The 56,762-nt window shown below is 69.7% G+C and carries 54 protein-coding genes (2 of these 54 only partly in view); 15 read left to right on the top strand and 39 right to left on the bottom strand.

What is annotated here, in order from left to right; genetic code table 11:
* The 4 genes from IE157_RS06195 to IE157_RS06180 form a co-directional block, all read right to left on the bottom strand.
* Positions 1–306: the 5' end (the start) of a Mur ligase family protein gene (locus IE157_RS06195; protein ID WP_064846328.1), read on the bottom strand. It extends 1,008 nt beyond the left edge of the window; 306 of the gene's 1,314 nt are visible here — the first part of the coding sequence; the start codon lies at positions 304–306; the stop codon falls past the left edge of the window.
* Positions 307–360: 54 nt separating this feature from the next.
* On the bottom strand, positions 361–936 hold the full coding sequence (locus IE157_RS06190; protein ID WP_193519458.1) for an HIT family protein: 576 nt from the start codon (positions 934–936) through the stop codon (positions 361–363).
* Positions 933–3,065 carry a threonine--tRNA ligase gene (gene thrS / locus IE157_RS06185; protein ID WP_064846999.1) on the bottom strand — a complete coding sequence of 711 codons (2,133 nt, stop codon included), beginning with the start codon at positions 3,063–3,065 and terminating at the stop codon, positions 933–935. The genes IE157_RS06190 and thrS overlap by 4 nt, the downstream gene beginning before the upstream one ends.
* A 321-nt stretch (positions 3,066–3,386) precedes the next feature.
* Positions 3,387–4,268 (bottom strand): DUF2382 domain-containing protein, encoded by an 882-nt coding sequence (locus IE157_RS06180; protein ID WP_064846998.1) that lies wholly within the window; start codon positions 4,266–4,268, stop codon positions 3,387–3,389.
* 336 nt (positions 4,269–4,604) lie between these two features.
* Here IE157_RS06180 and IE157_RS06175 point away from each other — a divergent pair, with 336 nt between their 5' ends.
* The 3 genes from IE157_RS06175 to IE157_RS06165 all read left to right on the top strand — a co-directional run bounded on the left by IE157_RS06175 (position 4,605) and on the right by IE157_RS06165 (position 6,821).
* The gene (locus IE157_RS06175; RefSeq protein ID WP_193519457.1) at positions 4,605–5,096 is read left to right on the top strand and encodes an NfeD family protein; all 492 of its coding nucleotides are present in this window, start codon (positions 4,605–4,607) and stop codon (positions 5,094–5,096) included.
* Between the two features lie 50 nt (positions 5,097–5,146).
* A complete protein-coding gene (locus tag IE157_RS06170; RefSeq protein WP_193519456.1) occupies positions 5,147–6,367 on the top strand; it encodes an SPFH domain-containing protein in 1,221 nt (406 codons plus the stop codon).
* A 118-nt stretch (positions 6,368–6,485) separates the two neighbouring features.
* Positions 6,486–6,821, top strand: coding sequence for an RNA polymerase-binding protein RbpA (locus IE157_RS06165; RefSeq protein ID WP_193519455.1), 336 nt, complete (start codon positions 6,486–6,488; stop codon positions 6,819–6,821).
* Between the two features lie 165 nt (positions 6,822–6,986).
* Here IE157_RS06165 and IE157_RS06160 read toward each other — a convergent pair whose 3' ends face one another.
* From IE157_RS06160 to IE157_RS06090, 15 genes are all read right to left on the bottom strand, one after another.
* Positions 6,987–7,727, bottom strand: coding sequence for a polyprenol monophosphomannose synthase (locus IE157_RS06160; protein WP_193519454.1), 741 nt, complete (start codon positions 7,725–7,727; stop codon positions 6,987–6,989).
* 188 nt (positions 7,728–7,915) lie between these two features.
* Positions 7,916–9,178, bottom strand: coding sequence for an amidohydrolase family protein (locus tag IE157_RS06155; protein WP_193519453.1), 1,263 nt, complete (start codon positions 9,176–9,178; stop codon positions 7,916–7,918).
* A 48-nt stretch (positions 9,179–9,226) separates the two neighbouring features.
* Entirely contained in the window at positions 9,227–12,055 is a 2,829-nt protein-coding gene (locus tag IE157_RS06150; RefSeq protein WP_193519452.1) for a DEAD/DEAH box helicase, read from the bottom strand.
* Positions 12,056–12,102: 47 nt separating this feature from the next.
* Positions 12,103–13,014, bottom strand: coding sequence for a twin-arginine translocase subunit TatC (tatC, locus tag IE157_RS06145; protein WP_438266969.1), 912 nt, complete (start codon positions 13,012–13,014; stop codon positions 12,103–12,105).
* A 96-nt stretch (positions 13,015–13,110) separates the two neighbouring features.
* The gene (gene tatA / locus IE157_RS06140; RefSeq protein ID WP_064846993.1) at positions 13,111–13,464 is read right to left on the bottom strand and encodes a Sec-independent protein translocase subunit TatA; all 354 of its coding nucleotides are present in this window, start codon (positions 13,462–13,464) and stop codon (positions 13,111–13,113) included.
* A complete protein-coding gene (locus IE157_RS06135; RefSeq protein ID WP_098055482.1) occupies positions 13,448–13,828 on the bottom strand; it encodes a hypothetical protein in 381 nt (126 codons plus the stop codon). The genes tatA and IE157_RS06135 overlap by 17 nt, the downstream gene beginning before the upstream one ends.
* A 24-nt stretch (positions 13,829–13,852) precedes the next feature.
* On the bottom strand, positions 13,853–16,117 hold the full coding sequence (locus IE157_RS06130) for a WYL domain-containing transcriptional regulator (protein WP_193519451.1): 2,265 nt from the start codon (positions 16,115–16,117) through the stop codon (positions 13,853–13,855).
* Positions 16,118–16,513: an FKBP-type peptidyl-prolyl cis-trans isomerase gene (locus IE157_RS06125; protein WP_064846990.1), complete on the bottom strand. Its 396-nt coding sequence runs from the start codon at positions 16,511–16,513 to the stop codon at positions 16,118–16,120.
* A gap of 64 nt (positions 16,514–16,577) precedes the next feature.
* Positions 16,578–17,585: an FKBP-type peptidyl-prolyl cis-trans isomerase gene (locus IE157_RS06120; RefSeq protein WP_193519450.1), complete on the bottom strand. Its 1,008-nt coding sequence runs from the start codon at positions 17,583–17,585 to the stop codon at positions 16,578–16,580.
* Between the two features lie 104 nt (positions 17,586–17,689).
* Positions 17,690–19,099, bottom strand: a complete 1,410-nt coding sequence (gene pafA / locus IE157_RS06115) for a Pup--protein ligase (RefSeq protein WP_193519449.1) — start codon at positions 19,097–19,099, stop codon at positions 17,690–17,692.
* 4 nt (positions 19,100–19,103) lie between these two features.
* A complete protein-coding gene (locus IE157_RS06110; RefSeq protein ID WP_098055493.1) occupies positions 19,104–19,310 on the bottom strand; it encodes a ubiquitin-like protein Pup in 207 nt (68 codons plus the stop codon).
* 52 nt (positions 19,311–19,362) lie between these two features.
* The gene (gene dop, locus IE157_RS06105) at positions 19,363–21,090 is read right to left on the bottom strand and encodes a depupylase/deamidase Dop (RefSeq protein ID WP_193519448.1); all 1,728 of its coding nucleotides are present in this window, start codon (positions 21,088–21,090) and stop codon (positions 19,363–19,365) included.
* Positions 21,087–22,799 (bottom strand): proteasome ATPase, encoded by a 1,713-nt coding sequence (gene arc, locus IE157_RS06100; RefSeq protein ID WP_144996785.1) that lies wholly within the window; start codon positions 22,797–22,799, stop codon positions 21,087–21,089. Before arc ends, dop begins: the two co-directional genes overlap by 4 nt.
* On the bottom strand, positions 22,792–23,871 hold the full coding sequence (locus tag IE157_RS06095; protein WP_193519447.1) for a tRNA (adenine-N1)-methyltransferase: 1,080 nt from the start codon (positions 23,869–23,871) through the stop codon (positions 22,792–22,794). The genes arc and IE157_RS06095 overlap by 8 nt, the downstream gene beginning before the upstream one ends.
* Positions 23,872–24,020: 149 nt before the next feature.
* On the bottom strand, positions 24,021–25,199 hold the full coding sequence (locus IE157_RS06090; protein ID WP_318281353.1) for a site-2 protease family protein: 1,179 nt from the start codon (positions 25,197–25,199) through the stop codon (positions 24,021–24,023).
* Positions 25,200–25,280: 81 nt separating this feature from the next.
* Between IE157_RS06090 and IE157_RS06085 the strand changes: the two genes are divergently transcribed.
* A complete protein-coding gene (locus IE157_RS06085) occupies positions 25,281–26,177 on the top strand; it encodes a PAC2 family protein (RefSeq protein ID WP_064846984.1) in 897 nt (298 codons plus the stop codon).
* A gap of 28 nt (positions 26,178–26,205) precedes the next feature.
* Here IE157_RS06085 and mshC read toward each other — a convergent pair whose 3' ends face one another.
* From mshC to IE157_RS06070, 3 genes are all read right to left on the bottom strand, one after another.
* The gene (gene mshC / locus IE157_RS06080) at positions 26,206–27,516 is read right to left on the bottom strand and encodes a cysteine--1-D-myo-inosityl 2-amino-2-deoxy-alpha-D-glucopyranoside ligase (protein ID WP_193519445.1); all 1,311 of its coding nucleotides are present in this window, start codon (positions 27,514–27,516) and stop codon (positions 26,206–26,208) included.
* A gap of 112 nt (positions 27,517–27,628) precedes the next feature.
* Positions 27,629–28,462 carry an undecaprenyl-diphosphate phosphatase gene (locus IE157_RS06075; RefSeq protein ID WP_193519444.1) on the bottom strand — a complete coding sequence of 278 codons (834 nt, stop codon included), beginning with the start codon at positions 28,460–28,462 and terminating at the stop codon, positions 27,629–27,631.
* Between the two features lie 124 nt (positions 28,463–28,586).
* The gene (locus IE157_RS06070) at positions 28,587–28,970 is read right to left on the bottom strand and encodes a primosomal protein (RefSeq protein ID WP_193519443.1); all 384 of its coding nucleotides are present in this window, start codon (positions 28,968–28,970) and stop codon (positions 28,587–28,589) included.
* Between the two features lie 87 nt (positions 28,971–29,057).
* Between IE157_RS06070 and IE157_RS06065 the strand changes: the two genes are divergently transcribed.
* Positions 29,058–29,255, top strand: coding sequence for a DUF5703 family protein (locus IE157_RS06065; protein WP_094067061.1), 198 nt, complete (start codon positions 29,058–29,060; stop codon positions 29,253–29,255).
* Positions 29,256–29,268: 13 nt separating this feature from the next.
* Here IE157_RS06065 and IE157_RS06060 read toward each other — a convergent pair whose 3' ends face one another.
* On the bottom strand, positions 29,269–30,453 hold the full coding sequence (locus IE157_RS06060) for an acyl-CoA dehydrogenase family protein (protein WP_193519442.1): 1,185 nt from the start codon (positions 30,451–30,453) through the stop codon (positions 29,269–29,271).
* Positions 30,454–30,608: 155 nt separating this feature from the next.
* Positions 30,609–31,928 carry a M20/M25/M40 family metallo-hydrolase gene (locus IE157_RS06055; RefSeq protein ID WP_098055511.1) on the bottom strand — a complete coding sequence of 440 codons (1,320 nt, stop codon included), beginning with the start codon at positions 31,926–31,928 and terminating at the stop codon, positions 30,609–30,611.
* 211 nt (positions 31,929–32,139) lie between these two features.
* Between IE157_RS06055 and IE157_RS06050 the strand changes: the two genes are divergently transcribed.
* The gene (locus tag IE157_RS06050; RefSeq protein ID WP_231885618.1) at positions 32,140–32,646 is read left to right on the top strand and encodes a GNAT family N-acetyltransferase; all 507 of its coding nucleotides are present in this window, start codon (positions 32,140–32,142) and stop codon (positions 32,644–32,646) included.
* A gap of 255 nt (positions 32,647–32,901) precedes the next feature.
* On the opposite strand, the gene IE157_RS06045 is transcribed toward IE157_RS06050, so the two are convergent.
* From IE157_RS06045 to nrdF, 5 genes are all read right to left on the bottom strand, one after another.
* Positions 32,902–33,348: a pyridoxamine 5'-phosphate oxidase family protein gene (locus IE157_RS06045; protein WP_098055514.1), complete on the bottom strand. Its 447-nt coding sequence runs from the start codon at positions 33,346–33,348 to the stop codon at positions 32,902–32,904.
* A 133-nt stretch (positions 33,349–33,481) separates the two neighbouring features.
* Positions 33,482–34,291 (bottom strand): SOS response-associated peptidase, encoded by an 810-nt coding sequence (locus tag IE157_RS06040; protein ID WP_193519441.1) that lies wholly within the window; start codon positions 34,289–34,291, stop codon positions 33,482–33,484.
* Positions 34,292–34,322: 31 nt separating this feature from the next.
* Complete coding sequence (locus tag IE157_RS06035; RefSeq protein ID WP_064846977.1) at positions 34,323–35,045, bottom strand: lipoate--protein ligase family protein; 723 nt, start codon at positions 35,043–35,045, stop codon at positions 34,323–34,325.
* 131 nt (positions 35,046–35,176) lie between these two features.
* Positions 35,177–35,584: a hypothetical protein gene (locus tag IE157_RS06030; protein WP_193519440.1), complete on the bottom strand. Its 408-nt coding sequence runs from the start codon at positions 35,582–35,584 to the stop codon at positions 35,177–35,179.
* Positions 35,585–35,936: 352 nt separating this feature from the next.
* Positions 35,937–36,917 (bottom strand): class 1b ribonucleoside-diphosphate reductase subunit beta, encoded by a 981-nt coding sequence (gene nrdF, locus IE157_RS06025; protein WP_085105975.1) that lies wholly within the window; start codon positions 36,915–36,917, stop codon positions 35,937–35,939.
* A 303-nt stretch (positions 36,918–37,220) separates the two neighbouring features.
* Between nrdF and IE157_RS06020 the strand changes: the two genes are divergently transcribed.
* Positions 37,221–37,403, top strand: a complete 183-nt coding sequence (locus IE157_RS06020; RefSeq protein WP_193519439.1) for an antitoxin — start codon at positions 37,221–37,223, stop codon at positions 37,401–37,403.
* Between the two features lie 157 nt (positions 37,404–37,560).
* Here IE157_RS06020 and zapE read toward each other — a convergent pair whose 3' ends face one another.
* Entirely contained in the window at positions 37,561–38,607 is a 1,047-nt protein-coding gene (gene zapE, locus IE157_RS06015; RefSeq protein ID WP_193519438.1) for a cell division protein ZapE, read from the bottom strand.
* A 275-nt stretch (positions 38,608–38,882) separates the two neighbouring features.
* Between zapE and IE157_RS06010 the strand changes: the two genes are divergently transcribed.
* Positions 38,883–39,791, top strand: a complete 909-nt coding sequence (locus IE157_RS06010; protein ID WP_193519437.1) for a sulfurtransferase — start codon at positions 38,883–38,885, stop codon at positions 39,789–39,791.
* Entirely contained in the window at positions 39,788–40,237 is a 450-nt protein-coding gene (locus IE157_RS06005) for a SufE family protein (RefSeq protein ID WP_131333042.1), read from the top strand. Before IE157_RS06010 ends, IE157_RS06005 begins: the two co-directional genes overlap by 4 nt.
* Here the strand turns inward: IE157_RS06005 and IE157_RS06000 are convergent.
* Positions 40,203–41,453 carry an alpha/beta hydrolase family protein gene (locus IE157_RS06000; protein ID WP_193519436.1) on the bottom strand — a complete coding sequence of 417 codons (1,251 nt, stop codon included), beginning with the start codon at positions 41,451–41,453 and terminating at the stop codon, positions 40,203–40,205. The two genes, IE157_RS06005 and IE157_RS06000, sit on opposite strands and share 35 nt — an antisense overlap.
* A gap of 231 nt (positions 41,454–41,684) precedes the next feature.
* On the opposite strand from IE157_RS06000, the gene msrB reads away from it, so the two are divergent.
* From msrB to IE157_RS05985, 3 genes are all read left to right on the top strand, one after another.
* Positions 41,685–42,101: a peptide-methionine (R)-S-oxide reductase MsrB gene (gene msrB, locus IE157_RS05995; protein WP_369795628.1), complete on the top strand. Its 417-nt coding sequence runs from the start codon at positions 41,685–41,687 to the stop codon at positions 42,099–42,101.
* A 137-nt stretch (positions 42,102–42,238) separates the two neighbouring features.
* Positions 42,239–42,820 (top strand): DUF3000 domain-containing protein, encoded by a 582-nt coding sequence (locus IE157_RS05990; RefSeq protein WP_318281352.1) that lies wholly within the window; start codon positions 42,239–42,241, stop codon positions 42,818–42,820.
* A gap of 133 nt (positions 42,821–42,953) precedes the next feature.
* Positions 42,954–44,216 (top strand): HRDC domain-containing protein, encoded by a 1,263-nt coding sequence (locus IE157_RS05985; RefSeq protein ID WP_193519633.1) that lies wholly within the window; start codon positions 42,954–42,956, stop codon positions 44,214–44,216.
* Between the two features lie 129 nt (positions 44,217–44,345).
* On the opposite strand, the gene IE157_RS05980 is transcribed toward IE157_RS05985, so the two are convergent.
* Complete coding sequence (locus IE157_RS05980; protein ID WP_193519434.1) at positions 44,346–44,816, bottom strand: hypothetical protein; 471 nt, start codon at positions 44,814–44,816, stop codon at positions 44,346–44,348.
* A gap of 147 nt (positions 44,817–44,963) precedes the next feature.
* On the opposite strand from IE157_RS05980, the gene IE157_RS05975 reads away from it, so the two are divergent.
* Complete coding sequence (locus IE157_RS05975; protein WP_193519433.1) at positions 44,964–45,443, top strand: Rieske (2Fe-2S) protein; 480 nt, start codon at positions 44,964–44,966, stop codon at positions 45,441–45,443.
* Between the two features lie 71 nt (positions 45,444–45,514).
* On the opposite strand, the gene dxs is transcribed toward IE157_RS05975, so the two are convergent.
* The 4 genes from dxs to IE157_RS05955 all read right to left on the bottom strand — a co-directional run bounded on the left by dxs (position 45,515) and on the right by IE157_RS05955 (position 54,120).
* Positions 45,515–47,530, bottom strand: a complete 2,016-nt coding sequence (gene dxs, locus IE157_RS05970; RefSeq protein ID WP_193519432.1) for a 1-deoxy-D-xylulose-5-phosphate synthase — start codon at positions 47,528–47,530, stop codon at positions 45,515–45,517.
* Between the two features lie 226 nt (positions 47,531–47,756).
* Positions 47,757–50,564, bottom strand: coding sequence for an aconitate hydratase AcnA (gene acnA, locus IE157_RS05965; RefSeq protein WP_193519431.1), 2,808 nt, complete (start codon positions 50,562–50,564; stop codon positions 47,757–47,759).
* A gap of 170 nt (positions 50,565–50,734) precedes the next feature.
* Entirely contained in the window at positions 50,735–52,165 is a 1,431-nt protein-coding gene (locus tag IE157_RS05960) for a class I SAM-dependent RNA methyltransferase (RefSeq protein WP_193519430.1), read from the bottom strand.
* Complete coding sequence (locus IE157_RS05955; RefSeq protein ID WP_318281385.1) at positions 52,162–54,120, bottom strand: APC family permease; 1,959 nt, start codon at positions 54,118–54,120, stop codon at positions 52,162–52,164. Before IE157_RS05955 ends, IE157_RS05960 begins: the two co-directional genes overlap by 4 nt.
* 78 nt (positions 54,121–54,198) lie before the next feature.
* Between IE157_RS05955 and IE157_RS05950 the strand changes: the two genes are divergently transcribed.
* Complete coding sequence (locus tag IE157_RS05950) at positions 54,199–54,918, top strand: potassium channel family protein (protein WP_193519428.1); 720 nt, start codon at positions 54,199–54,201, stop codon at positions 54,916–54,918.
* Positions 54,918–55,664 carry a potassium channel family protein gene (locus IE157_RS05945; protein ID WP_193519427.1) on the top strand — a complete coding sequence of 249 codons (747 nt, stop codon included), beginning with the start codon at positions 54,918–54,920 and terminating at the stop codon, positions 55,662–55,664. The genes IE157_RS05950 and IE157_RS05945 overlap by 1 nt, the downstream gene beginning before the upstream one ends.
* Here IE157_RS05945 and IE157_RS05940 read toward each other — a convergent pair.
* The 3 genes in view from IE157_RS05940 to IE157_RS05930 are tightly spaced (at most 5 nt apart) and all read right to left on the bottom strand, a layout consistent with a single transcriptional unit that may run on beyond the window.
* On the bottom strand, positions 55,582–56,289 hold the full coding sequence (locus IE157_RS05940; protein ID WP_193519426.1) for a DUF3159 domain-containing protein: 708 nt from the start codon (positions 56,287–56,289) through the stop codon (positions 55,582–55,584). The genes IE157_RS05945 and IE157_RS05940 overlap by 83 nt on opposite strands.
* The gene (locus IE157_RS05935) at positions 56,286–56,648 is read right to left on the bottom strand and encodes a hypothetical protein (RefSeq protein ID WP_064846772.1); all 363 of its coding nucleotides are present in this window, start codon (positions 56,646–56,648) and stop codon (positions 56,286–56,288) included. The genes IE157_RS05940 and IE157_RS05935 overlap by 4 nt, the downstream gene beginning before the upstream one ends.
* A gap of 5 nt (positions 56,649–56,653) precedes the next feature.
* Positions 56,654–56,762 carry the 3' portion of a DUF3710 domain-containing protein gene (locus IE157_RS05930; RefSeq protein WP_193519425.1) on the bottom strand. 656 nt of this gene lie beyond the right edge of the window, so the window shows 109 of its 765 coding nt (coding positions 657–765); its start codon lies beyond the right edge, outside the window — the gene reads right to left on this strand; it ends in the stop codon at positions 56,654–56,656.

The raw sequence follows: 56,762 nt of genomic DNA, 5'->3' as shown, positions 1-56,762 counted from the left end.
GTCCATCTCCGCGAGCAGGGACGCCGCGACACCGCGCACGAAGTTGGAGCCCGTGCGATTGGTGAACACGCGCAGTCCTTGTGAACGCAACAACTGGACGGTCATCTTGGTCGTGGTGGTCTTGCCGTTGGTGCCGCTGATCACCACCACGCCGAGTGGCAGCTTGGCGAGCTCCTCCGCGACGAACCCGGGGTGCAGTTTCTCCATGACCAGGCCGGGGAAGGCGGAGCCACCGCCGCGCAGGCTCGACGCCCAGCGCACCCCCTGGCCGAGGACACGTACGAGTGGTCGGGACATGGTCTCCATCCTAGTGAGCGGGCGGATTCGCCCGGCGGGGCGGTCCGGGGCCCGCGGGGGGGGTCAGTCCCGGGGCCACGCGCGGGCGATGTCCTCGCGCGTGGCCGCCAGGGTCTGAATGAGGGGTTTGGTGTGGGCGACGACGGGCATGAAGTTCGCGTCCCCCGTCCAGCGCGGGACCACGTGTTGGTGCAGGTGCTCGGACAGCGAACCGCCGGCGGCCTGGCCCAGGTTGAGTCCCACATTGAACGCCGCGGGGCTGGCGACGTCCCGGATCACGAGGACCACGGTGCGGGTCAGCGTGTTGAGCTCCCACAGTTCGTCGTCCGTGAGCTCCGTGAGCTCCGCCACGTGGCGGTACGGGCACACGAGTACGTGGCCCGGGTTGTACGGGAAGAGGTTGAGCACCGCGAAGCAGTGCTCCCCGCGGTGGACGATCAGCGCGTCCTCGTCCGAGCGGCCCGGCGCGGTGCAGAACGGGCAGCCCGGAGGCTGCTCCCCGGACGTCTCCTCCCCGCGCACGTACGCCAACCGGTGCGGGGTCCACAGCCGTTGGAAACCGTCCGGGTCGCCGGGCAGTTCGAACTCGTCCCGGCTCACGCCCTCCCCGTCCGACGCCGCGGCGTCCGGGGCACTCACGACTGTCCCGACGCCGCGTCACCCGCCGCGGTGTCGGCCGCGACGGCGCCGTCCCCTGCGGCCGGGGCCTCCGGGGTGTCCTGCGCGGGCGCCGTGGGGTCCGCGTTCTGACGCCGATCGATGTGGCCCGTGATCAGTTCCACCGCGTCCTGCTGGGACACTCCGTTGTACTGCGAGCCATCGCGGAAGCGGAACGAGACGGTACCGGCCTCGGCGTCGTCGCCCCCGGCGATCACGACGAACGGGATCTTGTCCTTGGAGGCCGTGCGGATCTTCTTGGGGAACCGGTCCGAGGACGTGTCCACCTCCACACGTACGCCGCGTTCGCGCAAGGCCTGAGCGAACTCGTCGAGGTAGTCGTCGAAGGCGTCCGCCACGGGGATCGCCCGGACCTGGGTGGGCGATAGCCACACCGGGAACGCCCCCGCGTAGTGCTCGGTGAGCACGCCCATGAACCGCTCCACGGACCCGAACAGGGCCCGGTGGATCATCACGGGCCGGCGCCGGGTGCCGTCCGACGCCTGGTACTCGAGGTCGAAGCGCTCGGGGAGGTTGAAGTCGAGCTGGATCGTGGACATCTGCCACGTGCGCCCGATCGCGTCCCGCGCCTGCACGGAGATCTTCGGACCGTAGAACGCCGCTCCCCCGGGATCCGGTACGAGCTGCAGACCGGAGTCCTGGGCGACCTCCTGCAGGGTGCGGGTGGCCTCGTCCCAGATCTCGTCCGAACCCACGAATTTCTCCGGGTCCTTGGTGGACAGTTCCAGGTAGAAGTCGTCCAGACCGTAGTCCTTGAGCAGGGACAGCACGAAGTTCAGGGTGCTGGTCAGCTCGTCCTTCATCTGCTCACGCGTGCAGTAGATGTGGGCGTCGTCCTGCGTCATCCCACGCACACGCGTGAGGCCGTGGATCACACCGGACTTCTCGTAGCGGTAGACCGCACCGAACTCGAACAACCGCAGCGGCAGTTCCCGGTAGGAACGGCCCCGGGAGCGGTAGATCAGGTTGTGCATGGGGCAGTTCATGGGCTTGAGGTAGTAGTCCTGGCCCGGTTTGGTCAGCTCACCCGTGGCCGGGTCGCGCTCCTCGTCCACGTGCATGGGAGGGAACATACCGTCCCGGTACCAGTCCAGGTGACCCGAGACCTCGTAGAGATGACCCTTGGTGATGTGGGGCGTGTAGACGAACTCGTACCCGGCCTGGGCGTGGCGCTCGCGGGAGTAGTCCTCCATCTCCTTGCGGATGATCCCGCCCTTGGGGTGGAACACGGGCAGCCCGGAGCCCAGTTCGTCCGGGAAGGAGAACAGGTCCAGTTCCACACCCAGCTTGCGGTGGTCGCGGCGCTCGGCCTCTGCCAATCGTTCCTTGTACTCGCGCAGTTCGTCCTTGGTGGGCCATGCCGTGCCGTAGATCCGCTGCAGCTGCTTGTTCTTCTCGCTCCCGCGCCAGTACGCGGCGGCCGAACGCATCAGCGCGTAGCCGTTGCCGATGTGCTTGGTGTCCGGCAGGTGCGGGCCGCGGCACAGGTCTCGCCACACCACGTCCCCGCTCTTACGGTCCAGGTTGTCGTAGATCGTGAGGTCACCGGCGGCCACCTCCACCGAGGCGCCCTCCGCGGACTCGTCCATGGCACCGGAGCCGGGACCGCCGGCCAGGTCGATGAGTTCGAGCTTGTACGGCTCGTCCGCCATCTCCGCCCGGGCATCGTCCTCGCTCACGCTGCGCCGGCGGAAGATCTGGTTCTTGTTCACGATCTTGAGCATCGACTTCTCGAGCTTCTTCAGATCGTCCGGGGTGAACGGCTCCTCGACGTCGAAGTCGAAGTAGAACCCGTCCGTGATGTAGGGCCCGATCCCCAGTTTCGCGTCCGGGCGCAGCTCCTGCACGGCCTGGGCCATCACGTGGGCCGTGGAGTGGCGCAGCACCTCGAGGCCCTCGGGGTCACCGATCAGCACGCGCTCCACGGTGTCCCCGTCCCGCAGCTCGGTCGCGAGGTCCTTGAGCTCACCGTTGACGTGCGCCACCACGACGTCGCGCTGCTCGCTGTACAGCTCCGCGGCCGTGGTGCCCTGGTCCACGGTGCGTGACTCGCCGTCCACCGTCAACCGCAGGGAAGGGGCATCCGTCATGGTGTTTCTCCTCGTCAGATCTTGGGTGCGCCCGCCCGTACCGGGGGCGGGCCGTCGTGCAGGACTCGCGCGCTGGACGCGCCGACGACCTCATTGATGCTACCGCCCCGGCCCCGCCGCCACGAAGACGGGCACGACGCCGCTGCGGGGCCGCGTCCGTGCGGACCGCACCTCTCCGACCGAGCCGGCCGCCTCCACGACAGCGCGGTGCGCGGACGCGGGCGTGCCCCGGCGCGGTTGTACCCGGACATGGCTGTACCCCGGGCCGGAACCCGGGGTACAACCGTCAGTGCTCACACGGCGTCAGCCGCGCGCCGCGGATCAGCGGCGGGGAGCCTCGCCGTCACGGCCGAGGTCACCACGATCGACGTCGGTCTCGACATCGACCTGTTCCTTGCGGACGTCGGCCTCGACGCGCTGGGTCTCCTGGACGGTCTGCTTGTTCAGCCCGACCTCTTCCACGGCCACGGCTTCCTTCTGGACAACGGGACGCTCCTCGTGCAGGGTCACGTCCACCTCTTCCTCACCAATGGTGCCGTTGTCCACGCGAGCGTTCGTGTCGTTGATCGGCGTGCGCTCGACGGTGACCTCTTCGCGCTCGACAGGGACGTCCACGGTCTCGTGGTCGGTCACGACGTACTTGCGCAGGCGGGCGTGGCCGGCCTCGCGCTCCTGCGTGCCCACGTTGAGGCGCTCCTCGTGGCGGACCACGGAGGCCTCGTCACCGGCGGTCGCGGCGACGTCGCGGCGGTCCTGGTCCACGGCATCGCGGTCACGGTCGGCGACATCGCGGTCGGCGACGCCGCGGTCGGCGGCTGCGGTGCCGGCGACACCCGCGGTACCAGCGGCAGCGGTGGTGCGATCACGATCGGTGCCCGCGGTACGGTCGTCGTTGTAGTTCAGCTCGTAGTAGCGGTACAGCTCCTCTTCCTCGGCCGGGGAGAGGTGCTGGTCGGCGTCGACCTTCGGAGCGTCCTTGATGACGTCCTTGGTGTAGGGCAGGACCACACGGTCGCCGTCCTGACGAGCGCCCTTCACAGGAACGAAGTTCTCCTTGGCGCCGAACAGACCGGTGTTGACGGTCAGGAACGTCGGCTCGCCCGAGTTGTCGTCCAGGAAGACCTGCTCGACCTTGCCGATCTTGTCACCGTCGGAACCGTAGGCCGTGCTGGACAGAATTGCATTCACGTCGAACGTGGTCATCGCATTAACTCCTCAGTAAGTCTCTGCTGCCGGCGCACGGTTTGTGCGCCGTAGGCCGCCGCACCCGCAATGGGTGTGTGGTCTGGCTTCGTGACCCATATTACGACCCACATAGTGACGCGCCACTGATTTCCCGCACGTTTCTCTCACGGGGAAACCGGCGCGCCGTTGCCGCGGGAGCGCCGCGGCATGTGATTACCAGCGGCACTGGCGTGGGGCCTGCGGGATCACGTCGGTGTCGTAGGGCACAATGGGCTGGACCACGTGAGATGGACCCCCGGGCTCGCACCGGGGCATCCGAGAACCGATGACACCGGACGAGGACGGAGCCGCACCGTGTGGGACGCACTGGTCAACAATCCCTGGATCCTGTGGCTGATCGTGATGCTGGTGCTCGCAGCCATCGAGATGCTCACTCTGGACTTCCTCTTTCTCATGATGTCGCTCGCCGCCCTGGTCACCGCCGGCGTGAGCCTGGTCGTGGACAGTTTCGCCGCGCAGGTGGTGATGTTCGCGCTGGTGTCGGTGCTGCTGATCTTCTTGATCCGCCCGATCGCCCTGCGACGTCTCAACAGGTCCACGCCCACGACCCGCTCCAACACCGATCGCCTCATCGGGCTGCGGTGCATGGCGCTGGAGCCCGTGAGCCAGCACAGCGGCCTGGTGCGCCTGGAGGGGGACATCTGGACCGCCCGCACCGCCACGGCCGCCGCCCTGCCCGCGGGTAGCACCGCCTACGTCCACCGCATCGAGGGGGCCACCGTGGTCGTCGCGGACGTGGCCCCGGTGCCCACGCAGACCAACCCCGGGCGCGGCGTCCGACCCTGACCCCGGACGAGCGCCCCGGCGCACCGCCGAACCCCCACCGAAAGGACCCCATGTCCATCGTCATCATCGTCCTGTTGACCGTGGTGGTGCTCGCCGCGGTCATCGCCCTTATCAAAGCGGTGCGGATCGTCCCGCAGTCGCGCGCGGGCATCGTGGAGCGGCTGGGCAAGTACCAGTCCACCCTCAATCCCGGGCTGCACTTCCTCATCCCCTTCATCGACCGGTTGCTGCCCCTGATCGACCTGCGCGAACAGGTCGTGCCGTTCCCCGCCCAGTCCGTGATCACCGAGGACAACCTGGTCGTGGGCATCGACACCGTGGTCTACTTCCAGGTCACTGATCCCCGCGCCGCCACGTACGAGATCACCAATTACATCCAGGCCGTGGACGAGCTCACGAGCGCCACGCTGCGTAACGTGGTGGGTGGGTTGAACCTCGAGGAGACCTTGACCTCCCGCGACAAGATCAACGCGGAGCTGCGCGGCGTACTGGATTCCACGACCGGGCGCTGGGGCATCCGGATCTCCCGCGTGGACATCAAGGAGATCACTCCCCCGCCGTCCATCCAGGACTCCATGGAGAAGCAGATGCGCGCCGAGCGTGACCGCCGCGCCGCGATCCTCACCGCCGAGGGCGAGAAGCAGTCCCAGATCCTCACCGCCGAGGGTGAACGTCAGGCCGCCGTGCTCTCCGCGGAGGGTGACGCGAAGGCCGCGATCCTGCGCGCGGACGGTGAGGCGCAGGCCATCTCCAAGGTATTCGACTCGATCCACCGCGCCCGCCCCACCCAGAAGCTGTTGGCGTACCAGTACATCCAGACCCTGCCCAAGGTCGCCGAGGGCACGGCCAACAAGGTGTGGATGATCCCCGCCGAGCTGAGCACCGCGCTGCGCGGTGTGGGTTCCTACCTCAACCCCGGCGCGTCGGACGGCCCCGAGGACGACAAGTACGAGGACGAGGCCCCCGTGGCACCGGACCTACCGGAGAGCGCCCCCATCGTGGAGCACGAGACCGTCAAGGTCACCGAGAAGGACCTGGAACCGGACCTCACCTTGACGGACCCGAGCGAGTTCGAGATGCCGGATTCGCCCTACACGTCCCCGATCGCCCAGGAGGCCGCCGATCCCCACGTGGACGAGGTCAACCTGCCGGTCACGGACTCGGAACCCACGACCGCCGGCACCACCGGGACGGATGCCGAGTCCGGCTCGTTGCCCCGGCGCGCCCGCCCGGAGGCCCCCGAGACCGGCCCGGGGAATGAATCCCGCTGACTCCCCGTTACGCTGGAGAACGAAGGGTGGGCCCGCGAGGACGGAACGCCGGGTGTGAACGCACCGCAGCGTCGTCGTCCCGCGGCCCACGAGAACGTACGTCGGGAAGGATCGTCGCGTGAGTGATCGCAGCCTACGAGGGATGCGCCTGGGCTCCCAGTCCATGGAAACCGAGGCCGGGGTGGAGCCCGCGCCGCGTCAGCGCGTGGAATACCGCACCGCGGACGGCGAGTCCGTGTCCGTGATGTTCGCGGCGGAGGCGGAGATCCCCCCGGTGTGGACCACCAAGACCGGCCAGGAAGCCATCCTGGTCAACGGTGAGAAGCCCGAGAACCCCAACGAGAAGCACCAGCGCTCCCACTGGGACATGCTCCTGGAGCGGCGCAGCATGGAAGAACTCGAGCAGACCCTCGAGCAGCGGCTGGCGTTCTACAAGGAGCATCACGCCCTCTGATTCCCCCGGGCGGTCGGTGATCGACCGCCGACACACCGACGGAACGACCCCCGCCCGATGGGCGGGGGTCGTTCCGTCGGACGAACAGCAGGTGCGCGCGAGCCGATGCCGGCGCGGTGGCTCGAACCGACCCGCGAGCCGGCCGGGCACGGAGCAGCGGCCCGGTCAGCGGCCCAGGCCCAGCTTCCCAGCGAGCGTGCGCGCACGGGCCGTGAGGCCCCACTTGGCCACGCTCGTGGCGGCCTCCACGGTGACGTCGTTGCTCATCTTGGACGCACCCTCCTCGCGTTCGACGAACGTGATGGGCACCTCCACGATCTTCAGCCCCAGGCGCTCGGCGCGCCACGCGAGGTCGATCTGGAAGCAGTAGCCGCGCGAGCGGACCGAGTCCAGGTCCAGGGCCCGCAACGTGGTGTCCCGGTAGGCGCGGAAGCCACCCGTGATGTCGTGGATGGACGTGCCCAGCAGGACACGCGAGTAGATGTTGCCACCGCGCGAGATCAGCTGTCGCTGCAGCGGCCAGTTCTCGGTGCGTCCACCCGGGACGTAGCGCGAACCGATGGCCATGTCCGCGCCCTGCTCCACGGCGTCGAGCAGCAACGGCAACTGCTCGGGCTGGTGGGAGCAGTCCGCGTCCATCTCCACGAGGACGTCGTAGTCGCGCTCGAGACCCCACGCGAAACCGGCCAGGTACGCAGGCCCCAGGCCCTCCTTGGCGGGTCGGTGCAGGACGTGGATGTTGCCGTCCCGCTCGGCCATGGCATCGGCCATGTCACCGGTACCGTCCGGGCTGTTGTCGTCGGCGACCAGCACGTGGGCGTCCGGCACGGTGGCGCGCAGCCGCTTGATGACCGTGGGCAACGGTTCACGTTCGTTGTACGTGGGGATGATGGTGAGAACTCGCACCGGGCGTCCTTTCATGCCGCTGGTAGCCGGGCACCCGAGCCCGGACAGACCACTGGGCGGGCCCATCCGCCTTCGGACCAGAGCGGCCCGAAGGGCGCGCGCTGTTTTCTAAGGACGGATGAACCCACCCGGCAGTAAGAACTCAGTCTAACGTCAGGGGCGATCAGGACCAAGATGAAAACGCTACGTCACGGGCGCGGTTCCGCGCCGCTCACGAGCGTCCCGGCCACCACGGTGGCCTCGCACCGCGGCAAGCGGGAATCGTCGAGCGCGGGCAGGACGGGCGTGCGCGCCCGCGGGTCCGTGCTCCACGACGCGCCCGTGCCCTGGGCCTGTTGCACCATGACGGATTCGGCGTCCCACACCGCGAGCGTGGCCTCCGCGCCCGGTGCGAGCTGCCCCGCGAGGGGTGTGCCCCCGCGGTGAGCGCGCCACACCCCGCGGGTCAGAGCCAGGAACGCAGCGCGCGCGGAGGTGCGCAGGTGCTCGTCGGGTGCCTCGAGGGCCGCCTTGACGGCGGTCCACGGATTGGGGTCGTCGGTCATGAGCGTCACGGGCACACCGGCACGGGACAGGTCCCGCAGCGGCGCCCGTCCGGGCACGCACGAGACGGTGATCGCCAGATCGGCCAGGTGTTCGCACTGGGCCTCGGACAACCGTTCGACGCCCACGATCCGGTGCCCCCGCGCATGGAACGCCCGGCCGCCGAGTTCCTCCGCGGCGGCGTCCGCGGCGTCCAGCAACGCGTCAACGAGGGGATCCCCCGACGACGACGCATCTTCCGTCGACGCCTTGTCCTCCCCCGCGGTCTCGTCCGGATCGTCCTCGGGGCGGTCGTTGCCGGAGGCGTCGCTCCCGGACAACTCGTTCCCGGACAGTCGGCTTCCGGACGGGTCGTCCCCGAACGAGCCACTCTCCGACGCGCCGTCCCCGGACGGGGGCAGAACGAGCACCGCTTGCAGCCCCACTCGCGTGCATACCACGAGGTGCTCCCGCGCGGCATCGGCCAGAGCAGCGGGATCACCGAACGCAGCGGCGTCGAACCCCAGGGCGGGCGACGGCAGTGCCGAGGGGTTGAGCTCGTCGGTGTCCCGCGCGCGGCGCACCAGGATCGGCAGGGCGTGCAGCCCGTCCGCGCGGACCTCCCGCGTCGCGGCGTCGAGCGCGTCGGGGTCCGAGCTCACCAGTTCCACGGCTCCGTAGCCGTGCTCGGCGCGCGGAAGCTGCCCGGACCCGACCACTTGGTGGTGGGCGACGAACGCGGGGGTGACCACCGCGGCCCGCAGGTCTCCCGGGGTGACGTCCGCGCCGGCCATGGCCCGGGCGGCGTCGTCGGAACCGACCCACGCCACGGTCGCGCCGTCCAGGAGGATGGCGGTGGCGAACGGGTCAGCGGGCGAGTACACCGATCCGTTGATCCACACCCGCACGGCTTGTTGTTCTGACTTCACGTGATTCCCTCCGACCGGGCGTGCGGAACCCCCGCGCCCGGCATTGTCCTACTGGTCGAAGACGCTGTACTCGACGACGCCGCGGCGCACGGCTTCGATGGCCCGGTCCGCGGTCTCGCGCAGCTCGGGATCGAGCCCTTCCACGCCGCGTAACTGGTCCAGGACGTCCACGGTCTGTTTGGCCCAGCGCACGAAATCCCCCGCGGCCAAGTCCGTGCCGGTGAGCGTCCGGGTCAGGGTGGCGCCCCGGGCCCAGCGGTACATGGCGTCCGCGAGCCCCAGCTCGGGGGCGGCGGTGAGCGGCAATCGGTGCTCGGCCTCGCGCGCGGAGAGCACCGACCAGTTGTGGAGCAGGATCTGGACGGATTCCTCCATGTGGGCCGTGGGCATCTTGGGACGCGCGCCCTGGTCCTCGCGCCGGGGCTGGTAGACGAGTGCGGTCATGACACCGGCAAGTCCGGGGGCGTCCAGTCCGTCCAGGAAGCCGTCCCGCAGGCACAGTGCGAGGAGCAGGTCCCGCTCACCGTAGAGCCGGCGCAACTGTTCGCCCGCCGCGGTGGGCTGCAGGTGGCCGGATTCGTCCGGGTTGAGGTACTCGAAGTGCGTGAGCACCGCGCACACGCGGTCGAAGGTCGCGGCGATGCTCCCGGTGCGCCCGGCGATCTGCTTACGCAGTGCCTGGGTGTCCTTCTCGAGCTTCCACGCGCGCTCCGCCCAGCGGGCGTGTTGTTCGCGGTCCGAACAACCATGACACGGGTGCGAACGCAACCGTCGGCGCAGGTCCTCGATCCGGTGATCGCGCGCGGAGGTCCCCCGGTCGAAGCGGATCGCGTGACCGCCCGAGCGGGCGCGCGCGGGACGGTGCTCGTGCAACGCGGCCCGCACGGTCGCGGCGAGGTCCTTGCGTTCCTGGGGGGACTTCCCCGAGAAGTGCTTGGGGATCCGGATCCGGGATTCGGGTTCCAGGGAACCGTCCAGGTCGTTGACACCCACCCGGCGCAGTTTGCCGTCCACCGTGAGAATGTGGGGGCGCGGGTCGAAGGGGTGCGCGTCCTCGCGCAGCACCACGGCCCACCCGGCGTTGCGGCCCTGAGGGATCTCGATCACGTCCCCGGGCAGCAGGTCCTGCAGGGCCACCGCGGCGTCGTTACGTTGACGCGCCGAGCGGGACTTGCTCGCGGACTTCTCCTCGGCCGTGAGCTCACGGCGGAGCGCAGCGTACTCGGTGAAGTCGCCCAGGTGGCACGTCATGGCGTCCCGGTAGCCCTCGAGGGTCTTCTCCTGGGAGCGCACCCGTTTGGCCAGGCCCACGACCGAGCGGTCCGCCTGGAACTGCGCGAACGAGGTCTCCAGGATGGACCGGGAGCGTTTGGCCCCGTAGCGCGCGATGAGGTTGGTGGACATGTTGTATGTGGGCCGGAAGCTCGAGTTCAGCGGGTACGTGCGCGTGGACGCGAGTCCCGCGACGGCCTGGGGGTTCATCCCGTCCCGCCACAGCACCACGGCGTGGCCCTCGACGTCGATCCCGCGCCGGCCCGCGCGCCCCGTGAGCTGGGTGTACTCCCCCGGGGTGATGTCCACGCGGGCCTCACCGTTGAACTTGTCGAGGCGTTCGAGCACCACGGAACGGGCCGGCATGTTGATCCCGAGCGCCAGGGTCTCCGTGGCGAACACGGCCTTGATGAGCCCCTCCGAGAACAGCTGCTCGACCACTTCTTTGAACACGGGCAGCATGCCCGCGTGGTGGGCGGAGATCCCCCGGATGAGGCCCTGGTACCAGTCCTCGTAGTTCAGCGCCGCGAGGTCCGCGGTGGACATGTGCGCGGTAGCCTCCGCCGCGAACGCGCGCAGGGTGCGCTGCTCCTGCGGCGTGGTGAGCCACAGGTCCGCGGCCACGCACTGTGCCACGGCGGCGTCGCACCCGGCGCGGGAGAAGATGAAGGTGATGGCGGGCAGCAGGGCCTCGGCGTCGAGCCGGCGCAACAGCTGGGGGCGGGAGATCCGCTCCTGCCGCCCGGTGCGGGGCTCCTGGTGGCGGCCGCCGTGACGACGGCGATTGCGGTGACCCGGTCCGCGCCCACCCGACCGACCCCCGCGGGGATGCTGGGCGCGGAACAACCGCAGCAGCTCGGGGTTGACCTCGGGTTCGTCCCGGTGTTTGTCCGAGTGGCGCTGCGCGGCCTCCTCGACCGTGGTGTCGTCCACGAACAGGTCCAGCAGCTGCGGCCCCACCTGGACGTGCTGCCACAGCGGGACCGGACGGTGTTCGGAGACCACCACGTCGGTGCTGCCGCGGACGTCGTCGAGCCACGCACCGAATTCCTCGGCGTTGGAGACGGTCGCGGACAGGGACGCGAGCTGGACGTGCTCGGGCAGGTGGATGATGACCTCTTCCCACACCGCACCGCGGAAGCGGTCTGCGAGGTAGTGCACCTCGTCCATGACCACGAACCCCAGGTTCGCCAGGGTGGACGAGCCCGCGTAAAGCATGTTGCGCAGCACCTCGGTGGTCATCACGACCACGTCCGCTTCCGAGTTCACGGACGTATCACCCGTGAGCAGACCCACACGGTCCGAGCCCCAGCGGCGCGAGAACTCGTGGAACTTCTGATTGCTCAACGCCTTGATGGGCGTGGTGTAGAAGGCCTTCTTACCCCGGGTCAGTGCGAGGTGAATCGCGAACTCCCCCACCACGGTCTTTCCCGCGCCCGTGGGGGCGGCCACGAGCACTCCCCGGCCCTCCTCGAGAGCGCGGCACCCCTGCGTTTGGAACGGGTCCAGTTCGAAGTCCACGGTGTTCTCGAAGGCCGACAGCTCCGTGCTCACGTGGGCCGCGCGAGCCTTCGCGGCAATGTACCGTTCGGCGGGGGAAGACATGCTCCCACCCTACGCGGTGCCTCTGACACCCCGGGAATCGGGGCGGATCAGTCTTGGTGGGCGGTGCTGCCCATCGAGCGCAGCGCTTCCGCCGAGGTTCCCCGGTCCGCGTTGGCACCGGTCGCGGCGGCCTGCCGGGCCTGCTTCTTGGCGCGACGCCGGTCCAGGTACAGACACAGCCCCACGGCCACGAAGAACAGCACCAGCAGCGGGATGGCCAGGTAGAGCATGGTCACGGGATCCGGACCCGGCGCGGCCATCGCGGCGATCACGAGAACGACCACCACCACAATCCGCCACGCCTTGAGCACGGTGCGCCCGGACAGCAGGCCCAGCACGTTGAGACCCACGAGCAGCACGGGGACCACGCACGAGATCCCGAACGTCAGGATGAGCTGAAGGAAGAAGCGCAGGTAGATCCCGGCCTCCACGAAGTTCGCCCCGCCCTCGGGCGTGAACGCGGTGAGCGCGTAGACGGCCGCGGGCAGCGCGGTCACGGCCAGGGCGCACCCACCCAGGAACAAGGGGATCGCCGCGGCGAGGAAGCCCATGGCGTAGCGGCGTTCGTTCTTGTGCAGCGCGGGCGTGATGAACGCCCACAACTGGTACAGCCACACCGGCGACGCGAAGATCAGCCCGAGCACCACGGCGACCTCCACCATGATGTTAAAGGACCCGCCCACCGAGGAGTAGTTGATGGTCGCGGTGCGCCCGGACTCGGCCAGGCGCTGCAGCGGCTCGGTGATGTACTGCATGAACGGCTCGTACGCCATGAAGCCGAGCACCGCGCCCAGCACGGTGGCCACGGCGGACTTGATGAGGCGGTTACGCAGTTCCCGCAGGTGCTCCTTGAGCGCCATCTGGGCCTGCGGGTTGTGCCGCCGCGACGTGCTCTTGCGGCGTTCCCGGCGCTGTTGCCGGGTGGAACCGGGGGCCTTCCCGGAATCCGTGGTGGACATGGGTCCCTGTCCTCTCTGACGGGCCGTTCACCCGCATGCGACGGGGCCGAGCCGTGCGGCTCGGCCCCGCGCGGGTCCCGACGGACGATGCCGGGATCAGGCGGTGGGGCGCTGGTTCTGGTCCACGGTGGGCGCGGGCTGGCCCGGCTGCGGGGTGATCACGGTGGGCTGCTCGGCGGCCGGCTGTTGCACCGAGGGCTGCACCGTGGGCTGGGTGCTCGACTGCGCGGCGGTGGTGCCCGCGACGGGCTGGCCATCGGCGACCGGCTGGCCGTTGACGGTCACGTTCGGATCGTCGTCGCGCTTCATCTCCTTGACCTCGGACTTGAAGATGCGCAGGGACTGGCCCAGGCTACGAGCCATCCCGGGCAGCTTGGGGGCACCGAAGAGGAGCAGGATGACCACGAGGATCAAAACGAGGGTCAGGGGGCTGTCAAACAAGCGGCCCATGGCGGAGTCCTTTCTGTTCAACCCGGCGCACGTCCGAATACCTCTGGGGCTGCCCCAGGGTGTCCCTGCGCTGCATCCTGCGGATGAGCCGAGCTGTTTGTCGTTGGTCCCGGCCGCTACGGTAGGCGGCGCGGGTCTCGTCCACCGGGGTGAACATGGCTGGCGGGGCGGGTGTGCGCAACGGCGTGGAGTGTCCCTGGGCCGCGGCGTTCCAGCGGGTGGCGAAATCGGTACCGCTTCGCTCGATCTCGTCCAGCGCGGGCAGCACCTGCGTGCGCACGACCCGGTAGAGCACCCACCCGATGAACGCGGCAGCGCCCAGGACCAGAACGGTCCACAGCACGACCCACATCCACCACAGCATGGCCCCAGTATAGGCAGTCGAGGGCTACGGGCGCCCGGGGGTGGGCTCGGGACAACTGCTGTTCAACCACTGTTCAACGGCGGCCACGGCCTCGGGCGGTGAGACCACGCCCACGTGTCCCGCATGCCGTGTGACCAGGGACGACAGTGCATCCAGTGTGGGGAAGTCCACCTCCGCGGCCACGTACTCGGGCAGTGGACGCGGCCCCCGCGCCGCGCGTGCGCGGGACCCGGGAATCGGCTGGGAGTTCGCCTCCCGGGGCGCGGCGTCGGATTCCTCCGTCTCCCCCGGTGCCGAGGGCACGGAGACCTCCACGAAGCGCTTGGCGTGGTAATGCTCCACGATCCACCGCCCACGCCGATCGGTGACGACCACGGCCTGGACCGGACGACGCTTGGCCGGTTGGATACTCGAACGCACCTCCGATTCCATGCGCGGGTGCACCTCGGCCTCACCCACGTCCTCGCAGCCCACGATCCGGTCGGTGCGGAACGTGCGCGGCGCATTGGCCTGCAGGCACCAGCCCCGCACGTACTGCTGCCCGTCCGAGAAGATCATCCGCACGGGGTCCACATGCCGCTCCGTGACCTCGTCCCGGGAGGCCACGAGGTACTGCAACCGCACGCGCCGGCCGTTCTTGATCGCGTCCCGCAGGCGGGTGACGAGCGCGCTGTCACGGGGCTCCGCGGCGGCGTCGGCGTCCGGTGCCGAAAGCGCGTCCGCGAGCGGCAGCGCGTCCGCGGCGGTCGCGACCTTCTGCATGGCCGAGCGCACGACCCTGCTGTCACCGCCCGGAACGGCCTGCAGGGTCTGCAACCCCATGAGCAGCGCGCTGGCCTCGGGGACGGTCAACCGCACGGGTTCGGACAGTTCCTGCGCGTTGCCCAGGTAGATGTGGCCGTCGTCCCAGGACGCGTCGATGAGCTGGTCCGGCATGTGCCCCGGGCGCCCGCACACGAACAGGGTCTGCAGGTCGTTGACGAGTTCCGCGTCCGTGATCCCGAAGTGCCGGGCCGTCTCCTCGAGTTCCGCGCCCTGGTGGGCGTAGACGTGGCGCACGATGTGTAGCAGCCGCGCGAGGTGCTGTTCGGTGCTGGCCTTGGCCGCGCCGTGACGGCGCTGCTTGCCCCAACGCACGTCCACGCCGGGCATCCGCGCTTGGAAGGCCCGCGCGTCACGGAGTCTGCGGGCCACGGCGTCGGCGACCGCGTTCTGGGTCGCGATGTCCTCGGCGGTCGGGGCGTCGTCGCTCGTCGAATCGGGTTCGGTCGACGGCCCGCCCTCGGCCGTCGGGGCGCTCCCGCCCTGTGCGGCGTCGCCCCGAACGCCGGGCACGGGTTCGCGGGGCACCCGGGCGTCCGGGCCCGCCGCGCACACGTGTTCCGCCGCGGACTCGGTGTCGTGCACCGCGAGCTGCACGGCGTCGTAGCCCTCGGGGGCCCGCCACGCGGGTGAGTCGGACGGCGCGGCAATGCGGCGCAGCAGCTGGCCCGCGCCCTGGCGGACATGGACCACCACGCACAGCTGCGGCGGCTGGCTGACCATGCGCGCGAGCTGACCGCCCATGGAAAAGTCCCGGGGCGGCTCGAACGTCTCGCGCGTGGTCTCCACCTCGGAGATGATGCGGGAGAGCCGGAACGTGCGCTGTGCACGCCGGTCCGTGTCCCAGCCCGCGAGGTACCAGGCTCCGTAGCGGGAGCCCACACCCCACGGCTGCACCGTGCGCTGGGAGAATGCCCCGGTGCGGTCCACGTAGTCGAAGCGCACTGTGCGGTGCGCAAGCACTGCCGAGAGCAGCGGCTCGAAGGCGGGGTCCGCCACGGCCACGGTGGGCTGCAGGTCCCGGCCCGGCGCGGCCTCGCCGCTGAGCGCCGGTTCGAGCTTGTCGAGGGCGCGGCGTGCGAGCCGGTCCTGGGCAGCGTCGTTCCACGCGTCCGCCGCGACGGCGAGCACCGCGGACTCCTCTGCACTGAACCGTACCCGGGGCAGCCGGTACGAGCCCCGGGGCACGCGGTAGCGCGGGGTGAGCTGCGCGTCCGAGGCCCAGGGGTCGTCGTCCGGGATCTCCTCCACCGGGTACCCGAGTGAGCGCAGGTGCGCCTTGTCGCGCTCGAACATGCGCTCGAACGCGTCCTGGTTCCCGGCGCGGTCGTAACCGGGCACGATCGCGCGCAGCTGCTCACGGGTGTACCCGGACTCGCGGTCGAGCAGGGCGATCAGCAGGTTGAGGAGCCGCTCAGCGGACGCCGTGGTGGAACGGCGCGCCGAGGGCCCCGCGGAGGGCGCCATTCAGCGGACGTCGAGCAGATCCACCACGAAGATCAGGGACTCGTCCGGGCCGATCACGGCGCCGGCGCCGCGCGAGCCGTACGCCAGCTCGGAGGGGATCTCCAGCCGACGCCGACCACCCACCTTCATGCCCAGCAGACCCTGGTCCCAGCCCTGGATGACCTGCCCCACGCCCACCGTGAAGCCCAGCGGCTCACCGCGGTTCCAGGAGGCGTCGAACTCCTCGCCGCCCGAGTACGTGACACCCACGTAGTGGCACGAGACCGTGTCCCCGACCTTCGCCTCCCGGCCGGTGCCCTGGATCTCGTCCACGATCCGCAGCTCGGTGGGAACCGGGTCCTGGGGGAAGTCGATCTCCGGCTTGGAACGATCAAGCTTGCGCTGTCCGAATGACACGGGCTCTACCTTTCGTCGTGGGCCCCCGGGCGGGGCCGTGCCGAGCACACAGTGTAGCCGTGTCTCACTTGCCGGACGCAGAGGACTCCGGGCTCGCGCTCGGTGCCGTGGACGCACCGGGAGTGGCGCTCGCCGAGGCCTGCGGGCTCGCGGTCTCCGTCTTCGGGGTGGGTGTGGTGCCGAGGATGTCCACCACGAACACGAGCGCGCCCGCGGGGTACTGGGAGTCCTTGCCGAGCTCCTTCTCCGTGCCGTAGGCCTTGTCGGTGGGGATCACCAGCTCCACGCGCGAGCCCACCTTCTGGCCCTCCAGACCCTCCTTCCAGCCGGCGATCACACCGTTGAGGGGGAAGGAGGCCGGGGTGCCCTTCTCGTAGGAGGAGTCGAAGGACTTCCCGTCCGCCCAGCGCACGCCCACATAGTTCGCGATCACGGTGTCCGACTCCTTGACGGTGTCACCGTCCCCCTTGATCAGCACGTCCGTCTTCAGCTCCTTGGGCTCGCTACCGGAGGGCTTGGCGATCGTGGGGGTGCCCTTGTCGTCCTGCGTAACGTTGGGCATGCCCTTGGAGGGGGTCTTCATCTTCTCGTTGAGCGACGGCATGATCTTCTTGGTCACCTGGTAGACCTCCACCGAGGTGGAGTCGTCCCCCTCGGAGGCCGCGCCGCTGGTCTTGGGAGAGCTGTACGCGATGATCTCCCCCTCCTTGGCCTTCGTCAGGGCGTCGTACATCTGCGGCAGGGAGTCCTTGAGCTCGTCGTTGACGGTCAGCACCTGTCCGGCACCCTGACTGTAGGTGTCCCCCAGCGAGGAACCATCCGAGCCCTTGTACAGGGCCGCCTGCAGCATGATGCTGTCGCCGGCGTGGATCTCCTCACCGTCCCCTTCCTTCAGGACCTTGGTCTGCGCGTCGTCCACCTTTATTGGGGTCTTGAAGGACACCGACGGCGCGGTGCCCTGCGAGGGGTCTGCGGACAGTTCCACGGAGTCCCAGCCCGAGCCCCCGCCGCAGCCGGTCAGCAGCAGGGACAGGGCGAGCGCGGCGGTGCCGGCAGGGATGATCTTTCGCACGAGGGGGTGACCTTTCGTCATCGGGGTGCTGGCTCGGGGCCAATGTAGAGGACCCGCGTGGGCCGCGGCTGGGAGAGTCCCCGGAACACTGCGGGCGGGTGGGGTCAGGCGCGTCCGGAGGTGATCTCCGCGATCAGCTCATCGACGTCCGGCTGGGTGGTGGCGAAGGGGTCCTTGCACATGACCGTGCTCTGCTGGTGCTCCCCGTTGAGCTTCAGGTGCACCCAGTCCACGGTGGTGCTGACCCCGGCGTCGTGGGCCGCGGCCACGAACCGCCCGCGCATCCGCGCCCGGGTGGGAGGGCCTTCGACGACGGCGCGCTCGACGTCCTGCGGGGCCACGAACGTCTCCACGGCACCGCGGCGCTCCAGCATATGGAAAAGTCCGTGGCGCACGGAGGTGTCGTGGTAAGCGAGGTCCAACTGCGCCATGCGGGGGTGGGACCAGTCCATCCCGTGGGCGCTCGCGTAGGAGTCCAGCAGCTTCTTCTTGATGGCCCAGTCCAGCTCGCGGTCCACCAGCGAGCTGTCCTGCTCCTCGACGGCGCGCAGCCCACGGTCCCACAGCCCGACGACCCAGTCGAGGCGGTCGTGGTGCGCGCCGTGGCGCTGCACGAACCGGGTGACTTCCTCAAGGTACTCGCGCTGCAGTTCGATCGCCGAGCGGTAGCCCCCCGCGGCCAGCTCCAGCGGTGCCAAACCGGTGAGGTCGTGGGAGACCTGTCGCAGGGCGGCAGCCGGGTCCGCGAGCGTGCGGTCCGGCAGGATCTGGCCCGCCTCGATCATGCGCAGCACCGCGTCCGTGATACCGATCTTCAGCGCCGTGGTGGTCTGGGACATGGACGAGTCGCCCGTGATGACGTGCAGCCGGCGGTAGCGCTCGGCGTCCGCGTGCGGTTCGTCCCGGGTGTTGATCATGGGGCGGGAGCGGGTGGTGGCCGAGGACGACCCTTCCCACACGTGGTCCGCCCGCTGGGAGAACGAGTAGCCGGGGCGCCCGTCCCCCAGGGCCAGGGAGCCGAAGGGCGGCGGCCCGTCCGGATGCACCCGGCCCGCGCCCACGAGGATCTGCCGCGTCACCAGTAGCGGCAGCAGGTGCTGGACCAGCCGGGAGAACTCCGTGCGGCGGGCAATCATGTAGTTCTCGTGCGAGCCGAACGAGTTGCCGGCGGAGTCCGCGTTGTTCTTGAAGAGGTGCACCGTGCCGCCCACGCCCTCGGCGTCCAGGCTCTCCTGCAGCTGAGCGCGCAGGTCGTCCACGATCCGTTCGCCGGCGGCGTCCTGGGCGACGACGTCGTGCAGGGTTGCGGCCTCGGCCGTCGCGTACTCGGGGTGGGAACCCACGTCCAGGTACAGGCGCCCGCCGTTAGGCAGGAACACGTTGGAGGCCCGCCCCCACGCGAGCACCGGTGCGAACAGCCGCCGCGCCGTCTCGTCCGCACCCAGGGGACGGCCCTGCGGTGCGCTGTGGATCAGGCCGAACTCGGTCTCGATCCCGTAGATCCGCCGTTCCACGGTATTACTGGCCGCCCTTCTGCACGAAGCCCTTCACGAAGGCCTCCGCGTTGGTCTCGAGCACGCCGTCGATCTCCGCGAGCAGGTCGTCGGTGCCCTGGGTGTCCCGCTGGGCCTGTGCGGCGCCCGAGGCGGGCGGGGTCGCGGGGGCCGGGGCGTCCGGTTCCTCCTCGCGGCGGGATCCGGTGCGGAAGATGCGTTCCTGTGCCATGGTGTCCTCCTGTGGCTTCTCGAATGAGGTGTGCTGCGCCCGACCGGGCGGTTCAGCCGATGTCGCTGCCCGTGACGAGGGCGGGCCGGTTCGCGGCCACGCGCTCGATCCAGGTCTCGACGTCCGGGGCGTCGAACCAGTCCTCGCACGTGTCCCGGGTGAGGTCGTGGGGTTCGGGCATCCTGACCCGCGCTCCCCGGCGGATCCCGGGGAACGTCACGGTCAGTGTGTCCCAGCCCACCGCGACCATGTCCCGCGGGTACCGGGACACCGCGGTGCCCCGGAAGTACGCGCGGGTGTCGATCGGCGGATGGTCCGCGGCCGCGGTGATCCGCTCGTGGTCCACGAGGGTGCGGATCCGTCCGGCGGCCGCGAGCTTGTGGTAGAGCCCCTTGTCGGGGCGCACGTCCGCGTACTGCAGGTCGATCGCCACGAGCCGGGGATCGTCCCACGCGAGACCGTCGCGTGTGCGGTACGCGGTGAGCAGCGCGTACTTGGCCGCCCAGTCCAACCGGTCGGACAAGCGCGCGGGGTCCTCGGCGAGGTCCGTGAGCACCTCGTCCCAGGTCTGCAGCACGTGGGCGGTGTCCTCGTCCAACCCGTTCGGGGCCAGCTCGGTCTCCAGCGCCAACGCTGCGCGGTAGTACTCGCGCTGCAGCTCCACCGCGGTCAACTCCCGACCGTTCGCGAGCGCCACCGTGGTGCGCAGGGACGGGTCGTGACTGATGGCCTGCAGCGCGGCCACGGGATCCTCAAGCTCAAGGCGCGGCGCCCGGTCGTGTTCCACGAGGTTCAGCACCAGGGACGTGGTCCCGAACTTGAGCAGCGTGGCCACGTGGGAGAGGTTGGCGTCCCCGATGATCACGTGCAGGCGCCGGTAGCGGGTGTCGTCCGCGTGGGGTTCGTCCCGCGTGTTCACGATCGGGCGGTGGATCGTGGTCTCGAGCCCCACGGTGCGTTCGAAGAAGTCGGCGCGCTGACTCAGTTGGAACCCAGGACATGAACCGTCCACCCCCAGGCCCACACGGCCTGCACCGCACATGATCTGCCGGGACGCGAAGAACGGCAGCAGGGCCGCGGTGATCCGCTCGAAGGGCACGGCGCGTTCCACGGTGTAGTTCTCGTGCGCGCCGTAGGACACCGACTTGTTGTCCGTGTTGTTCTTGTAGAGGTTCACCGGCGCGGCATCCGTCCCCGTAGAAACCTCCGCGAGGTACTCCACGGCGCGGGCGGCCACCACGTCCCCCGCGGCGTCCCACGTGAGCGCGTCCAGGGGTGTGGTGACCTCCGGGGACGAGTACTCCGGGTGGGAGTGGTCCACGTAGACCCGCGCGCCGTTGGGGATCACGGTGTTCATGATCACGCGGCGCCAGTCGAGGTCCTCCGTGTACATCGCGGATTCGCTGATCGCCTCCGCGGCGATCTCCTCCGCGGTGAGCACCGGCGCCTCATCGGTGAGCTGGCTCGGGTGGGCGTCCTCGCGGGCCACGGTGAACCCCCGGGCATCCGCGAGCGGGGTCTCGGAACCGTAGTCCCACCCTGTGCCGAGCGGGGCGTCCGGGGAACCGGGCTGCGCGGCGGCGTCGTCCGATGGCGTGGGCCCGGCCGAGCCCACGGACCGTTCCCCGCGTGCCGCCTCCTGTTCCCGAAGCCGTCGGGCGACCCACGCGGCGTACCCCGTGACCACGCGGGTCGAGAGCACCGTGGGGTTCGCACCCGGTTCACCCTGGGCCAGCACACCGAACTCGGTCTCGCTGCCCATGATCCGCCGTACCGTCATGCCGCGCCCCCGTCCGGACGCTGCGTGCCGGAGACCCCGGGGCGGTCCACCGCGATCCGGACGTCCTGGATGGTGTCCGCGCGCCGACCGGTCAATCGGGCCCAGTCCTCCGGGTCCGCAGTGTTGGGCAGGTCCTGTTGTTCGTGGAACTCCTGGTTCACCGCGTCCACGAGGTGCTGCGAGGTGATCCCCCGCCGGCCCGTGGTCAGCAGCGTCTTGATGGCCTGCTTCTTGGCGCGGTCCACCACGTTGCGGATCACCGCTCCGGACGCGTAGTCCGCGAAGTACAGGGTCTCCTGGCCGCCGTCGCGGTACGTGATCGTGAGGAACTCGGTGTCCGGGGTGCGCGCGTACATGCGCCCGATCGCGGCGTCCACGAGCTCCCGGGCGGCCTGCGCGCGGGAGCCGGCGCGAGCGACATCGTCCTCACGCAGGGGCAGGTCCTCGGTGACGTACAGCGAGAAGATCTCCCGCGCGCCCTGCTCGTCCGGGCGGTCGATGCGGATCTTCACGTCCAGGCGACCGGGGCGCAGCACCGCGGGATCGATCATGTCCTCGCGGTTGGTCGCGCCCACCACGATCACGTTGTCGAGCTGCTCCACGCCGTCGATCTCCGTGAGCAACTGCGGCACGATTGTGGTCTCCACGTCCGAGGACAGCCCCGAACCGCGCACGCGGAACAGCGAGTCCATCTCGTCGAAGAACACCACAACGGGGATCCCGCGCGCCGCCTGCTCGCGCGCGTTCGCGAAGATCGAGCGGATCTGGCGCTCGGTCTCCCCCACGTACTTGTCGAGCAGCTCGGGACCCTTGATATTGAGGAAGTAGCCCTCGGGCCGCGCGCGCCCGGCCTTGGCCGCGCTGCGCTCGGCGAGCGAGCGCGCAACAGCCTTGGCGATCAGCGTCTTGCCGTTGCCCGGGGGACCGTAGAGCAGGATGCCCTTGGGCGGGCGCAGACCGTGTTCACGGTAGATGTCCGGGTGGACGTAGGGCAGTTCCACGGCGTCGCGGATCGCCTCGATCTGAGGCCCCAGCCCGCCGATGTCTGTATAGCGGACCTCCGGGACCTCCTCGAGCACGAGCTGTTCCACGTCCGTGCGTTCCACGGGTTCCAGGGCGAAGCCCGTGCGGTGGTCCACGGTCAGCGCGTCCCCGGGCTTGGGGCGCTCACGCCGCAACCGACCCGAGAGCAACAGCACGCGTTCCTCGTCCGAGCGGCCCACGGTGAGCACGCGGTCGTGGTCGATGACCTCCTTGACGGTGGCCACCTCCCCGGTGCGCTCGTAGTCGAGCACCGCGATCACCACGTAGTGCTCGTTGAGCAGCACCCCCAGTCCGGGCTCGCACGCACTCAGCGACACGAGAGGGCTCAGGGCCACGCGCATCTTCCGTCCCGCGGAGAGCACGTCCACCGACGGGCCCGTGACCACGGGACCGTTCCCGGTGGCCTCCCCCAAGGGCTGGCGACCGTGGTTGACCTGCAGCACCACGGCGAACGTCGCGGGCGCCTCGGCCTCCGCCGCGAGGGTCTTCTTGAGCGTCACGATCTCCTGGCGGGACGCGTTGAGCAACCGCACCAGCTTCTCGTTCTGCGATCCCACCGCCGCGAGCTGCTTGTCCAGGTTGCGCTTCTGGTCCCGCAGCATGTTGATCTGGCGCTGGGTGATGTCCGCGGCCGAACGGCCCGCGGTGCCGCCCGATTCAGTCATCGCGCACCTGACCCCCGTCCGCGCGGGCCTGCTCGTCGATCTCCCGCTGGGAACGCGCGGCGTGCTCGGCCAACGACGCCGCATCGCGGCCCGCGCGGCGCAGCTTGCGGTCCGAGACCACGCGCTCACCCAGGGCCACGGGAGTCCACGCCTGCAGATCCTCTTCCGTGTACTCGCTCTTGGAAGCGCGCCGCTTCGGAGCCAACCTGGGTGCGCCGTCCACGAGTCGGCGGGACTGGATCAGGAACCCGGTGTGCGCGACCATGCGGTGGTCCGGGCGCACCGCGAGCCCCTCCACATGCCACCCGCGCACCATGGTCTCCGAGGCCTCGGGCTCGGTGAAGCGGCCGTCCGCGCGCATGGCCTCCGCCACGCGGGACAACTGCGGCACGGTGGCCACGTAGCAGATCACCACGCCGCCGGGCGCGAGGGTTGTGGCCACGGCGTCGAGGCACTCCCACGGGGCGAGCATGTCCAGGATCACGCGGTCCACGGACCCGGGCTCCTCCCGCGCGCCCAGTTCCTCCGCGAGGTCCCCGAGGCTCAGTTCCCACGCGGGGTGCGGGCCGCCGAACATGGTCTCGATGTTGCCCCGGGCGATCTCCGCGAACTCCTCCCGGCGCTCGAACGAGTGGACGTGGCCTTCGTCCCCCACCGCGCGCAGCAGGGAGATGGTCAGCGCGCCGGAACCGACCCCGGCCTCCACGACCCGGGCGCCCGGGAAGACGTCCGCCATGGTCACGATCTGCCCGGAGTCCTTGGGGTAGACCACCGCGGCTCCGCGGGGCATGGACAGCACGAAGTCCTTGAGCAGTGGCCGCAGCGCCTGGTACTGGATCCCCGAGGTGTTGGACACGACCGTGCCCTCGGGTTGGCCGACCAACAGCTCATGTGCCAGCACCCCGCGATGGGTGTGGTGTTCCCCTCCGTCCACCAGGGTGATGGTGGTCATCTTCCCGGTCTCGTCCATGAGTTGGACGCGCTCGCCGGAGCGGAACGGGCCGCGCCGGTTGGCTGCTCCCCGCACGGTGGCGCCGGTGGGGTTCGGGTGGGATTCCTGCTGCTCGCTCATCTGCTCGCTCTCACGCGTGGTCGTCGTCGGGGCCGTCCGGCTCCGTAGGTACGCCCGCACCGCGGGCCGCCCCGAGCCATTCTCCCACCGTAGCCCCGATCGGATCACCACGCCCCGCGGCGATGGCCCCCACCGCGCTCATGGAGCGATCAGGCGCGCAGGGCCAAGCGTGCGAGGTCCTCGTGGTGCACCACGCCCGTGACGTGACCGGCACCGTCCACGACGCACACCCAGGCGCGGCGCCCGGTCTCCAGCACGCGGGCCAGTTCGCCGCCGGGGGTGCCCGGGTCCACGGTGGCGTCCGCGGGGTGCCATTCGGCTACGTCCCCCACGGCGACGACGCCGCGGTGCGCCGGTGCCACCCGTTCGGCGAGCTCGGGGTCCAGCAGGCCCACGGCACCGCGGTCACGGACGACGACGTCCGGGGTCCATCCCCGGTAGTCGTCCCCCGTGGCGGCCATGACGGTGGCGTCCACGAGGGCCAGGGGCGTGGTCGGGGAGAACTCCATCGCGGGACGCGCGACACCCCCGGCCCGCACGGCGTCGAGCACGCCCAGAACGCGTGCCTGGCGCAGCGCCTGCCCCGCGCCCATGAAGATGAACCCGGCCACGAGCAGTGTGATCACGAGCACCACCGGTTGGCGCCATACCTGCGCCCACAGCAACCACGCGACCGTGAGGATCGCGATCCCGCGCCCGCACCACGCGGCCACGGTCGTGCCCTTGGCCTCCGAGCGGGTCAGTGCCCACACGATCGCCTCCACCACGCGCCCGCCGTCGAGCGGCAGTCCGGGCAGCAGGTTGAACAACCCCAGGATCCAGTTGGCCAGGATCAGCAACTGGACGAGCGCCCACCCCGGGCCCGCGAGGCTGTCCGCGGTCACGAAGAGAACACCGGTGCCCAGCGCGGCGAGCACCACGTTGCTCAGCGGTCCGGCCAGGGACACGAGCGCGGTGGGCAGCGGCGTGGTGCGCACGCTGCCGAACGCCGTGTGCCCACCCATGAGGGTCAGCACGATCCGGGTCACTGGCCACCCGGCCGCGCGACCCGCGAGCGCGTGGGCGAGTTCGTGCACCAGCACGCTCAGGGCCAGGCCCACCGCGAAGCCCAGGGCCAGGAGTAGGTTGAGCCAGCCGAGCTCGGGGTACAACCGCCACAGCACGGGCCCGTACATCACCAGGGTCAGCCCCGCGATGAGGAACCACGAACGGTCCAGCAACAGCTCCACGCCCAGCAGCAGACCCAGCCGCACGCCGCGGGGTCGGGGGCCGGCGGGGGCCGGTGCGGCGCGGTCGTCGGAGGGCTGGCGGAACCGGGGAAGGGGCATGCTGAACATGGTAGGTGCGCCCGCCGGTACCGCGCTGGGGATCGGCTCGTGGAACACCCGCATGGGCCGTACAGTGGGACGGTGACCACGTTGGACAATAATTCGGAGCAGCCCGGTATCGGACCTTTCGGGGTCGTGCGTGACGGTGCGGACCAGGAGACCGTCACGGTGCTCATCGCCGCGTTCGAGGGCTGGAACGACGCCGGCGACGCCGCCACGGACACCCTCAAGCTCATCCGCGAGCAGCTCAACGCGAAGGACGTGTTCGAGGTCGCCTCGGACGACTACTACGACTACCAGTACTCCCGTCCCGTGATCCGCCGGCCCCTGACCGGGGAGCAGAAACTGCACTGGCCCACCACGCGGTTGTCCAAGGCGTCGGTGCCCGGGACCAACCTGGACGTCGTGCTGCTGCACGGCTGGGAGCCGTCCTACCGGTGGCGCGCGTTCACCGCCGAACTGCTCGAGCAGGCCGCGGCCCTGGACGTGGACTTCGTGATCATGCTCGGCTCGCTGCTCGCGGACGTCCCCCACACCCGCCCGATCCCCGTGACCCTGACCTCGGACACCGAGGAGCTGCGCGAGGAACTGGACATCGATGCCCCCCAGTACGAGGGACCCACCGGGATCGTGGGGGTGCTCTCCCACATGGCCGCGCTCGCGGGCTTCCCCACGCTGAGCATGTGGGCCGCCGTCCCGCACTACGTGGCGCAGTCGCCCTCCCCCAAGGCGCAGCTCGCGCTCGCGCGCCGCCTCGAGGACCTGCTGGGCATGGCCCTGCCGCTCGAACCCGTGGTCGAGGACGCCGAGGCGTGGGAACGCGGCGTGGACGAGCTCGCCTCCGAGGATCCGGAGGTCGCGGACTACGTGCGCCAGCTCGAGGAGGCCAAGGACACCGTGGACCTCCCGGAGGCCACCGGGGACGCGATCGCCCGCGAGTTCGAGCGTTACCTGCGCCGCCGCGACGACCGCGGCTGACCGCGCGGGTCCGTCGGAGGCGGGGCGCTCAGAGTTCGATGCCGAGCAACGCCTCGACCGTGGCGCGCGCCAGCGCGGCGTCCTCGGCCGACGCCCCCGCACCACGCGCGGCGGCACCGCCCAGGTTGCGCGCGGCCCACGCGTCCACCGCGATCAGTGCCGCGGGAGCGTTGAGGTCCTGACCGAGGGCCGCGCGAACGGCCTCGAGCAGGGAGTCCGCCCCGGCCGTTTCAGGTTTGACGGCGGCCTCACGCCACGTGGCGAGGCGACGCTTCGCCTGCTCGAGCAGGTCGTCCGTCCAGAACCAGTCCGTACGGTAGTGGTTGGCGAGGATCGCCAGACGGATCGCGGCGGGATCCACTCCCTCCCGGCGCAAGGTCGAGACGAGCACCAGGTTGCCCTTGGACTTGGACATCTTCTCGCCGTCCAGCCCCACCATCGCGGTGTGGACGAAGTGCTCGGCCATGGGCTCACCGGACAGCGCGTACGAGTGGCCTGCGCCCATATCGTGGTGCGGGAACGCGAGGTCCGAGCCTCCGCCCTGCACGGTGAACGGCGCGGGCAGGTACTGCAGCGCGATGACGCTGCACTCGATGTGCCATCCGGGACGGCCCTCACCCAGTGACGCACCGTCCCAGAACGGTTCGCCCTCGCGCTTGACGCGCCACAACAGCGGGTCCAGCGGATCACGCTTGCCCGTGCGCTCGGGGTCGCCGCCGTGATCCGCGAAGAGGGGCAGCATGCGCTCCCGGTCCAGGCGACACGTGGAGCCGATCACCCATGCGTCGGGATCGCCGGCGCGCAACCGCCCGGCGGCATCGACGTCGAAGTAGACGTCCCCCGCGGGCTCCGAGCGCCCGTCCTGACCGGTGCCCTCCGGGACGCGGTACGCGAGCCCGCGTTCCACGAGGCGTTCGACGGCGGGCACGATCCACTCGACGGCCTCGGTGGCCCCCACGTAGTGATCGGGGGCCAGCACGTTCAGGGCCGCCATGTCGGTACGGAACAACTCCGTCTGTTCCTCGGCGAGCTCGCGCCAGTCCACGCCGGTGTCGTTCGCCCGCTCGAGCAGGGGGTCGTCCACGTCGGTGACGTTCTGGACGTAGTCCACGGGGAAGCCGGCGTCCCGCCACACCCGGTTGAGCAGGTCGAAGTTCACGTACGTCGCGGCGTGGCCCATGTGCGTGGCGTCGTACGGGGTGATCCCGCACACGTACAGTCCCGCCCGGCCCTCACGCGGTTCCAGCCGTTCGAGCTCCCCCGTGCTTGTGTCGTGCACGAGGGGTGCGGGCGAGGTCCCGGGCAGTTGCGGAACCGGACGGCTGGACCAACGCTTCATGTTCACCTTCGCTTGGACGATTCTTGGACTCCCCCGAACGCAACGGGCGCACCGGGGCCGCTATTCCCTGGTGACCGCGAACGCGCACGTCACGGGTCGAGGGCGGTGCTGATCAGGCGCTGATGAGCCCCGCTCCGAGCATCACGAACAGCGCGGCACCCAACAGGATGCGGTACCACACGAACAGGTTGTAACTGCGTTCCGAGATGTAGTGCATGAACCACCCGATGATCAGATAACCCACGCCGAACGCGATCAAGGTTGCCACCGCGGTCTGACCCAGGGAGTAGACCCCACCGGGTTCGGCGCCGCTGACCGCCTTGTACAGCTGGTACAGGCCGGAGGCGAACACCGCGGGAATGGCCAGCAGGAACGCGTAGCGTGCCGCGGCCGCGCGGGTGTAGCCCATGAGCAGACCCGCGGTGATCGTGCCACCCGAGCGGGAGACACCGGGCACCAGTGCCAGCGCCTGGGCGAAACCGAAGCCCACGGCGTGCTTGACGGTCAGGTCCTCCAGGTGACGTTCCTGCTTGCCCATGTAGTCCGCGATCGCCAGGAACAGACCGAAGACGATCAGCATGGTCGCGGTGATCCACAGCGAGCGGAACTGGGTCTCGATGTAGTCCTGCAGCAACAGACCGAGCACGGCGATGGGCAGTGAACCCAGGATGATGAACCACCCCATGCGGGCGTCCGGGTCCTTGCGGTCCACGCGGCCGCTCAACGACAGCGCCCACTTCGTGATGATGCGCACGATGTCCCGCCAGAAGAAGATGATCACGGCGGTCTCGGTGCCCAGCTGGGTGATCGCGGTGAAGGTGGCCCCGGGGTCCGCCCCGTTGGGCAGGAACTCGCCCACGATCCGCAAATGGGCGGAGGAGGACACCGGCAGGAATTCGGTCAGCCCCTGTACGAGGCCCAGGATTATCGCTTCGATCCAGTTCACGCGACAACTGTACGGCACCCCCTCTGAGGTGCTTCCCGGCCCGCCCTGGGAAGCCGCTGGACACGCACGAAGGCCCCCGCCCGCGGCGGAGGCCTTCGCAGCTCACGTGATCCGATCCCCCGGGTCAGCGCCGGGAACGGGGTCCGTTCGAGGAATCACGGTCCTCGTTCTCGTCGTCGTCATCGTCGTAGTCGTTCTCGTCGACGAGATCCTCGTCCATCATCTCGTTGTCCTCGAGAAGATCGTCGTCGTCATCGTCATCGTCATCCTCGTCGTCGTAGTCGAGGTCGTCGTCGGAGTCGTCCTCCTCGGCGAAGACGGTGAGCGGGGTGACCTCGTCGTAGGCGTCGTAGAGGGCTTCCTCGTAGGCTTCGAAGGTGTTGGCGATGGCCAGGTAGGCTCCGTCCACCGTGGGATCGTCGTCCGAACGGCGGTTCGCCGCGGCGGCGAGGTGTTCTTCGAGGGCGTTGACGAGCGCTTGCAGCGCGGCGCGGGGATCGGTGCTCATGGTGTAGACGTTAGCCGTTATCGGAGCAGAATGGGAGCAATGAAAGAACAACGTCTGAAGCACAGTTCGGTATCCGGTCACCCCACCATGACCGGGCGCGACGACCGGTACGAGTACCTCTCGCTCACGGTGGCGCCGCGGGAGAAACCCGCCGAGGCACGCAGCCGGGTGCGGGAACACACCGAGTACGGCAAGTGGGAACTCATGCGCTCGGCGGTGCTCTACGGGGGCCAACGCCGCTATGTACTGCGCCGGCGGATCATGCGGGTGGACCGCACGTTCTGAGCCTGGGATCCGCTCAGGACGAGACGGGTCCCAGCAGGGATTTCGCCGTGGCCGCGTGAACGGATTCCTCGTCCGAGGGGTGGTACATCCCCGCCAGCACGTCCCGGTAGAGCCGCTCGAGCTCGGAACCGCGCCGGTACTGCGCTCCCCCGGACGCCCGCAGCGCCAGGTCCACCACGGCGCGCGCGGCTTCCGTGGCCCGGTGCTTGACCCCGGAGAACAGGATGAACCACCGCGGCCCGTGCGCCGGCTCCCGGTCCGAGCCCAGGGCGTCCACGTCCGCGCACAACTGCCGCAGTTGCAGTTCCACCCCGTCCCGTAGCACACCGGCCCCGGCTATGTGCCGACGGATGTCCGGGTCGTCCGAGTACGGGGCGTCCTTGGCCAGGGATCGCCTCGTGGTCGTGATCTCCACGGCCACGTCGATCGCGCGGTCGGCGATCCCCGTGTACACCGCCGCGAGCAACAGTTCGAAGCACCCGAAGATCCCCCACACCACGGGGTCCGGGTTGGGCGCGGCAGAGGTCCTGGTGAGCACGTCCTCGGTGCGCAGCAGCGCACCGTCCAGCACCGTGGTGCACGACTGCGAGGCACGCATCCCGAGCGCGTCCCAGTCCTCGCGCACCGTGACCCCCTCCGCCGGGGACCCGTGGTCCTCCCGAGTGAGGAACCCGAAGACGAGAGGTGCGGCGTCGTCGTCCCCGGAGACCCGGGCGTGGACGAGCAGGCGCGTCCAGCGCGGGGACAGGGACGTGAAGATCTTGGTGCCGTGCAGGCGCCAGCCCTCGGCCACGGGCTCGGCGCTCGTGGTCGCGTCGAAGAGGACGGAATCGTTGCCCGCCTCGGAGATCCCGAACGCGAAGACCTCCCCGGCCACGGCGTCGAGGAAGATCCGCTGCGCGCGATCGTCCCCGCGCAGGTGGAGGGTGTGGCCGATCCCCACGATCACGTGGTGCATGTTGATCCCCAGCGCGGTGGCCGGTGCGGCCGTGGCGAGGCGGCGCTGCGCCTGCGCGGCCTGCTCGAGCGTGAAGCCCAGCCCGCCGAACTCGCGCGGGACGAGCATCCGCAGGTAGCCGATCTCGCGCAGCGCATCGAAGTCCTCGGCGAAGAACGCATTGTCGCGGTCGGTCGCGGCGGCGCGATCCCTGATCTCGGCGAGCAGCTCGTCGGATAGCAGTTCGGTCACGGCGGTCATGGGGGCTCCTTCGGTGGTCGGGCCGGTGGAATGGGGCGGAACGCAGGACGGGTCGGCGTCGCGCGGGTCCGGTCGCGGGGGGCATGCACGAGGTCGCTACGACTTGGCAGTACGACGCGGGGCCGACGTCGTTCGGGCCGGCGAGCGCGGGGGGCTCAGTACGTGCGCAGCAAGCGGTCCAGCACACGCGAACCGAACTCGAGCGAGGTCACGGGCACGCGCTCGTCCACGCCGTGGAACATGCCCGTGAAGTCCAGTTCCGGGGGCAGCTGCAGCGGGACGAATCCGTAGCCGGTGATCCCGAGCGTGGCCAGGGACTTGTTGTCGGTGCCCGCGCCGAGCATGTAGGGCAGCACCACGGCGTCGGGGTCCTCGGCCTGCAGCGCGTCCACCATGGCGTCCACCACGTTGCCCGAGAACGGGACCTCCAGCCCGATGTCCTCGAACTCGGCCTCGAAGCGCACCTTGTCACCCGCGAGCTCCTGGAGCTTCTCCATCACCAGATCACGCTGATCCGGCAGGAACCGCACGTCCACGGTGCCCTGCGCGGTCCCGGGGATCACGTTCGTCTTGTACCCGCCGTCGAGCATCGTGGGGTTCGAGGTGTTCTGCAGGGTCGCCCCCACGAACCGGGCCACATCCCCCAGTTCGCGCAACAGCCGCTGCGGGTTCTCCGGATCGAACTCCACGCCGGTCAGCTCGGTGACCTCGTCCAGGAACGCGCGGGTGGTCTTGGTCAGTTCCACGGGCCACGTGTACTGCCCGATGTTCGCCATGGCGCGGGACAGGTGCGTCACGGCGTTGTCCTCGTGCAGCCCGGAGCCGTGCCCGGCCTGGCCCTGTGCGATGAGCTTCAACCACAGCAGGCCCTTCTCCGCGGTCTGCAGCAGGTAGGCCCGCTTGCCGCCGATGTTCGCGGAGAACCCGCCCACCTCGCTCAGTGCGTCCGTGACACCGTCGAAGACCTCGGGATGTTCGCTCACCATCCACTTGGAGCCGTAGCGCATCCCGGCTTCCTCGTCCGCGAAGAACCCGAAGACGATGTCCCGCTCGGGCACGGTTCCCGTGCGGCGCATGTGGCGCAGCACCGAGAGCATCATGGCGTCCATGTCCTTCATGTCCACCGCGCCGCGGCCCCAGATCATCCCGTCCCGCACCTCCCCTGCGAACGGGTCCAAGGACCAGTCCTGCGCCGCGGCGGGGACCACGTCCAGGTGGCCGTGCACGAGCAGCGCGTCCGCGCTCGGGTCCTTGCCCTCGATACGGGTGAACACGTTCGCGCGGCCCGGGGCGGACTCGAAGTAGTGGGCCTCGAGGCCCACCTCGTGGATCAGCTCGGCCACGTACTCAGCCGCCGCACGCTCGCCCTTGGCCTCGCCACTCGCGTAATTGCTCGTGTCGAAGCGGATCAACTCGCGGCAGATCCGGGCGGTCTCGCCCTCCGGTGTGGAATCGGTCTGGGGGTTCTCGGTCATGGTGCTCGCTCTCCTCACTAACGCCGGACGGTGGCCTCCGGGCTCCGGTCCCCGCGTGGGACGACGACGCCGCTCGCGCCCACCGCGGTGCCGTGGGCCGGGGCTCGGACGGGCCTGCCCCTCCACCGTAGTACGCCCGTGGAAACCGGGGTCTTCTCGGTTACCCTGAGGGGCAAGAACTACCGTGTGCACCGATGACCCATGGGAGGCCATGATGACTGGAACCATCACGCTGATCGCGCGGACGGAGCTGACCCCCCGGGAGCTCACGGCCACGAGCCGTTCCGTGACGGACGAGGACACCGCCGCGCTCGCCCGGTTACTCCGGGAGGCCTACGGGTCCGGGACCGTGGGCACGCAGGAGGACGCGGAGACCACGGTCCGAGACGCCTTCCGGGGTGAGTTCGGCCCGTTCCTGCAGGAACAGTCGCAGGTGATCGAGGACGAGGACGGCAACCCCGTGGCCGCGGCCATCGTGCTCGAGCGCCGCGATGACCCGCACCTGCCGGACGTGCCGTACCTGTTCGAACTTTTCACGGCGTCCTCGCACCGCCGCCGCGGCTTGGCGGAGCAGCTCGTGCGCCAGGTCATGACGTCCCTGCACGAGAACGGCTATCACGAGGTGTGCGTGCGGATCCCGGAGGACAACTCCGCGGCGCTCGCGCTCTACCTCACGCTCGACTTCAACCGCTGGATCCCGGAGCAGGACGAACTCTGACGGTGCTGCGGCTGTTCGGGACGCAGCTGCCCGGAACCGAGCCGTCCAAGACCGACCCGCCCAGAACCGAACCGTTCTGAACCGGATGCAAGAGACCCGGATCGCCTGAGGCGACCCGGGTCTCCTGCTGCGGATGGATGCACTGCATGTCGTGGAACGAATCGGCGTCCGCCGAGCGCACCGGCGCCCCTCCGTGACGCGCCCGCGCCGTCGTTCGACAGCGAGGGGCGAACCCGTCAGCGTGGCAGCAACCCGTCAGCGCAGCGTGAGCTCGTCGCTGCGCGGCGGGACCTGGGATGCGTCCGTGCGCGTGGCCCAACGCACCGTGATGTCCAGGACCCGCAGGTTCTCGGGATCGTTCGTATCGGTCGCCCCCGGGTGCTGTGCCGCGAGCGTCTGACCGGCCGGAGCGGCGTCGGCCCCTTCGAGGACCCTGGCCTCTCCCTCGAGCTGCACCTCGTGCGTGCCGTCGCGCATCACGACCATGGACACGCGCGGGTCGGACGTGATGTTGGAGAACTTCCGGGACTTGGTGTTGGTCCCGAAGACGATGTGTCCGTCGTCCGTGGCAGCCACGTGGACGTACGCTGATTCGGGATATCCCGTGCCGCTGTTGCTCGCGAGCACGCCGGCTCCGGCGGAGCGGACGAAGTCGATCAGCCAGCGCGTGTCATCGGTCAGGGTGTTGCCCAGTTCAACCATGTCTACCCCCGGTTATCGTCGGTGTGGGTGCATCGGTGCACCGTCTCCACCATAGGCAGAGGGCCGAGGTCTTGCGGTGCGGCGGGCCGCACCGAGGACATTCACCGGGGTTGTGACACGCCCCCGGCTGCGGCTACAGCAAGGTCTGCAGGGGTTCCACGAGGTACTCCCCCTGGGACTTCACCGACCCCACGTCCGTGCTCACGGCATGCATGCGCCACTGCGCGGCGACCTCCAACGCGCCGGCCACCGCGCGGTCCACGAGTTCCGGGGCGTGGTCCTTGTCCGGGGTGATCCATTCGCGCGCGAACGCTTCGGTCATGCCCATGGGCAACCGGTTGTGCAGGGCTCCCAGCGCGGCGAGGTGCGAGTTCTCGTCGTGCGCGTCCGGGGCCTCGCGCGTGAGGATCGAACACGAGAGCAACCACCGGCCCGCGTCGTCCTGCGCGTTCTTGCCCGGCCGGGTCTGCTCGGCGCGCGCGAGGTCCGCGGCGTCGTCGGGAACGTGCCACCACTCGTAGATCCCGGCGAACCAGATCGGGGAACCGTCCTCGGGGTGCACGAAGTACGGTTGCTTCTTCCCGCGCCCGGACTCCGGGGCCTTCCACTCGTAATAGCCGTCCGCGGGGATCGCGCAGCGCCGGGCTTTGACCGCGGCCCGGAAGGACGGTTTCTCGGTCACAGTCTCCGAGCGGGCGTTGAACATCTTGGACCCGATCGACAGCTCCTTGGCCCACGAGGGCACGAGGCCCCAGCGCGCGGCGTGGATCTCCGGGAGCAGCTGACCGTCCGGTGAGAGCCGCTCGAGCATGATCGGGACCGTGTGCGTGGGAGCCACGTTCCAGTTGGGTTCCACGCCCCCGGCAATCGAGTCGTCGACCTGCGCGTCGAAGGGCAGTGCGAGCTGGCCCGGGGTCCGGGCGATCACATAACGACCGCACATGGTGTTCTCCTCCCGTGACGGGTTGTCGGTCCTACCGCGATCCGCTCACGGGGCCGTACCCCATGTAGGACGAGTACCGGTCGTACACGCTCATGAGCGCGGCCTCGACCTCGGCGACCGTGGTGCCCGGTCGGACGTCCGCGACGCACCCGGCGGTGGCCGGTTCCCACGACACACCCAGGCACGAATACACGTCCTCCAGGACGCTGCGCAACGGCTCGGCTACCTCGATCACGAGCACCGTGGAGAAGTACCACGCCCCGGCCACGACACGCTGCGCGGTACCGGCGAGTTTGACCGGTTGGTTCGGATCCGCCGCTGTCCCCGGTGCGTGCACGCTGTACTCCCCCGCGCAGTACTCCCCGGGGATCTCTCCCACCTGGGCCGGGATCTCGAGTTCCTCGAGTGCTGCGACCACCATGTCCCCGAACAGGCGGTACCGGTCCTGGATACCCGTCTTAGGATCCGGATCCGGTTCCACGTGATCGATGACCAAGCAACCCCCGTGGTACGCGGCCGCACGGCCACCCACGCGGCGCACGAGCGGGGTGAACGCGGCGTCGAGCGCGGCCTGACGGGCCCGGGGGAACCCGGGGTTGAGTTCGTCGCGGCGACCGAAGGCCACCGTGGGCCGCGGTTGGTACACGCGCAACACGGGTTCGGTGGCGCCACCGCGCGCGGCGTCGAGGATGGACAGGGCGCGGCGGTAGTCCTGTTCGGCGCCCAGGGACTCGCGCTGGCGTATGAGTTTCATGCTGGCGCCAACTCTAGTGCAGCGGGGCCCGCTCGGAACCCGGACGCGGCGGCACGGGCGGGTCCGTTCCCCGCAACTCCTCGCTCACCCGGCCGGACGTGGCGCGCGCTAAGTCGACGACGTGTGGAGCATCACGCCGCGGAGGTGGTCAACCGCGCGGCCGGACGGGGCGGGGCGGTGAGCGCAGTGGCCATGCGGCTCTCCTCGGCCGCGGTGACCGGACCGTGAGCGGCGGCGGCTACCATCGCGGTCTTGAGCACGTGGTGGTTCGCGAGCAGATCCGTGGAGTTGCCCAAGGAACGCAGCACTCGCCACGACATGGTCACACCGCCGCGTGAGACGTAGCGATTGACGTAGCGCACCGCGGCGTTCCACCGTTTGCGCTGGTCACGGGTGAGTTCCGCGCCCTCTTCCTGTTCCTGCAGCCACGCACGAGCACCCACGAACACGCGGGACACCAGTTCACGTTCGAACGGTTCCACCGTGCCGGCACCGCGCATGAGCTGGTTGAGCGTGCCCAGCTCGGCGACCGAGAGCACTGATTTGACGGACGATTTTGCGCGCATCACGTTCAAGCCCCCCTACGAAGATCTCCCGTGGCGACTGCATGACTGTGCAGTTCTTCACGGTTGTCGATCGTGCCCCCACCAACCCGGCGTTCCCCCCGGAACGCCTGAGGGTTGGCGGGAAACCTCTCCCCTTGCGGCTCCAGCCTAGGAACAGCGGCCACGTGATGACAGCCGCACATTGGGGGACGCACCCGCGCGCCACCCGCTCTTCATTCCATGGCCTTGTTTCCCGCACACTCCCACCCAACCCGCCCCCGGGCCCGCATACACCGTGCGGATCCGGGCCTCGGAACGCTCTCCGGGAGGGCGGGCGCTCAGTGACTCAGAAGTCCCAGTCCTCGTCCTCCGTGTTCACGGCCTTGCCGATCACGTAGGAGGAGCCGGAACCGGAGAAGAAGTCGTGGTTCTCATCCGCGTTCGGGGACAGCGAGGAGAGGATGGCCGGGGACACGTCCGTCATTTCCCGCGGGAACAGGGCCTCGTAGCCCAGATTGTTCAGTGCCTTGTTGGCGTTGTAGTGCAGGAACTTCTTGACGTCCTCGGTCCAGCCGACCGAGTCGTAGAGCGCCTCGGCGTAGGCCACCTCGTTGTCGTAGAGCTCGTCCAGCAGCTCGTACGTGTACGCCTTGAGCTCCTCCTGACGCTCCGGGGTCTCCTGCAGCAGACCACGCTGGTACTTGTAGCCGATGTAATACCCGTGCACGGCCTCGTCGCGAATGATCAACCGGATCAGGTCCGCGGTGTTGGTCAGCTTGGCGTGCGAGGAGAAGTACATGGGCAGGTAGAACCCGGAGTAGAACAGGAAGGACTCCAGCAAGGTGGAGGCCACCTTCTTTTTCAGCGGGTCGTCACCCTTGTAGTACGTCAGCACGATGTCGGCCTTGCGCTGCAGGTGCTCGTTCTCGCGCGACCAGCGGAACGCCTCGTCGATCTGCTTCATGGACGACAGCGTGGAGAAGATAGACGAATAGGACTTCGCATGCACGGATTCCATGAACGCGATGTTCGTGTACACGGCTTCCTCGTGCAGGGTCTTGGCGTCCGGGATCAAGGAGACCGCGCCCACGGTGCCCTGGATGGTGTCCAGCAGGGTCAGGCCCGTGAACACCTTCATGGTGAGGTCCTGCTCCTCGGCCGTGAGCGTCTTCCACGACTGGACGTCGTTGGACAGCGGGACCTTCTCGGGGAGCCAGAAATTGGACGTCAGACGGTCCCAGACTTCGGTGTCCTTCTCGTCCTGGACGCGATTCCAGTTGATGGCCTCCGCCGGGTGGCGGAGCAGTTCGACCTTCTCGGTGGTCATGGCGCGCACTGGCTCCTTCGTGGATGGGGGTTCCCGCCCCGCTGGATGACGCCGACGGCGCTCGGCGGGCGAGCGCTGCACACCGGTTCTCGCGGGGTCGGCTGGCGCGCGGGACGACTTCCCAGGGTACTCCACTTCAGGCGGGAACGAACGGGGCCCGATTCCTTCCACCCCGGACCCATCGCGTCATGTTCCCTCAGGGTGAACCCCGTGTCGGGGTCCTTCCGTATGTGACGGAAGCCGTGCAGGATAAACGTACCGACCCGACACCGGGCTGGTTCACCTACCGGAAGGACACAGATCATGCCGGATCTCGGAGGACTCGCGGACAAGGCCAAGGACGCCGCCGGAAACCACCAGGACAAGGTCGACCAGGGCATCGACAAGGCGGGTGACGCCGTGGACGAGAAGACCGGTCACAAATTCGAGGGCCAGATCGATCAAGGCCAGGACGCCGCGCGCGATCGGCTCAGCGGCAACGAGTGATCTGTACCGCCGCGTGAGAACGGGGTCCCTTCCGATCGGAAGGGACCCCGTTCTCACGTCGGCTCGAGGGTGCGCCCCACGGGCTCGAGGGCTCCTCTCAAGGACCGGTCACCCGCGCGGTGGCGACGCCGCGGCGTCGCCACCGCTCTCGCGGGTCTCAGGCCTCGTCCGCCTCCCGGGCGAGTGCCGTGAGGCGGGAGACCGCCCGGTAGTACTTCTTCTGGTAGCCGCCGGCCATCATCTCCTCCGTGAAGACGCGGTCGAACGGCACGCCCGTGGAGAGGATGGGCAGGTCCCGGTCGTACAACCGGTCCGCGAGCACCACGAACCGCAGCGCCACCGCTTGCTGGTCGATCGTGCGCACCCCGCGCCACGCGATCGCGTCCAGGCCCTCGATCAGCGCACGGTAGCGCGAGGGGTGCACGCGGGAAAGGTGTTCCACGAGCGCGTCGAAGTCGTCGATCGCCACACGCCGACCCGCGAAGTGCTGTTCGACGGCGGCGTCGAGCGCGGCGTCGTCGGGCAGGGGCGACGGCGCGTTCGGCAGTCCGCGGTGACGGTAGTCCTCGCCGTCGATGCGCACGACCTCGAACTGGGAGGACAGCACCTGGATCTCACGCTGGAAGTCCTGCGCCGCGAACCGGCCTTCGCCCAGTGAACCGGGCAAGGTATTGGACGTGGCCGCGAGCTTGACGCCCGCGTCCGCGAGTTCGCGCATGAGCCGGGACATCAGCACGGTGTCCCCGGGGTCGTCGAGCTCGAACTCGTCGATGCACACGAGGGTGTATTCCTTCAGGGCGTCCACGGTGCGGCGGAACGTCAGCGCACCCACCAGGTTGGTGTACTCCACGAACGTGCCGAACGCCTTGGGCCCGGGCACGGCGTGCCACAGGGACGCGAGCAGGTGGGTCTTGCCCACGCCGAACCCGCCGTCCAGGTAGATCCCCTGCGCCGCGCCGGAACTCTTCTGCCCGCCGAAGAGTTTGGAGAAGAACCCGCCACCGGAGACGCCGCCCCCGGACGCGCCCGCCGCGAAGGTCTTGAGCTTCTCGACCGCCTGTGCCTGCGAGGGCTGGGACGGATCCGGGCGGTACGTGTCGAACGACACCTCCCCGAAGCGTTCGGACGGGGTGAAACCGGCCAGCAGTTCATCGGCCGAGACGCGTGGATCGCGCTCCACGAGGTGTTCGATCTGAGTGCTCACGTGACAGGGCCTCCCGACCGGTTCCGGATCGCGCGCCGCGGCGGGCGCGCACCGGGACCGGTCCTGCGGTAAACGGACAGTACGTGGGACGCGCCGGGCGTCCCGTTCTCCCCCGATGCTACCGGTCAGCCCGTGGTGAACACGGCGACCGCGTATGACGGCACACGCGGGCCGGCATGCGCCGGGTGCGCGCGCACCACTACGCTGGAGAACGAGACGCGCACGGCACGTGCGTGCGCAGCGCCCACGACAGTACAAGGACAAGGAGAAGTCTCATGGCTGTAGAAGCAGAGCAGAACGACGCGTTCGCGCAGTACGCGCACCCGGAACGACTGGTGTCCACGCAGTGGGTGGCCGATCACGTCGGCACGCCCGGCATCGTCGTCGTCGAATCGGACGAGGACGTCCTGCTGTACGAGACCGGGCACATCCCCGGGGCCGTCAAGGTGGACTGGCACACGGACCTCAACGAACCGGACACCCGCGACTACGTGAACGGGGAGCAGTTCGCCGAGGTGATGTCCCGCAAGGGGATCTCCCGCGACGACACCGTGGTGATCTACGGCGACAAGTCCAACTGGTGGGCCGCCTACGCCCTGTGGGTCTTCACGCTGTTCGGTCACCGGGACGTTCGCCTGATGAACGGCGGGCGCGACAAGTGGATCGCCGAGGGCCGCGAACTGACCACGGACGCGACCCCCGTGACCCCCACCGAGTACCCCGTGGTGGAGCGGGACGACTCAGTGATCCGCGCGTACCGCGAGGACGTGCTGGCCGCGCTGGGCACCACTCCCCTGATCGACGTGCGCTCCCCCCAGGAGTACACGGGCGAGCGCACCCACATGCCCGACTACCCGCAGGAGGGCACGCTGCGCGGCGGACACATCCCCACCGCGGCGTCCGTGCCGTGGGCCCGGGCCGCCGCCGAGGACGGGACGTTCAAGTCCCGCGAGGACCTCGACGCCATCTACCGCGACGAGGTCGGGCTCGGGCAGGACGACGACGTGATCGCGTACTGCCGCATCGGCGAGCGTTCCTCGCACACGTGGTTCGTGCTGACCCACCTGCTCGGCTTCGACAACGTGCGCAACTACGACGGGTCCTGGACCGAGTGGGGCAACGCCGTGCGCGTGCCCGTGGCGCAGGGTGAGGAACGCGGCGAGGCCCCCGGGGCCGCGCGGTGAGCACCCAGGACCTGCCCGAACAGTTGCGGGAGCTGGTGACCGAGTTCCACGAGGTCCCCGAGCCCGACAAGCTGCAGTTGCTGCTCGAGTTCTCCCGTTCGCTGCCCGCGCTGCCCGCGCGGCTCGGCGAGCACCCGGAGGAACTCGAGCAGGTCACCGAGTGTCAGTCGCCGTTGTTCCTGACCGTGGAACTGGACGGGTCCGATGCGGACGCACCGGTCGCCCTGTTCTTCTCCGCGCCGGCGGAAGCGCCCACCACGCGCGGTTTCGCATCCATCCTGCACGAGGGGCTCAACGGCCTGCCGGCGTCCCAGGTGCTGGACGTACCCGACGACCTGCCGGAACGCTTCGGGCTGACCAAGCTGGTGTCCCCGCTGCGCATGCGCGGGATGTCCGCGATGCTCGGTCGGATCAAACGCCAGATCCACGCCCGGCTCGGCGAGTGAGCGCCGCGGGCAACCAGTCACGGATGGCCCGCTCGTAGCGTTTGCGGTCGATGTTCCATTCCTTGGTGTGCCGGGCCCCGGAGAACCCCACGAAGTCCACGTAGGGACTGCGATTGGCGAGTTCCACGGACCCGGCCACCGGGACCACCTCGTCGTCCGTGGAGTGAAGGATCAGGGTGGTCGTAGTGATGTCCTCCCAGCGGGAGAGCCAGTCCAGGGCATGCAGGTCCAGGGGCGCGGCCAGCCCGGTGATCCGCGGGCCCATCCGGTGGGAGATCAGGTCCGCCGCCATGCGACCCACGCGCCGCGGGATGCGGTGGATCCGGGTCTGGTGAGCCAGTAGCTCGTACCAGTCCACGACCGGTCCCGTGAGCACCAGCGCTCGGATGCGGTCGCGGTACTCGGTCAGTTCGGTCGTGCGCAACACAATGGCCCCGCCCATGGACCACCCGAACAGCACGATGTCCGACGCTCCGTGGTCCAGCGCATAGCCGATTCCCGCCTGGATGTCCTCCCATTCGGTGAACCCGAGCCCGTAGCGCTGATCCGGGGTGGAGGGTGCCTCCTGGTCGTTGCGGTAGGACAGGATGAGGGAGTGCAACCCCAGTTCGTGGGCCACCCTGGCCCCGCGGATGCATTCCGGGCGCTGGGCGCCGCGGCCGTGCACCATGACCGCCCACGTGCCGGTGTGGTGTGCGGTGGCCGTGTCCCCGTCCCCGGGGATGACCCACGCGGGCGCGGGCCCCAGCGGCGTCTCCACGTGGATCTTGCCGTAGGCCAACCCGGCGTCCGACGGTCGCGCGTACACGGTCCCGGTCCACCACCCGCGCTTGCCCACCGCGAGTTCCCCGCGGTACACGCGCTCCACGAGCCGCGTGACGGTGCCCCCGGTCTGGCGCACGATGAAGCCGATCCGCGCGAGGCCGCGACCGTCGTCGAACCGTAGGGCGTACGTCCCGGCGACCCGGGTGTCCGGGTTCGCGGGCAGCGTGATCAGTTCCTGTCCCGAGTTGGGGTCCTTCTCGAGCTTGAGCACCTGGACGTTGCCGGGCCGGGTGGACGGGGTGACCACGTGGCGCGCGACGAGCGCCGCCAGACCTCCCGACAACGCGAACGTCGCCGACGCCGCTCCGATACTCGCGGCGGCGCCCACCACCGCGCCGCGGCGCCACGAGCGCGCGTTCGAATCCTGCCCGGGGGTGATCAGGGTAGTCATGTCGTCATTCTGGCACGCGCCGATCACGGGGACCTGGATGGCGGGCCGGTCACCGCAGGCACCCCGAATACACGGTGCGCGCGAGCGTCGAACGGCGGCTACGCGACGTCGTACGGGCATAACCGGCGCGAACGCATGGTTGAACAGGGAGGAAGTCACATGACGACGAGAAGGAGGCGCCCCGTGACCACGGAGCCGAACCACGAGACGAGCGCCCGCACCGGCGGAGCCCTGAGCCCGGAGGCCGCCGCGGCGCGCACGGACGCGCAGTGGCGTGAACAACTGAACCCGCTCGAGTATCAGGTGCTGCGCCAGGCGGGGACCGAACGCCCCTTCACGGGCGAGTACGTGGACACCACCACGCAGGGCGTGTACGAGTGTCGCGCGTGCGGGGCCGAGCTGTTCCGCTCGGACACGAAGTTTTCGTCCCACTGCGGGTGGCCGTCCTTCTTCGCGCCGCTCGCGGAGGACCGGGTGCGCTACATCGAGGACACAACCATGGGGATGAAGCGCGTGGAGGTGCGCTGCGCGAACTGCGACTCGCACATGGGCCACGTATTCGAGGGCGAGGGGTACGACACTCCCACGGATCTGCGCTACTGCATGAACTCGGTGTCCCTGCGTCTGGTTCCCGCGACGCAGGACTGAAGCGTCGATCCGACCCACCCCAGAACGACGCACGGCGATACGCACGAGCGACACGATGTCAAACGCGCGGTGAAGGATAACGGTGTGGTTACTGTGACCTTGTGGGAGCGGTAACCGAGCTGAACAGCACTCCGGACGTGTTTCGCGCAGTCGTGCAAGCCCTGGAGACTGCCCGCTTCCGCCCGGAGATCGCACTGCGCCGTATCGTCCCCCCGCACGGACTTGCTCCGCACGCGATCTCCTTCGCCGCGGAAGTCGTCCGGGGTCCCCATCGGCGCGACACCGCACCCGGCCGGCCCCGCACCGCGGACGACGCACCGGCGGCCGGGCGTTTCGTGGTGTTGTACGACGAGTCCTGCCCGCAGCCCTGGGAAGGTCCCTTCCGGATCGTGAGCTGGTTCCGGTCCCGCACGGACGCCGCCATGGGCCGGGACGACCTGCTGACCGACGTCGGTTGGTCCTGGCTCACGGACACGCTCACCGAGCACGGTGCGCAGTTCACCGCCGAGGGCGGTACGGCCTCCCGCACGGTGGAGCGCCACTTCGGCAGCCTGACCGAACATGCAGACTCCGCCCAGGTGGAGGTGCGTGCGTCCTGGACCCCGGTGCCCCACATCGGCCCGCCGCACTGGGCCCTGACACACCTGGGTGCGTGGGCCCAGGTGTTGTGCACCGCCGCCGGTCTGCCACCCCATCACGAGGGCGTGACCTACCTGTAACCGGCCCCGTCATCCGTCCCGTCCGGCGGTGCGGATCACCTGCACCGCCGCCGATCCACCCTCCGAGGAACATCCCATCAACAGCAACGCCAAGGACCCCAGGCCCCCTCGAGCTCCGGAGCCACCCGAGATCGTGGTCCCCGGATTCGAGCATCTGCACATTCCCGCGACCGTGCATCTCAACGGCCCCGCAGAGGGGCTCCCCCGCGTGGTGGACACCGCCCGCGGCCTCACGCGCGCCGCGGAGCAACTGGCCGCGGCCACGGGTCCCGTGGCGATCGACACCGAACGCGCCTCGGGGTTCCGCTACGGGCAGCGCGCGTTCCTCGTGCAGTTGCGCCGCGAGGGCGCGGGCACGATCCTGATCGATCCCGAGGCCGTGGGGTCCCTGGCGGTCGTGAACGAGGCCCTGCGCGACGTCGAGTGGGTGCTGCATGCGGCCACGCAGGACATGCCTTGCCTCGCCGAACTGGACATGCACCCGGACCGGCTCTTCGACACCGAACTGGGCGGTCGGTTGCTCGGGCTGCGCAAGGTGGGCCTCGCCTCCATGACGGAGGAACTGCTGGGATTCACGCTGTCCAAGGAGCACTCGGCGGTGGACTGGTCCCAGCGCCCGCTGCCCGTGGACTGGCTCAACTACGCCGCACTGGACGTCGAAGTGCTCGTGCAGCTGCGCTGGGCCACGGAGGATCGCCTGGTCCAGGCGGGCAAGCTCGACTGGGCTCTCGAAGAATTCGAACACATCCGCACCCTGCCCCCGCCCGCACCGCGCCAGGATCCGTGGCGGCGCACCCACGGCGTGGGCAACGTCCGTGGCCGGCGCAAGCTGACCGCGGTGCGCAATCTATGGCAGGCGCGGGAGTCGCTCGCGCGGCACAAGGACCTCGCGCCCACACGGTTGCTCCCGGACTCGGCGATCGTGGCGGCCGCCAACGCGATGCCCCGCACCGTGCCGCAGCTCATGGCCACCCCGGGCTTCCACGGTCGCCTGGCCTCGCGCGAGGCCACCCGGTGGCTCACCGCGGTCCAGGACGCCCGCAACACCGAGGAGCCCGTCCCCGCCACGATCCCCTCCAACGCCCTCCCGCCGGTCAAGGGCTGGGATGCCAAGCGCCCGGAGGCAGCGGCGCGGCTCAAGGTCCTCAAACCCGCCGTGGCGGAACTCGCCGAGCACCTGGAGTTACCCACCGAGAACCTCCTGACGCCCGAACTGTTGCGCCGGTTCTGCTGGCAGCCCCCGCGTTCCGCCGCCGACGACGCCGTGGCCGCCCGGTTGCGCGAGCTCGGCGCCCGCTCGTGGCAGGTCGAGCACGTGACGCCCGTGATCGGGGCCGCGTGGCGTGAACTGCGCTCGCGGCGTCGGGCGGAGAAGACCACTGAGGGGCACGAGTAGATCGAGGGCGCGGAGCCGGCCGTGCACCGGACCGCTCCGGCCACGACACGACAGTGGCCGTGCACCCACGAAGGTGCACGGCCGTTGTCACGCGGCGGCGCGGTCACATGACCCGTGCCGCCCGTCGCATCAGTTCTTCATGTCCTTGGCGTCCGGACCCGGGTGCGCGGGCTTCATGTCCACCTCGTCCTCGGTCACGGCGGGCTCGGGCAGCTCGGCGCCCGAGTCCTTCGCGGGCGTACCGGAATCCTGACCGCCCTGGGAGGCCTTCTGCTTCACGGCCTCGGCACCGCCCTGCGCCTTGTCCTTAACGGACGCGGCACCCTGGGCGGCCTTGTCCTTGACGGCGGCCGCGCCCTCGGAGGCCTTGGCGCCCACGGTGTCGGCGGCCTTCTGCGCGCCGTCGGCGAGCTTCTCGCCCACCACGGGGACCTCGGACTTGACCCAGTCCGTACCCTCGGAGACCTTGGCCTGGACCTTGGGGTCGTTCCAGGTGTTCAGCGCGCTCTCGCGCAGGGACTCGTAGCTCTTGCGACCGGACGCGGAGCCGACCACGAAGCCGATTCCGAAACCGGCGACGAATGCAAGACGTTTGATCATGGTGCCTTCCTTCCTGTACCGCGGACCGGGATCCACCCGTCCGCTCCTGGTCCCATCGTACTGAGGAAACACCCCGCCCCCGCGCCCCACGCCGCGCCGTGACCGGTCCTAGGATTGGAGCCACCGCGTCGAAAGGATCGCACCGCCATGACCGTCCCACCCCTGCCCGAGGACCCCGCCGCCCGGACCAAGACCCCCTCCCCCGCGTTGTTCACGCGCCGACGCGCCGTGGGTGCCGCCGGGATCGCCGCTGTGGGCGCGGTCGGGTTGAGCGCGTGCGGTTCGGGCGGCGGATCGGACGACGACGCCGCGGCCACCCCCACCGCGCCGGCCACCCCCGTGGACGTGGCCGCCGCCGCGGACATCCCCGTGGGGTCGGGGCTCAAGGTGGACTCCGGTGGTGTGCAGGCCGTGGTGGGACAGCCCACCGAGGGCACGTTCACCGCGTTCTCTCCCGTGTGCCCGCACGAGGGGTGCATCGTCAATCCCGCCAACCGGCAGTACGTGTGCCCGTGCCACAGCTCGGCGTTCGACATGGCCACGGGCGAGGTCAAGGGCGGGCCCGCATCCAGGGGACTCACTGAGTACCCGGTCACGGTGCGCGACGGGCGCGTCATCGTGGGCTGAACCGCGCGGATCCGTTCGCCGCGCACCACATCTGTCCGGCGGCGAACGGTCCGTGGATCAGCGCTGGTGGTTCAGCGTCCGTCGCGCGGTTGCTCCCCGGAGCGCGGCACGGTGAGCTGCGCGGCGTCTTCGGACACGGGGCGCGCGTACGGGACCTTGGTGCCCAGGACGGACGCGAGCGTGTCCTGGGCGACGCGCTGGGCGGTCAACCCCGTGTGCTGCAGGATCTGCTCGCGGCTCGCGTGCTCGAGGAACTCGGTGGGTAACCCCACCTCGTTCAGCGCGGTGTCCACGCCCTGGGCGCGCATCTCCTGGCGGATGAGCGAACCGATGCCCCCGGCGCGCACACCGTCCTCGATCACCACCACGATCCGGTGCGTCGCTGCCTGCTCCACGACCGCCTGCGGCACGGGCAGTACCCAGCGGGGGTCCACCACGGTGGAGGAGACACCGTGGGCGGCGAGGCGTTCGGAGACGTCCAGCGCGGTGACGCACATGGCGCCCACGCCCACGATCAGCACGTCGCGGTGATCCACGCCCTTGCCGGAGGCCTCGCCGTTGCGGGCGAGGACGTCCACCCCGCCGCTCAGTCGCTCGAGGGCGGGCAACGGCGCACCCACCGCGCCCTTGGGGTAGCGCACCACGGTGGGTGCGTCGGAGACGGCAACCGCCTCGCGCAGCTCCTCGACCATGGTGGCCTCGTCCCGCGGGGCCGCGAGGTGCAGCCCCGGCACGATCTGCAACAGTGCGAGGTCCCACATCCCGTGGTGGCTCGGCCCGTCCGGGCCGGTGACGCCCGCGCGGTCCAGCACGACCGTGACGCCCGCGTGATGCAGGGCCACGTCCATGAGCAGCTGGTCGAAGCCGCGGTTGAGGAACGTCGCGTACAGGCCCACGACCGGGTGCAGCCCGCTGAACGCCATGCCCGCGGCCATGGTCAGCGCGTGCTGTTCGGCGATCCCCACGTCCACGACGCGCTGCGGGTGTACCGTCTGCATCTTCTGCAGTCCCATGGGGATCAACATGGCGCCGGTGATGCCCACGATGTCCTCGCGCTCATCCGCGATCGCGGCGATCTCGTCGCGGAAGACGTGCGTCCACGAGCGGGCCGAGGCGGTACTCGTGGGTTTGCCCGTGGTGGGGTCGATCACGGGCACGGAGTGGAACTGGTCGTTCGCGTCCAGGCGGGCGGGCAAGTAGCCGTGGCCCTTCTCGGTGATGGCGTGGACGATGACCGGGCCACCGAAGTTGCGGGCATTCGTGAGCGCTTGTTCCATCGCGGCGAGGTCATGGCCGTCCACCGGACCCACGTACTTCATGCCGAGGTCCTCGAAGATCCCCTGCTGGACCACCACGTCCTTGATGCCCTGCTTCATCCCGTGCAGACCGCGGTACACGGCCTGGCCCAGGTGGCCCGAGGACGTCAGCAGGCGCTTAGCCTTCGCGAGGGTCTGCTCGTAGCGGCGGTCCGTGCGCACGGCGTCCACGCCCTGCTGCACGCTGGCCTGCAGCTCGCGCAGGTGGTTCGCGAACCCGCCCACGGTGGGCGCGTAGGAGCGGCCGTTGTCGTTGACCACGATCACGACTTTGCGGTCCCGGTCCGAGGCGATGTTGTTCACGGCCTCCCACGCCATGCCACCGGTCAGGGCCCCGTCCCCGATCACCGCGACGGTGTGCCGGTCGTCCTGGCCCGTGAGCGCGTAACCGCGCGAGATCCCGTCCGCCCAGGACAGGGACGACGACGCGTGGGAGGACTCCACGATGTCGTGTTCGGACTCCGCGCGGGACGGGTAGCCCGCGAGGCCACCCTCCTGGCGCAGGGTGTCGAAGTCCTGGCGACCCGTGACGAGCTTGTGCACGTAGGACTGGTGCCCGGTGTCGAAGACGATCGAGTCCTGGGGCGAGTCGAACACGCGGTGCACCGCGAGGGTGAGCTCCACGACACCCAGGTTCGGCCCCAGGTGACCCCCGGTCGCGGAGACGTGGGTGATCAGGAAGGAACGGATCTCGGCGGCCAACTGCTCCATGGCCGCGGCGTCCAGCCCCCGTAGGTCTTCGGGTCCCTCGATGGTCTCCAGAAGCGTCATAGCCTGCTCTCCGTGGATGTCTCGTCCTCTTCGGGCCCGCACCGGACGGGTGCTCGTCCGGCGGGGGGATCATGATGCGCCCGAATGCTCCGTCCGATCTTACTCGCCCTGGCCGGGGCCCCGTCCCGTCGCATGGCCTGGGCCACGGCGAACGACGCCCGCGACGCCGTCGGCCGGTGACCCCCCGAGCGGGGATCACCGGCCGACGGTACGATCCGAGGACCTATTACTTGGCGATCTGACGCAGCACGTACTGCAGGATGCCGCCGTTACGGTAGTAGTCGGCCTCACCCGGGGTGTCGATGCGCAGCACGGCGTCGAACTCCACGGTGGAACCGTCTTCCTTGGTGGCCGTGACCTTCAGGGTCTTGGGGGTCTGGCCGTCGTTGAGCGCGGTGACCCCTTCGATCGAGAACGTCTCGGTGCCGTCCAACCCCAGGGAGTCCGCGGACTCGCCCTCGGGGAACTGCAGGGGCAGCACGCCCATGCCGATCAGGTTGGAACGGTGGATGCGCTCGTAGGACTGCGCGATGACCGCGCGCACACCCAGCAGGGACGTGCCCTTGGCCGCCCAGTCACGCGAGGAACCGGAGCCGTACTCCTTGCCGCCCAGCACCACCAGGGGAACACCGGCCTCCTGGTAGTTCATCGCGGCGTCGTACACGGCGGCCTGCGGGCCACCCTCCTGAGTGAAGTCGCGGGTGAAACCGCCCTCCACGCCGTCGAGCAGCTGGTTCTTGATGCGGATGTTCGCGAACGTACCGCGGATCATGACCTCGTGGTTACCACGGCGGGAACCGTAGGAGTTGAAGTCCTTGCGCTGCACGCCGTGCTCCGTGAGGTACTTGCCCGCGGGCGTGTCGCTCTTGAACGAACCGGCCGGGGAGATGTGGTCCGTGGTCACGGAATCGCCCAGCTTGAGCAGCACGCGCGCACCCTCGATGTCCTCCACCGGAGTGGTCTCCATGGTCATGCCCTCGAAGTACGGTGGCTTGCGCACGTAGGTGGACTCGGGGTCCCACTCGAACACGTCACCCGTGGGGGTGTCCAGGTTCTGCCAGCGCTCGTCACCGTCGAAGATGGTGCCGTACTCGCGGTCGAACATATCGGTGTCGATCGAGGCATCGATGATCTTCTGGACCTCGGTGGGGTCCGGCCAGATGTCCTTGAGGAACACGTCCTGACCATTCGAGTCCTGGCCCAAAGGCTCGTTCTCGAAGTCAAAGTCCATGGTCCCGGCCAGCGCGTACGCGATGACCAGCGGCGGGGACGCGAGGTAGTTCATCTTCACGTCCGGGTTGATTCGGCCCTCGAAGTTGCGGTTACCGGAGAGCACCGAGGTCACGGCGAGGTCGTTTTCCTGCACGGCCTGGGAGATCTCGGGCTCCAGAGGACCGGAGTTGCCGATGCACGTGGTGCAGCCGTAACCCACGATGTAGAAGCCGAGCTCCTCGAGTGCCGGGACCAGACCGGACTTCTCGTAGTACTCGGTGACCACGCGCGAACCCGGCGCGATCGAGGTCTTGACCCACGGCTTGGCCTTGAGGCCCTTCTCCGTGGCGTTGCGCGCGAGCACGGCCGCGGCCATCATCACCGAGGGGTTGGACGTGTTGGTGCAGGACGTGATCGAGGCGATCGACACGGCACCGTGGTCCAGCTCGAAGTGACGGCCGTCCTCCATGGAGACCTCCACTCGGTGCTCGGGGCGCTCCCTCATGTCGTCCGCGGAGCTCTCGCGCGGCGCGTCCTGGGGGTCCTGCTCGTCGGTCGCGTCGTGGGAGGGGGCGTCGGAGGCCGGGAAGGACTCGACGACGTCCGGGTCCACATCCACGGACTTGTCCTCGGCCACGTAGTTCACGAGGTCGTCGCGGAACTGTTCCTTGGAGCGAGTCAGCTCGATGCGGTCCTGGGGACGTTTGGGCCCAGAGATCGAGGGGACCACGGTGGACAGGTCCAACTCGAGGTACTCGGAGTAGGCGACCTCGTGCTCGGGGTCGTGCCACATGCCCTGTTCCTTGGTGTACGCCTCGATCAGGGCGATCTGCTCCTCGGAGCGGCCCGTGAGCGCCAGGTAGTCCAGGGTCACCTGGTCGATCGGGAAGATCGCCGCGGTGGAACCGAACTCCGGGGACATGTTGCCGATCGTGGCGCGGTTGGCCAGCGGTACCGCTGCCACGCCCTCACCGTAGAACTCCACGAACTTGCCCACGACACCGTGCTCACGCAGCATCTCCGTGATGGTCAGCACCACGTCCGTGGCGGTCGCACCGGAGGGGATCTCGCCGGTGAGCTTGAAGCCCACCACGCGCGGGATCAGCATGGAGATGGGCTGACCGAGCATCGCGGCCTCGGCCTCGATGCCACCCACACCCCAACCGAGCACGCCGATGCCGTTCTCCATGGTGGTGTGGGAGTCGGTGCCCACACAGGTGTCCGGGTAGGCGCGCAGCGTGCCGTCAACCTCGCGGGTCATGACCACGCGGGCCAGGTTCTCGATGTTGACCTGGTGGACGATGCCCATCCCGGGCGGGACCACCTTGAAGTCATCGAACGCGGTCTGGCCCCAGCGCAGGAACTGGTAGCGCTCGCCGTTGCGCTGGTACTCGATGTCCATGTTGCGCTCGATCGCGTCCGCGGAACCGAACGCGTCGATCTGCACGGAGTGGTCGATGACCAGCTCGGCCGGGGCGAGCGGGTTCACGCGGGAGGGGTCGCCGCCGAGATCTGCCACGGCCTCACGCATGGTGGCCAGGTCCACGATGCAGGGAACGCCGGTGAAGTCCTGCATGATCACGCGACCAGGGGTGAACTGGATCTCCGTGTCGGGCTGGGCCTCGGGGTCCCAGTTGCCCAGGGCTTCAATGTGCTTGCTCGTCACATTGGCACCGTCCTCGGTGCGCAGCAGGTTCTCGAGCAGGACCTTCAAGCTGTAGGGGAGCTTCTGGGCTCCCTCCACGGCGTCCAGTCGGAAAATTTCGTAGTCGGTGCCCTTGACGTTGAGAACGTCCTTGGCTCCAAAGCTGTCCACAGTCATGGTGTGGAACTCCTCTCGCCACCGTCGGTTGCGTTCGGCGCGCGCGGCACACTACAGGTGTCCCCCGCGCGTGGAACAGTCCCTGTCAGTGTAGCCCGTGCGCTCCGTCACTCCGGGGATTCCCGGGCGTCCGCGTCACGATGACGTGGGCCGTCGTTCGGCCGCCCGGTTCAGCCCTCGCAGTTGAGCACCGCGACGGCTTCCACGTGGTGCGTGTTCGGGTACAGATCGAATGCCTCGACGCCCTCGATCCGCCAGCCCCGGCGCCGCAACCGCCCCAGGTCCCGGCCGAGCGCGGCAGGATCGCACGCGACGTACACGATCGTGCGCGGTGCGGCACGGTCCACCGCGGCCAGCACCTCCTTGGCCGCACCGGCGCGCGGCGGGTCCAGGACGACGACGTCCGGGCGCGGTGGCCGCGGTGTGGAACCACGACCCCGCCGGGACGACGCCGCTGCGGCACCCCGGCCCCGGTGCCCACCCCGCCCGCCCGGTCCAGTGAGCACGCGCGCCACGTCCCCGCGCACGCTCGTGACGTGCGGGGCGCGGGCGAGGTTGTGGGCGGCGTCGGCGGAGGTCACGGGCGAGCCCTCGACCGCGAAGACGCACCCCGTGGGGCCCACGGCGCGCGCGGCCACCGCGGTGAACAGACCGGCGCCGCTGTACAGGTCCCACACGCTGTCCCCGGGGCGCAGACCGGCGCCGTCCAGTACCGCGCGGGCGAGGGTCCCGGGAGCGCCGCGATGGATCTGCCAGAAGCCCGTGGGACTTATGCGCCAGCGCAGCGGCTCGGGATCGGTAGCGCCGGGCAACTCGAGGGTCTCCTGGACGTGGTCGGTGCCCGCCCACACCTGGGTGTCCCGCTCGTGCGGCGAGCGCGCGGTGACGCTCACCCCGCGGTCCCCCGCCCATGCGCTCAACCGATCCCGCAGGGCGGTGACCTGCTCCGGCGCGGCATCCGGGCGCAGCCCCACGTGCAGCAGCGGTGCCGCTCCCCCTGCCGGCGCGGCGACGTCCACGCGGGCCGCACCGGGGTACTCCAGCGACCACGGGGCCAGGGCGCGGATCGCGTCCGTGGCCAGGGGCATGTCCGTGACGGGACCGAGCTCGGTGCTGCGGTGGGGGTACATCCCGGGTGTGCCGTCGGGGGCCACGTCCAGGTGCAACCGGGTGCGCCACCCGGTGCCGTCGGGGCTCTCCCCCGCGACGGGCTGCACCTCGCCGTCCCAGTCGTGGCCGGCCAGGTGGCCCAGTTGCTCGGCGATCACGTGGCGTTTGAGTTCGCGCTGGGTCGTCAGATCCGCGTGCCCGAACTCGGCCCCGCCCAGCGGTGGCCGGTCCGCGCCCGCTGCGACGAGCGCGTCCGCCTGCTCCCACGGGTGTACCTCCCGGCGCCCGGGGACGGGTTCGAGCACGTCCGTGACGTCAGCGCGCCAGAACGACGCCGCGGGGTCCCGGTCGGTGAGCCGCACACGAACCAGCTCCCCCGGCAGCCCGTGGCGCACGAAGACCACGCGCCCCTCGTCCGTGCGGGCCACCACGTGGCCGCCGTGGGCCACGGCGCCCAGGCGCAGCTCGAGGTGATCGGGGGACTCGGTCATTCGTTGTTCTCCGTGAGTCGTAGTTCGCGCACCGATTCGAGGTGCCAGGGTACGGAGGCGATCATGACTCCGCGTTCGTAGTGCAGCCGCGTCCGCAACGGGCGGATGGCCTGGTTGTGCAGGAAGCGTTCCCATCCGCGGCCCACCACGTACTCGGGCAGGTACACGATCACGAGGTCCCGCGGGGACTTGCGGCGGATGCCGCGGATGTGGGCGACGACGGGTCCCACGGTATCGCGGTAGGGCGAGGCGAGGACCGTGACGGGCACGGGGATCTCCAGGGCCTCCCACTGCTTCACGATCTGTTCGGTGCGCGCGCGGTCCGTGTCCACCACCACGGCCTCGAGGCTGGACGGACGGGAGGCCCGCGCATAGGTCAAGGCGTGCACCACGGGCTTGCGCACCGAGGTGACCACGATGATCGAGTGCACGCGGGACGGCAGGGCCCGCACCCCCGAGTTTTGGTGCACCTCGAGTTCGGTGTCCACCGAGCGGTAGTGGTGCCCGATGGCGCGCATCATCACGGTGATCAGGGCGATCGCGACGATCGTGAGCCACGCGCCCTGGGCGAACTTGGTCACGAGTACCACCACGAACACCGCCGCGCACGCGATCAGGGCGATCACCGCCACGGCCCAGCGCCCGGCGATCCGGCGGTGCGGACTCTGCGACGTGCTCGTGCGGCGCACCCTGGCCCAGTGCCGCACCATGCCCGCCTGGGTCAGCGTGAACGCGAAGAACGCCCCCACCACGTAGAGCTGGATGAGCCCGTTGACGTTCGCGCGGAACACGATCGTGAAGACCGCCGCGACCACGGACAACAGGATGATGCCGTTCGTGAACGCGAAGCGGTACCCCCGGCTCTGCAACTGCCGGGGCAGCAATGCGGCGGACGCGAGGCGTGAGGCCAGCACGGGGAAGCCCGAGTACGCCGTGTTCGCGGCCATGAACAGCACGCCCACGGTCACGAGAACGAGGATCACGAACCACACGGAATCCGCCCCCGCCACGGCCTGCGCGATCTGGCCCAGGATGGGCACCTGGTAGAAGTCGGGCTCCGGTGCGCGGCCGTCGATCAACAGTTGCCGCGCGGGGTCCATCACGACCACCGCGCCCGTGCGCCGGGTCAGGTAGAGCACCCCGAGCAGCAACACAGCGGACAGCGCTCCGAGCACCGCGAGCGTGCGCGCCGCGTTGAGGGCCTTGGGCCTGCGGAAGAACGGCACGGAGTGCGTGATGGTCTCCACGCCCGTCAGGGCCACGGCACCCGAGGAGAACGCGCGCAGCACGAGCATGGCCCCGGCCAGGCCCATGAGCCCGCCGTCCATGCCCGCGGCCGGGACGACGTCGTAGTCCGCCGACGGCGCGCGCTGCAGTGTTCCCGTGACGTCCTGGACGAAGCCCACGAGCACGAGGATCAGCACGACCCCCACGAACGCGTACGTGGGCACCGAGGACGCGCGACCCATGGATTTGAGTCCGCGCAGGTTGAGCAAGCCCACGAGCGCGATCCCCGCGACGGCCACGACCGTCTGGTGGCCCACGAGCCACGGGAAGGCCGCGGCGAGGTACTGCGCGGCGGCGGCCATGGACACGGCCACGACGAGCGTGTAGTCCACCATCAGAGCGGCACCCACCGCGGCACCGGCGGGCCGGCCGAGGTTCTTGGACGCGATCTCGAAGTCCGCCCCGCCCGAGGGGTACGCGCGCACGTTCTGCCGGTACGCGGTGATGATCACCGCGAGCACGGCGAGAACCGCGAGGCCCACCCACGGGGACAGCAGGATCGCCGCGGAACCCGCGAGGGCGAGCGTCAGGACGATCTCATCCGGGGCGTACGCGACCGAGGACAGGGCGTCGGACGCGAACACCGGCAGGGCGGTGCCCTTGGAGAGCACCGTGCCCGCGGCGCGCTCGTTGTGGATCGGTTTGCCCACGAGCGCGCGGCGCAGCATTTGGGACACATACACGTGGGAACACGCTAGTCCCTCGGCCGGGCCTTGTCCCGTGCCGCGGGCCCTATGCTGTGGCTCATGGCGCATTTCGTGATCATGGGCGTGGGCCGGGTGGGGATCACCCTCGCGCACGCCCTCGAGGACTCAGGGCACACGGTTGCCGTGATCGACCAGGACGACCGGGCGTTCCGCAAACTGCGGCCCTCGTTCAGCGGCAAAAAGGTCACGGGCCACGGCTTCGACCGCGAGGTGCTGCAACGCGCGGGGATCGCGGACGCCTACGCGTTCGCCGCGGTCTCCTCGGGGGACAATTCCAACATCATCGCCGCGCGCGTGGCGCGGGAGACCTTCAAGGTCAAACACGTGGTCGCCCGGATCTACGACCCCACCCGCGCGGAGTTCTACCAGCGCATGGGCATTCCCACGGTCGCGTCCGTGCGCTGGAGCGCGGACCAGGTGCTGCGCCGCATCCTGCCCGAACACGCCATCACGGGTGACTTCCGGGAGGCCTCCGGTCGCCTGCAGCTCGGGGAACTGCCCCTGGACGACGCGTGGTCGGGACTGCACCTGGACCGGATCGAGGAGGCCGCCGGTGTGCGGGTCGCGTTCCTGACCCGGTTCGGGGAGGGCATCCTGCCCGCGAGCGACACGAGCTACCAGCAGGGGGACATCGTGCACGCCATGATGCGCGTGGAGGACGTGGAACGCGTGGCCCGGGTGCTGTCCCGACCGCCGTCGGACGAGGTCATGGAGGCCGTGGCGCTCGCCGCGACCCCTGGGACGCGGGGGCGTGACTGATGCACGTGGTGATCGTAGGCGGAGGGTCCGTGGGATCCTCGATCGCTCGGGAACTGTTGTCGCACGGCCACGACGTGGTCGTGGTGGACGCCACCGCGGAGGTGATCGGACGCTCCAACCTGCGCGGTGCGCAGTGGGTCGTGGGGGACGCGTGCGATCTCCAAGTCCTGCAACGGGCGCGCGCGGAGGAGGCGGACGTGGTCGTGGCCGCGACCGGTGACGACAAGGCCAACCTGGTCGTCTCGTTGCTCGCGCGCAGCGAGTTCGGGGTGCCCCGCACCGTGGGGCGTGTCAACCACCCCAAGAACGAGTGGCTCTTCGACGACGCGTGGGGCGTGGACGTGGCCGTATCCACCCCGCGGTTGATGACGGCGCTCGTGGAGGAAGCCGTGGAGGTGGGCGACGTCGTGCGCCTGCTGAGCTTCCAGACCGGCTCGGCCACGCTGTCCGCCTACACGGTGCCCCGGGAACACCCCGTGGTCGCGAGCACCGTGACCCAGGTGCCGTGGCCCCAGGACGTGGCGCTCGTGGCGATCCTGCGCGACGGCGTGCCGATCGCACCGTCCGGCGACGACGTCCTGGAGAGCGGGGACGAGCTGTTCTTCATCACCACGGCGGCGGGTGAGGACCAGTTGCGGGCCATGTTCACCACGGCCCGGGACGTCAACCTGCAGGCTGCTCGCGGCGAGGGCGGCTCCACAGCCATGCCACCCACAGCACAGCGGCGTACAGCGGGGCCCCCATGACCAAACGCGCGATCCCGAGCGCCGTGACGTTCTCCGCGACGTACAGCGGGACCTGCACGAGCAACCGGGTCGCGAACATCGCGATGAGCAGACCGTTGACCCGCTGATAGGCCACGCGCCGCAGCGGGTCGCGGCGCCAGTCCACGGATTCACCGCGCACGTAGCCGAAGACGACGCCCAGCAGCGGCCACCCAACAGTCGCCGAGATGCTCAACAGGACCAGCGCCACGACGTTCGTGATGAACCCGGGCACGTAGTAGTCCAGCGCCTGCCCGCCCGCGCGGGCGAACAGCGTGCACACTCCCACGCCCATGAGCCCGGCGATCGCCTGGGTCACGGCCTGGCGCTGCGCCAGCCGGAGCACGGTGAACACGGCGGCCGTGCCCAGTGACGCCAACAACGCCGGGACCAACTCCCCCGTGAGCACCACGCACGCGAGGTACACGAGTCCCGGGAGGATGGATTCGATCACGCCGCGCCAGCCGCCCACGGCGCTGAGCACGTCCAGTTGGCCGTTGGCGTCCCGGCGCAGGCCCGAGCGCCGGGCGAGATCCTCGGCGGCGCGGCCCATGCGGTCGCCCGCGCTCTGCGGTGCGGGGTCCGTCGGGTCCGGCGGAGACGTCATCGCACGGCCTTCTTGGGGGTGATGATCTCGTAGCGCGGATTGTACATGGTGGCCACCCCGTCCGGGAAGCACACCACGGCGAGGCAGCGCAGCTTGGTGCCGGCGGTGACGCCCGGGACCACGTGCTGACCGTGCCACAACAGTTCGAGCGTGCACGGCTGCGCCGCTGGGTTCGTCACGCGCAGCAGCGCCCGGTAGTACGGCGGCGCGGTCACGGGCGCGATCGTGACCTCCACGACCACGCCCTCCACGACCGCACGGCGCCGCTGCCGCGCCCTATGCTCCGGGGTCAGGTCCTCCGCGTGGGCCTCGGGTTCGGCGACGACGTCGATCGCGCCCGTGAGCGGGTTGTTGACCACCCGGGTCAGCCGATCTCGGTAATCTCGGGGCCGCGCCGCGGCTCCTGCACCGCGGCGCCTGGCTCCGCCGGGGTCCGACCCGCGTCCTCGTCCGCACCGGTCGGCGCGCCCGCG

This window comes from Kocuria marina, assembly GCA_014652975.1.
Lineage (GTDB): Bacteria > Actinomycetota > Actinomycetes > Actinomycetales > Micrococcaceae > Kocuria > Kocuria marina.
Note: the sequence above shows the minus strand (reverse complement) of the source record. Positions and strands in the feature narration are given on the sequence as shown.

Excerpts from the sequence above, each read along its gene's own strand:
- thrS (WP_064846999.1), bottom strand. The coding sequence starts at position 3,065 with ATGACGGATGCCCCTTCCCTGCGGTTGACGGTGGACGGCGAGTCACGC.
- IE157_RS06180 (WP_064846998.1), bottom strand. The coding sequence starts at position 4,268 with ATGACCACGTTCGACGTGAATGCAATTCTGTCCAGCACGGCCTACGGT.
- IE157_RS06170 (WP_193519456.1), top strand. The coding sequence starts at position 5,147 with ATGTCCATCGTCATCATCGTCCTGTTGACCGTGGTGGTGCTCGCCGCG.
- IE157_RS06150 (WP_193519452.1), bottom strand. The coding sequence starts at position 12,055 with ATGTCTTCCCCCGCCGAACGGTACATTGCCGCGAAGGCTCGCGCGGCC.
- tatC (WP_438266969.1), bottom strand. The coding sequence starts at position 13,014 with ATGTCCACCACGGATTCCGGGAAGGCCCCCGGTTCCACCCGGCAACAG.
- tatA (WP_064846993.1), bottom strand. The coding sequence starts at position 13,464 with ATGGGCCGCTTGTTTGACAGCCCCCTGACCCTCGTTTTGATCCTCGTG.
- IE157_RS06135 (WP_098055482.1), bottom strand. The coding sequence starts at position 13,828 with ATGCTGTGGTGGATGTGGGTCGTGCTGTGGACCGTTCTGGTCCTGGGC.
- IE157_RS06130 (WP_193519451.1), bottom strand. The coding sequence starts at position 16,117 with ATGGCGCCCTCCGCGGGGCCCTCGGCGCGCCGTTCCACCACGGCGTCC.
- IE157_RS06110 (WP_098055493.1), bottom strand. The coding sequence starts at position 19,310 with ATGGCACAGGAACGCATCTTCCGCACCGGATCCCGCCGCGAGGAGGAA.
- dop (WP_193519448.1), bottom strand. The coding sequence starts at position 21,090 with ATGACGGTACGGCGGATCATGGGCAGCGAGACCGAGTTCGGTGTGCTG.
- arc (WP_144996785.1), bottom strand. The coding sequence starts at position 22,799 with ATGACTGAATCGGGCGGCACCGCGGGCCGTTCGGCCGCGGACATCACC.
- IE157_RS06095 (WP_193519447.1), bottom strand. The coding sequence starts at position 23,871 with ATGAGCGAGCAGCAGGAATCCCACCCGAACCCCACCGGCGCCACCGTG.
- IE157_RS06090 (WP_318281353.1), bottom strand. The coding sequence starts at position 25,199 with ATGCCCCTTCCCCGGTTCCGCCAGCCCTCCGACGACCGCGCCGCACCG.
- mshC (WP_193519445.1), bottom strand. The coding sequence starts at position 27,516 with ATGAAGCGTTGGTCCAGCCGTCCGGTTCCGCAACTGCCCGGGACCTCG.
- IE157_RS06070 (WP_193519443.1), bottom strand. The coding sequence starts at position 28,970 with ATGAGCACCGATCCCCGCGCCGCGCTGCAAGCGCTCGTCAACGCCCTC.
- IE157_RS06065 (WP_094067061.1), top strand. The coding sequence starts at position 29,058 with ATGACCGGGCGCGACGACCGGTACGAGTACCTCTCGCTCACGGTGGCG.
- IE157_RS06060 (WP_193519442.1), bottom strand. The coding sequence starts at position 30,453 with ATGACCGCCGTGACCGAACTGCTATCCGACGAGCTGCTCGCCGAGATC.
- IE157_RS06055 (WP_098055511.1), bottom strand. The coding sequence starts at position 31,928 with ATGACCGAGAACCCCCAGACCGATTCCACACCGGAGGGCGAGACCGCC.
- IE157_RS06050 (WP_231885618.1), top strand. The coding sequence starts at position 32,140 with ATGATGACTGGAACCATCACGCTGATCGCGCGGACGGAGCTGACCCCC.
- IE157_RS06045 (WP_098055514.1), bottom strand. The coding sequence starts at position 33,348 with ATGGTTGAACTGGGCAACACCCTGACCGATGACACGCGCTGGCTGATC.
- IE157_RS06040 (WP_193519441.1), bottom strand. The coding sequence starts at position 34,291 with ATGTGCGGTCGTTATGTGATCGCCCGGACCCCGGGCCAGCTCGCACTG.
- IE157_RS06035 (WP_064846977.1), bottom strand. The coding sequence starts at position 35,045 with ATGAAACTCATACGCCAGCGCGAGTCCCTGGGCGCCGAACAGGACTAC.
- nrdF (WP_085105975.1), bottom strand. The coding sequence starts at position 36,917 with ATGACCACCGAGAAGGTCGAACTGCTCCGCCACCCGGCGGAGGCCATC.
- IE157_RS06020 (WP_193519439.1), top strand. The coding sequence starts at position 37,221 with ATGCCGGATCTCGGAGGACTCGCGGACAAGGCCAAGGACGCCGCCGGA.
- IE157_RS06010 (WP_193519437.1), top strand. The coding sequence starts at position 38,883 with ATGGCTGTAGAAGCAGAGCAGAACGACGCGTTCGCGCAGTACGCGCAC.
- IE157_RS06000 (WP_193519436.1), bottom strand. The coding sequence starts at position 41,453 with ATGACTACCCTGATCACCCCCGGGCAGGATTCGAACGCGCGCTCGTGG.
- IE157_RS05980 (WP_193519434.1), bottom strand. The coding sequence starts at position 44,816 with ATGATCAAACGTCTTGCATTCGTCGCCGGTTTCGGAATCGGCTTCGTG.
- IE157_RS05975 (WP_193519433.1), top strand. The coding sequence starts at position 44,964 with ATGACCGTCCCACCCCTGCCCGAGGACCCCGCCGCCCGGACCAAGACC.
- dxs (WP_193519432.1), bottom strand. The coding sequence starts at position 47,530 with ATGACGCTTCTGGAGACCATCGAGGGACCCGAAGACCTACGGGGGCTG.
- acnA (WP_193519431.1), bottom strand. The coding sequence starts at position 50,564 with ATGACTGTGGACAGCTTTGGAGCCAAGGACGTTCTCAACGTCAAGGGC.
- IE157_RS05960 (WP_193519430.1), bottom strand. The coding sequence starts at position 52,165 with ATGACCGAGTCCCCCGATCACCTCGAGCTGCGCCTGGGCGCCGTGGCC.
- IE157_RS05955 (WP_318281385.1), bottom strand. The coding sequence starts at position 54,120 with ATGCTGCGCCGCGCGCTCGTGGGCAAACCGATCCACAACGAGCGCGCC.
- IE157_RS05950 (WP_193519428.1), top strand. The coding sequence starts at position 54,199 with ATGGCGCATTTCGTGATCATGGGCGTGGGCCGGGTGGGGATCACCCTC.
- IE157_RS05945 (WP_193519427.1), top strand. The coding sequence starts at position 54,918 with ATGCACGTGGTGATCGTAGGCGGAGGGTCCGTGGGATCCTCGATCGCT.
- IE157_RS05940 (WP_193519426.1), bottom strand. The coding sequence starts at position 56,289 with ATGACGTCTCCGCCGGACCCGACGGACCCCGCACCGCAGAGCGCGGGC.